This window comes from Anaerovibrio sp. JC8 (assembly GCF_002100115.1).
Taxonomy (GTDB): Bacteria; Bacillota; Negativicutes; order Selenomonadales; family Selenomonadaceae; genus Anaerovibrio.
This window is the reverse complement of sequence record NZ_ANBM01000001.1, coordinates 115,343-173,013: the sequence shown is the minus strand read 5'-3', so window position 1 is coordinate 173,013 and position 57,671 is coordinate 115,343. Positions and strand designations below refer to the sequence as shown.

The 57,671-nt window shown below is 47.1% G+C and carries 53 protein-coding genes (2 of these 53 running past the window's edge); 48 read left to right on the top strand and 5 right to left on the bottom strand.

Annotated features, from left to right (window positions below; genetic code table 11):
• The 11 genes from purF to D081_RS00730 all read left to right on the top strand — a co-directional run.
• On the top strand, positions 1–1,276 hold the 3' portion of the coding sequence (gene purF, locus D081_RS00780; protein ID WP_085022402.1) for an amidophosphoribosyltransferase. It extends 143 nt beyond the left edge of the window; only the last 1,276 of its 1,419 coding nucleotides appear in the window; its start codon lies off the left edge, out of view; its stop codon occupies positions 1,274–1,276.
• A 12-nt stretch (positions 1,277–1,288) separates the two neighbouring features.
• The gene (purM, locus tag D081_RS00775) at positions 1,289–2,341 is read left to right on the top strand and encodes a phosphoribosylformylglycinamidine cyclo-ligase (RefSeq protein WP_085022231.1); all 1,053 of its coding nucleotides are present in this window, start codon (positions 1,289–1,291) and stop codon (positions 2,339–2,341) included.
• Complete coding sequence (gene purN / locus D081_RS00770) at positions 2,334–2,948, top strand: phosphoribosylglycinamide formyltransferase (RefSeq protein WP_085022230.1); 615 nt, start codon at positions 2,334–2,336, stop codon at positions 2,946–2,948. Before purM ends, purN begins: the two co-directional genes overlap by 8 nt.
• A 25-nt stretch (positions 2,949–2,973) precedes the next feature.
• Complete coding sequence (locus D081_RS00765) at positions 2,974–3,567, top strand: IMP cyclohydrolase (protein WP_085022229.1); 594 nt, start codon at positions 2,974–2,976, stop codon at positions 3,565–3,567.
• Positions 3,567–4,847, top strand: a complete 1,281-nt coding sequence (gene purD / locus D081_RS00760) for a phosphoribosylamine--glycine ligase (RefSeq protein ID WP_085022228.1) — start codon at positions 3,567–3,569, stop codon at positions 4,845–4,847. Before D081_RS00765 ends, purD begins: the two co-directional genes overlap by 1 nt.
• A 49-nt stretch (positions 4,848–4,896) precedes the next feature.
• Entirely contained in the window at positions 4,897–5,160 is a 264-nt protein-coding gene (locus tag D081_RS00755) for a hypothetical protein (protein WP_085022227.1), read from the top strand.
• Positions 5,161–5,454: 294 nt separating this feature from the next.
• Positions 5,455–8,385 carry an insulinase family protein gene (locus D081_RS00750; protein ID WP_085022226.1) on the top strand — a complete coding sequence of 977 codons (2,931 nt, stop codon included), beginning with the start codon at positions 5,455–5,457 and terminating at the stop codon, positions 8,383–8,385.
• Positions 8,386–8,483: 98 nt separating this feature from the next.
• Positions 8,484–9,368 (top strand): 4-hydroxy-tetrahydrodipicolinate synthase, encoded by an 885-nt coding sequence (dapA, locus tag D081_RS00745; protein WP_085022225.1) that lies wholly within the window; start codon positions 8,484–8,486, stop codon positions 9,366–9,368.
• A 57-nt stretch (positions 9,369–9,425) separates the two neighbouring features.
• Positions 9,426–10,088, top strand: a complete 663-nt coding sequence (gene sdaAB / locus D081_RS00740) for an L-serine ammonia-lyase, iron-sulfur-dependent subunit beta (protein WP_085022224.1) — start codon at positions 9,426–9,428, stop codon at positions 10,086–10,088.
• A gap of 11 nt (positions 10,089–10,099) precedes the next feature.
• Positions 10,100–10,969 carry an L-serine ammonia-lyase, iron-sulfur-dependent, subunit alpha gene (gene sdaAA, locus D081_RS00735; RefSeq protein WP_085022223.1) on the top strand — a complete coding sequence of 290 codons (870 nt, stop codon included), beginning with the start codon at positions 10,100–10,102 and terminating at the stop codon, positions 10,967–10,969.
• Positions 10,970–11,081: 112 nt separating this feature from the next.
• The gene (locus tag D081_RS00730) at positions 11,082–11,810 is read left to right on the top strand and encodes a hypothetical protein (protein WP_085022222.1); all 729 of its coding nucleotides are present in this window, start codon (positions 11,082–11,084) and stop codon (positions 11,808–11,810) included.
• A 76-nt stretch (positions 11,811–11,886) separates the two neighbouring features.
• On the opposite strand, the gene D081_RS00725 is transcribed toward D081_RS00730, so the two are convergent.
• Complete coding sequence (locus D081_RS00725) at positions 11,887–12,630, bottom strand: transglycosylase domain-containing protein (RefSeq protein ID WP_085022221.1); 744 nt, start codon at positions 12,628–12,630, stop codon at positions 11,887–11,889.
• A gap of 186 nt (positions 12,631–12,816) precedes the next feature.
• Here D081_RS00725 and argC point away from each other — a divergent pair, with 186 nt between their 5' ends.
• From argC to D081_RS00605, 24 genes are all read left to right on the top strand, one after another.
• On the top strand, positions 12,817–13,854 hold the full coding sequence (gene argC, locus D081_RS00720) for an N-acetyl-gamma-glutamyl-phosphate reductase (RefSeq protein WP_085022220.1): 1,038 nt from the start codon (positions 12,817–12,819) through the stop codon (positions 13,852–13,854).
• A 47-nt stretch (positions 13,855–13,901) separates the two neighbouring features.
• Positions 13,902–15,113 (top strand): bifunctional glutamate N-acetyltransferase/amino-acid acetyltransferase ArgJ, encoded by a 1,212-nt coding sequence (gene argJ, locus D081_RS00715; protein ID WP_085022219.1) that lies wholly within the window; start codon positions 13,902–13,904, stop codon positions 15,111–15,113.
• A 148-nt stretch (positions 15,114–15,261) separates the two neighbouring features.
• Positions 15,262–16,149: an acetylglutamate kinase gene (gene argB, locus D081_RS00710; RefSeq protein ID WP_085022401.1), complete on the top strand. Its 888-nt coding sequence runs from the start codon at positions 15,262–15,264 to the stop codon at positions 16,147–16,149.
• Between the two features lie 16 nt (positions 16,150–16,165).
• Complete coding sequence (locus tag D081_RS00705) at positions 16,166–17,359, top strand: acetylornithine transaminase (RefSeq protein WP_369823973.1); 1,194 nt, start codon at positions 16,166–16,168, stop codon at positions 17,357–17,359.
• Between the two features lie 293 nt (positions 17,360–17,652).
• Entirely contained in the window at positions 17,653–18,585 is a 933-nt protein-coding gene (argF, locus tag D081_RS00700; protein WP_085022217.1) for an ornithine carbamoyltransferase, read from the top strand.
• A 31-nt stretch (positions 18,586–18,616) separates the two neighbouring features.
• Positions 18,617–19,828, top strand: a complete 1,212-nt coding sequence (locus tag D081_RS00695) for an argininosuccinate synthase (protein ID WP_143272053.1) — start codon at positions 18,617–18,619, stop codon at positions 19,826–19,828.
• 1 nt (position 19,829) lies between these two features.
• A complete protein-coding gene (gene argH, locus D081_RS00690; protein WP_085022215.1) occupies positions 19,830–21,260 on the top strand; it encodes an argininosuccinate lyase in 1,431 nt (476 codons plus the stop codon).
• 210 nt (positions 21,261–21,470) lie between these two features.
• Positions 21,471–21,653 (top strand): hypothetical protein, encoded by a 183-nt coding sequence (locus D081_RS00685; protein ID WP_085022214.1) that lies wholly within the window; start codon positions 21,471–21,473, stop codon positions 21,651–21,653.
• 13 nt (positions 21,654–21,666) lie between these two features.
• Entirely contained in the window at positions 21,667–22,629 is a 963-nt protein-coding gene (locus tag D081_RS00680; RefSeq protein ID WP_233127374.1) for a ComEC/Rec2 family competence protein, read from the top strand.
• 1 nt (position 22,630) lies between these two features.
• Positions 22,631–22,831, top strand: a complete 201-nt coding sequence (locus D081_RS00675) for a DUF3006 domain-containing protein (protein WP_085022213.1) — start codon at positions 22,631–22,633, stop codon at positions 22,829–22,831.
• 61 nt (positions 22,832–22,892) lie between these two features.
• Positions 22,893–23,924 (top strand): N-acetylmuramoyl-L-alanine amidase, encoded by a 1,032-nt coding sequence (locus D081_RS00670; RefSeq protein ID WP_085022212.1) that lies wholly within the window; start codon positions 22,893–22,895, stop codon positions 23,922–23,924.
• Positions 23,925–23,939: 15 nt separating this feature from the next.
• Positions 23,940–24,494, top strand: coding sequence for a GerMN domain-containing protein (locus tag D081_RS00665; protein WP_085022211.1), 555 nt, complete (start codon positions 23,940–23,942; stop codon positions 24,492–24,494).
• A gap of 180 nt (positions 24,495–24,674) precedes the next feature.
• Positions 24,675–26,045: an SPFH domain-containing protein gene (locus D081_RS00660; RefSeq protein ID WP_085022210.1), complete on the top strand. Its 1,371-nt coding sequence runs from the start codon at positions 24,675–24,677 to the stop codon at positions 26,043–26,045.
• Positions 26,046–26,093: 48 nt separating this feature from the next.
• The gene (locus tag D081_RS00655) at positions 26,094–27,239 is read left to right on the top strand and encodes a hypothetical protein (protein ID WP_085022209.1); all 1,146 of its coding nucleotides are present in this window, start codon (positions 26,094–26,096) and stop codon (positions 27,237–27,239) included.
• Between the two features lie 16 nt (positions 27,240–27,255).
• A complete protein-coding gene (locus D081_RS00650; RefSeq protein ID WP_085022208.1) occupies positions 27,256–28,134 on the top strand; it encodes a YgcG family protein in 879 nt (292 codons plus the stop codon).
• A 134-nt stretch (positions 28,135–28,268) separates the two neighbouring features.
• Positions 28,269–29,117: an undecaprenyl-diphosphate phosphatase gene (locus D081_RS00645; RefSeq protein ID WP_198941926.1), complete on the top strand. Its 849-nt coding sequence runs from the start codon at positions 28,269–28,271 to the stop codon at positions 29,115–29,117.
• Between the two features lie 15 nt (positions 29,118–29,132).
• Positions 29,133–29,885 (top strand): exodeoxyribonuclease III, encoded by a 753-nt coding sequence (locus D081_RS00640; RefSeq protein ID WP_085022207.1) that lies wholly within the window; start codon positions 29,133–29,135, stop codon positions 29,883–29,885.
• 21 nt (positions 29,886–29,906) lie between these two features.
• On the top strand, positions 29,907–30,476 hold the full coding sequence (locus tag D081_RS00635; protein ID WP_085022206.1) for a PolC-type DNA polymerase III: 570 nt from the start codon (positions 29,907–29,909) through the stop codon (positions 30,474–30,476).
• A 301-nt stretch (positions 30,477–30,777) separates the two neighbouring features.
• Positions 30,778–31,116, top strand: a complete 339-nt coding sequence (locus D081_RS00630; protein ID WP_085022205.1) for a hypothetical protein — start codon at positions 30,778–30,780, stop codon at positions 31,114–31,116.
• Positions 31,117–31,520: 404 nt separating this feature from the next.
• A complete protein-coding gene (gene ileS / locus D081_RS00625; protein WP_085022398.1) occupies positions 31,521–34,667 on the top strand; it encodes an isoleucine--tRNA ligase in 3,147 nt (1,048 codons plus the stop codon).
• 149 nt (positions 34,668–34,816) lie between these two features.
• Positions 34,817–35,716 (top strand): DapH/DapD/GlmU-related protein, encoded by a 900-nt coding sequence (locus D081_RS00620; protein WP_085022204.1) that lies wholly within the window; start codon positions 34,817–34,819, stop codon positions 35,714–35,716.
• 87 nt (positions 35,717–35,803) lie between these two features.
• On the top strand, positions 35,804–37,144 hold the full coding sequence (locus tag D081_RS00615; protein ID WP_198941925.1) for a pyrimidine-nucleoside phosphorylase: 1,341 nt from the start codon (positions 35,804–35,806) through the stop codon (positions 37,142–37,144).
• A 240-nt stretch (positions 37,145–37,384) separates the two neighbouring features.
• Positions 37,385–38,770, top strand: a complete 1,386-nt coding sequence (locus D081_RS00610) for an FAD-binding oxidoreductase (RefSeq protein ID WP_085022203.1) — start codon at positions 37,385–37,387, stop codon at positions 38,768–38,770.
• Position 38,771: 1 nt separating this feature from the next.
• Positions 38,772–40,085, top strand: coding sequence for a (Fe-S)-binding protein (locus tag D081_RS00605; RefSeq protein WP_085022202.1), 1,314 nt, complete (start codon positions 38,772–38,774; stop codon positions 40,083–40,085).
• 58 nt (positions 40,086–40,143) lie between these two features.
• Here the strand turns inward: D081_RS00605 and D081_RS00600 are convergent, their stop codons facing one another.
• Positions 40,144–41,457, bottom strand: a complete 1,314-nt coding sequence (locus D081_RS00600) for a metallophosphoesterase family protein (RefSeq protein WP_085022201.1) — start codon at positions 41,455–41,457, stop codon at positions 40,144–40,146.
• Positions 41,458–41,575: 118 nt separating this feature from the next.
• Entirely contained in the window at positions 41,576–41,809 is a 234-nt protein-coding gene (locus D081_RS00595; RefSeq protein ID WP_198941924.1) for a helix-turn-helix transcriptional regulator, read from the bottom strand.
• Positions 41,810–42,016: 207 nt separating this feature from the next.
• Here D081_RS00595 and D081_RS00590 point away from each other — a divergent pair, with 207 nt between their 5' ends.
• The 10 genes from D081_RS00590 to deoD all read left to right on the top strand — a co-directional run bounded on the left by D081_RS00590 (position 42,017) and on the right by deoD (position 52,783).
• A complete protein-coding gene (locus D081_RS00590) occupies positions 42,017–43,132 on the top strand; it encodes a hypothetical protein (RefSeq protein ID WP_085022200.1) in 1,116 nt (371 codons plus the stop codon).
• A gap of 110 nt (positions 43,133–43,242) precedes the next feature.
• On the top strand, positions 43,243–43,731 hold the full coding sequence (locus D081_RS00585; protein WP_143272051.1) for a hypothetical protein: 489 nt from the start codon (positions 43,243–43,245) through the stop codon (positions 43,729–43,731).
• Positions 43,732–43,878: 147 nt separating this feature from the next.
• Positions 43,879–44,910: a [FeFe] hydrogenase H-cluster radical SAM maturase HydE gene (hydE, locus tag D081_RS00580; RefSeq protein ID WP_085022198.1), complete on the top strand. Its 1,032-nt coding sequence runs from the start codon at positions 43,879–43,881 to the stop codon at positions 44,908–44,910.
• A 2-nt stretch (positions 44,911–44,912) separates the two neighbouring features.
• Positions 44,913–46,331, top strand: a complete 1,419-nt coding sequence (hydG, locus tag D081_RS00575) for a [FeFe] hydrogenase H-cluster radical SAM maturase HydG (protein WP_085022197.1) — start codon at positions 44,913–44,915, stop codon at positions 46,329–46,331.
• A 2-nt stretch (positions 46,332–46,333) separates the two neighbouring features.
• On the top strand, positions 46,334–47,560 hold the full coding sequence (gene hydF / locus D081_RS00570; protein WP_085022196.1) for a [FeFe] hydrogenase H-cluster maturation GTPase HydF: 1,227 nt from the start codon (positions 46,334–46,336) through the stop codon (positions 47,558–47,560).
• A 197-nt stretch (positions 47,561–47,757) separates the two neighbouring features.
• The gene (locus D081_RS00565) at positions 47,758–49,248 is read left to right on the top strand and encodes a [FeFe] hydrogenase, group A (RefSeq protein WP_085022195.1); all 1,491 of its coding nucleotides are present in this window, start codon (positions 47,758–47,760) and stop codon (positions 49,246–49,248) included.
• Positions 49,249–49,263: 15 nt separating this feature from the next.
• The gene (locus tag D081_RS00560) at positions 49,264–50,049 is read left to right on the top strand and encodes a 4Fe-4S dicluster domain-containing protein (RefSeq protein WP_085022194.1); all 786 of its coding nucleotides are present in this window, start codon (positions 49,264–49,266) and stop codon (positions 50,047–50,049) included.
• 2 nt (positions 50,050–50,051) lie between these two features.
• Complete coding sequence (gene nrfD / locus D081_RS00555; protein ID WP_085022193.1) at positions 50,052–51,257, top strand: NrfD/PsrC family molybdoenzyme membrane anchor subunit; 1,206 nt, start codon at positions 50,052–50,054, stop codon at positions 51,255–51,257.
• Between the two features lie 123 nt (positions 51,258–51,380).
• A complete protein-coding gene (locus D081_RS00550; protein ID WP_085022192.1) occupies positions 51,381–52,028 on the top strand; it encodes an HAD family phosphatase in 648 nt (215 codons plus the stop codon).
• Positions 52,029–52,069: 41 nt separating this feature from the next.
• Positions 52,070–52,783, top strand: a complete 714-nt coding sequence (gene deoD, locus D081_RS00545; protein ID WP_085022191.1) for a purine-nucleoside phosphorylase — start codon at positions 52,070–52,072, stop codon at positions 52,781–52,783.
• Between the two features lie 62 nt (positions 52,784–52,845).
• Here the strand turns inward: deoD and trxA are convergent, their stop codons facing one another.
• The gene (trxA, locus tag D081_RS00540) at positions 52,846–53,160 is read right to left on the bottom strand and encodes a thioredoxin (protein WP_085022190.1); all 315 of its coding nucleotides are present in this window, start codon (positions 53,158–53,160) and stop codon (positions 52,846–52,848) included.
• Positions 53,161–53,198: 38 nt separating this feature from the next.
• The gene (locus D081_RS00535; RefSeq protein ID WP_085022189.1) at positions 53,199–53,402 is read right to left on the bottom strand and encodes a ferredoxin-thioredoxin reductase catalytic domain-containing protein; all 204 of its coding nucleotides are present in this window, start codon (positions 53,400–53,402) and stop codon (positions 53,199–53,201) included.
• 161 nt (positions 53,403–53,563) lie between these two features.
• Here D081_RS00535 and cobI point away from each other — a divergent pair, with 161 nt between their 5' ends.
• From cobI to D081_RS00520, 3 genes are all read left to right on the top strand, one after another.
• On the top strand, positions 53,564–54,265 hold the full coding sequence (gene cobI, locus D081_RS00530; RefSeq protein WP_085022188.1) for a precorrin-2 C(20)-methyltransferase: 702 nt from the start codon (positions 53,564–53,566) through the stop codon (positions 54,263–54,265).
• A 167-nt stretch (positions 54,266–54,432) separates the two neighbouring features.
• On the top strand, positions 54,433–56,937 hold the full coding sequence (locus tag D081_RS00525; RefSeq protein ID WP_085022187.1) for a DUF3656 domain-containing protein: 2,505 nt from the start codon (positions 54,433–54,435) through the stop codon (positions 56,935–56,937).
• A gap of 27 nt (positions 56,938–56,964) precedes the next feature.
• A protein-coding gene (locus tag D081_RS00520) for an endonuclease MutS2 (RefSeq protein ID WP_085022186.1) crosses the window boundary here: on the top strand, positions 56,965–57,671 show its beginning. 1,669 nt of this gene lie beyond the right edge of the window; 707 of the gene's 2,376 nt are visible here — the first part of the coding sequence; its start codon is at positions 56,965–56,967; its stop codon lies beyond the right edge, outside the window.

Sequence of the window (57,671 nt, the reverse complement as noted above, 5' to 3'; positions counted from 1 at the left end):
GAGCCGTGGTATGGGCCTTGTCCGTGAGGTGTTCCGCCATCAGATACCTCAGATGGAAAATCAGTATATTGCCATCGGCCATGTGCGTTATTCCACCACTGGCTCCAGCCTGTTGGCCAATACTCAGCCATTAATGGTTTCCTATTCCGGTGGCAAGATTGCATTGGCTCATAATGGTAATCTTACCAATGCCGGTGAAATCCGCAAAAAGCTGGAGGAAAGTGGCACTATTTTCCAGACTACCATTGATTCTGAGGTTTTTGTAAATCTTATTGCCCGTTCGAGAAAGGTTACCATTGAGGAGAAAATCATTGATAGCCTGAAGAAAATCAAGGGTGCATACTGTCTCACAATAATGACTGAGGACAAGCTCATTGGAGCCAGGGATCCTCAGGGCTTCCGTCCGCTTTGCATTGGAAGGCTGGAGGATGGTGGCTATGTGCTCAGCTCCGAAAGCTGCGGTCTTGACGTGGTGGGGGCAGAGTTCATCCGTGATGTGGAGCCGGGTGAAATGGTGGTAATTGACGAGCATGGTATTGAGTCTCACCATTTTGCCAAGCCTAAGCCATCCATGTGCGTATTTGAGTTTATTTATTTTGCCCGGCCTGATTCCATCATTGACGGTCAGAGTGTTCATGAGTCACGCTTTGAGATGGGACGCATTTTGGCAAAGAAGGCAAAATGCAAGGGTGATATCGTAATATCTGTTCCTGATTCCGGCAATGTGGCGGCCTCCGGATATGCCTACGAGGCAGGACTGCCTTATGTCAGCGGTCTTATCAAGAACCGTTACATTGGAAGAACCTTTATTCAGCCAAGCCAGAAGCAGCGCGATACTGCGGTAAAGCTGAAGCTGAACCTGGTTAAATCCGTGGTAGCCGGTAAGTCTGTTATCGTGGTGGATGATTCCATTGTTCGTGGTACCACCAGCGGCAAAATTGTAAAAATGCTGCGGGATGCCGGAGCCAAAGAGGTGCATATGGTTATCAGCTCACCACCGATTGGCTTCCCTTGCTTCTATGGAATCGATACCTCAGCCCGCAAGGAGCTTATTGCTGCCACCAAGTCGGTGGAGGAAATCCGTGAGTATATAGGTGCTGATTCACTGCTTTATATGGAGCTGGAGGACCTGAAAAAGTGTGTACCGCAGCTTAATCCAAAAAATATGTGTTTTGCATGCTTCAATGGCGGTTATCCAATTCAGCAGAAGACCCAGTCTCCTGCTGAGGCAGATAAGTATATTTTTGAAACCAGAAAGAAAAAGAAAGATTGTTAATGGGGGATATAAATGGAAGAAAAGCTGACCTACCGTGACGCCGGTGTTGACATTGATGCCGGTAATTACTCTGTAAAGCTTATCAAGGATAGCGTAAAGGCTACCTATCGTCCTGAGGTTTTGGGTGATTTAGGTGGTTTTGGCGGTCTCTTTGCCCTGAACACCGGAAAGTACAAGGAGCCAGTGCTGGTTTCCGGTACTGATGGTGTTGGTACCAAGCTTCGTCTGGCATTTATGCTGGACAAGCATGATACCATTGGTCAGGATGCAGTGGCCATGTGCGTAAATGATATTCTGGTACAGGGGGCTGAGCCACTTTACTTCTTGGATTATCTGGCAGTTGGCAAGCTGGATCCTGAGCAGGTTGCAGCTGTTGTAAAGGGTGTTGCCAATGCCTGCAAGGAATCCGGTTGTGCTCTCATTGGCGGCGAAACTGCGGAAATGAGCGGTTTCTATCCTGTTGGGGAATATGATATTGCTGGTTTTGCTGTGGGGGTTGTGGACAAATCCAAAATCATTACCAGTGAAAAGGTAAAGGCGGATGATGTACTTCTGGCGCTGCCGTCCTCCGGTGTTCATTCCAATGGCTATTCCCTTGTACGCAAGATTGTATTTGAGAAGATGGTCTACAAGGGTGACGAGTTCATTGAGGAGCTGGGCAGGACCATTGGTGAGGAGCTGCTGACGCCAACCAGACTTTATCCGAAAACCTGTCTGCCACTGATTGAGAAATATGATATTCACGGTATGGTTCATATTACCGGTGGTGGCTTCTACGAGAATATTCCGCGGGCATTGCCTGATGATATGGGCTGCGTAGTGGATACCACCGCCTGGGAAGTTCCGGCTGTCTTTAAGCTCCTTCAGAAATGGGGCAACGTGGACTGGAAGGAAATGTACCGTACCTTTAATATGGGTATTGGTATGGTCCTTATTGTGTCCCGTGAGGATGCTGAGGCCATCAAGGCTGACCTTAAGGCCAAGAATGAGCCGGTATTTGAGATTGGCCATGTAACTACAGGCAATCATGAGGTTATTACCAAAGGCGGCGTGTTCAATGAGTAAGCATATATTAGGTATTCTCTGCTCCGGCCGGGGTTCCAATATGCAGTCTATTCTGGCTGCTATTGAGTCCGGCCAGATCAAGGCTGAGGTAGGAATAGTGCTTACCGATAAGCCGGAGGCCAGAGCCCTTGCTGTAGCCAGGGAAAATGGGATTAAAAGTGTCTGCATAAACCGTAAGGAGTGCAAGGACCAGCAGGACTTTGAGGAGCAGCTGGTGGCTGAGCTCAGAAAGGCCGGGGTTACCCTGGTTATTCTGGCAGGCTTTATGCGTATTTTAAGTCCATATTTTGTAGGGGAATACCGCCATCAGATTTTAAATATTCATCCATCCCTGTTGCCATCCTTCGGTGGGGCTCATGCCCATAGGGATGTGCTGGCTTATGGTACAAAGGTATCCGGCTGCACTATCCATTTTGTGGATGAGGGGATGGACCACGGTCCGATTATCCTGCAGGATACGGTGCCGGTTATGGATGATGACACGGAGGACACTCTGGCGGCCAGGGTGCTGACCAAGGAGCATGTTCTTTATCCAAAGGCTATTGAGCTATATGTTGACGGGAAGCTGGAGCTTATTGACGACCGTCATGTACGCATAAAACAATAACTTTACTAATAAAGGAGACTTTACTATGAAAATCAAACGCGCATTAATCAGTGTATCTGACAAAACAGGTGTGGTTGAGCTGGCAAAGCGACTTCATGCAGCAGGAGTAGAGATTGTTTCTACCGGCGGTACTATGAAGGCTATCAAGGAAGCGGGTATTCCTGTTATCTATGTCAGTGATGTTACTGGTTTTCCTGAGATTATGGATGGCCGTGTAAAGACCCTGAATCCAATGATTCATGGTGGTATTCTGGCAGTCCGTGATAATCCTAATCATGTGCAGGCCATGAAGGAGCACAAGATTACCGGTATTGACATGGTAGTAGTAAATCTCTATCCATTTAAGGAAACCATTTCCCGTCCGGATGTGGCTTTGGCTGAGGCAATTGAAAACATTGATATTGGTGGACCGGCAATGATTCGTGCTGCAGCCAAGAACTTCAAGTATGTTACCGTTATTACCAATCCGGGCCGTTATGCCGAGGTGGCAGAGCAGATTGAAAAGAACGGCTGTGTAAGCGGTATGCTCCGTATGGAGCTGGCTCAGGAGGCTTTCAGGCATACTTCTGAGTATGATGATTGCATTCAGAACTATCTTATGGAGCAGGTGAATAAGTAATGAATATTTTAGTAATCGGCAGTGGCGCCAGAGAGCATACTTTGGTATGGAAGCTGGCTCAGAGTGCCAAGGCTGACAAGCTGTATGCTATTCCTGGCAATCCTGGCATGGCATCCCTGGCGGAGTGTGTTCCGGAGATTTCCATTACAGATAATGATTCCATGGTAAAGTTTGCCAAGGAGCATGATGTGGAATTGGCTGTAGTGGGCCCGGAGGTTCCATTGACCAATGGTGCGGTAGATGCCTTCAATAAGGCTGGCATCAAGGCCTTTGGTCCGGTGCAGGCTGCGGCTGAAATCGAAGGCTCCAAAGCCTTCTCCAAGGGCTTGATGAAGAAGTACAATATCCCTACTGCCAAGTATGAGGTGTTTACTGATGCGGCAGCAGCCAAGGAATACATCAAGGCTGAAGGGGCCCCAATTGTAATTAAGGCTGATGGCCTGGCTGCCGGTAAGGGCGTTATTGTGGCCATGACCCTTGATGAAGCATTGGGGGCTATTGACGAAATCATGGGTGACGGTGCTTTCGGCAGTGCCGGCAGCCGTGTGGTGGTAGAGGAATTTATGGCCGGTGAGGAAGTTTCCGTACTGTGCTTTACTGATGGCAAGACCATTATTCCCATGGTGCCTTCCCAGGACCACAAGCGGGTTAATGATAACGATGAGGGACCGAATACTGGTGGCATGGGTGCCTATGCACCGGCTCCGGTTGGTACTCCTGAGCTTTTGGCAGAAACCCAGAAGCTTATTTTGGACCCGGTTATCAAGGCCATGGAAAAGGAAGGCCGCCTTTATAAGGGCTGTCTGTATGCCGGTCTCATGGTTACTGACCAGGGCCCACGGGTAGTGGAATTCAATGCCCGTTTTGGTGATCCGGAGACCCAGGTGGTGCTGCCACTTTTGGAAAGTGATCTGGTGGATGTTATGCTGGCCTGCATTGATGGCACCTTGGCTGAAACTGAGGTTAGGTGGAGTCAGGGAGCTGCTGTGTGCATTGTTATGGCAGCCGGCGGTTATCCAAAGAAATACAACAAGGGTGACGAGATTACCGGACTTAAGGAAGCAGAGGTGGGCGGCAACATCGTGTTCCATGCCGGTACTTCTGAAAAGGATGGTCACATCTACACCAATGGCGGCCGTGTGCTGGGGGTAGTGGCCAAGGCAGCTGGTATCAAGGACGCAGTGGATTCTGCTTATGCCTCCGTTGATAAAATCCATTTCAAGGATGCCCACTTCCGCCATGATATAGCTCATTGGGCTTTGGAACGCTTGAAGAAGTGATAAATCTGCTGTATACTTGAAGCATAATCTAATGAACGGAGTGAGCTCTATGGTCGTTAATGAAAATGTTAATGAGAACGTTAATGAGAACGTTAATAAATTGGTGAAGGACCATGCTGTCAACAGGCCTGAAAAGATGAGAAGTACGGCAGAGATTACTGCCAGATACAATCTTTCCTGCAAGAAGTATAAGGAGCTGAAGTCTGCAAAGGCTGAATTTCGTGAGCAGAAGGTTATGGTATATGCAGAATTGAAGGTTCTTGGCTGGGTGCTGGGCAAGAGTGAGCAGACCATTTCCAAGGATGCAAATTAATAATTGCTTTTTGACTGCCCTGTGAGTTTTCATGGGGCAGTTTTAAATTGCTTTATTTTCATTGACAATAAAATTCAACTAAATTCAGGTGGAGTTTAAAACTCCATCTGAATAAGTTATCATTTTATGCTATACTAATATCGTTAGTTCAATGAGACTATTCAGCGGGAGATTTATACTCCCACTGAATTCAGTCGAATTGATCCAGAGCTTATGGGTGCTTATCCCCCACCTAAGAGGTGGGAGACTTAGCACCTGTTAGCGTGGGATGAAAATTGAAGGAGGTCATTTTTTATGAATGTAAATGACGTTATCCATGGCTTTAAGCTGATAAAAATTGACAATGTGCCGGAGGTTGCTTCCGACACCTTTGAGTTTAAACATATTAAGAGTGGCGCCCGCCTGATGTATCTGAAAAACAAGGATGATAATAAGGTATTTTCCATTGCCTTCCGTACTCCGCCCACAGATGATACTGGCGTGCCTCATATTATTGAGCATTCAACTCTGTGCGGCTCCCGCAAGTTCCCGTTAAAGGAGCCTTTTGTGGAGCTGGTTAAGGGTTCTCTGAATACCTTCCTCAATGCAATGACCTATCCGGATAAGACCGTATATCCGGTGGCCAGCTGCAATGACAAGGATTTCCATAATCTGATGGATGTTTATCTTGATGCGGTATTCTATCCGGTAATGCTGGAAAATCCTGAGATTCTTATGCAGGAGGGGTGGCATTACGAAATCGAAAAGCCTGAGGAGCCATTGCAGTACAGTGGTGTCGTTTATAATGAAATGAAGGGTGCCCTGTCTTCTCCGGAGGATTTGTTGGCCAATGAAATCATGCGGGCCCTGTATCCTGATACAACCTATTCCAATGAGTCCGGCGGTAATCCGGTGGCAATTCCAAATCTGACTTACGAACAGTTTAAGGAATTCCATCGGAAGTATTATTCTCCGGCCAACAGCTATATCTATCTTTACGGAGATATGAATATCGAGGAGCAGCTGAAGTTTATTGATGAGGAATACCTCAGCCATTTTGATATTGTGGACGTGAATTCCACCATTGAGCCACAGAAGGCCTTTAATGAGATTAAGCAGGTGGTAGCCGATTACCCTATTGGTGAGGCCGAAACCACCGAGGCCAAGACCTTCCTGTCCTATTCCGTGGTGGCCGGTGATACTGATGAAGTTGAAGATTTGATGGCCATGTCCATTTTGGAGGATGCTCTTTTAAAGAATCATGCGTCACCTTTGCGTATGGCCCTTATTGAGGCCGGCATAGGTCAGGATGTGTCCTCCAGCTTTGACGGGGCAATGCTGCAGCCATTCTTCAGCATTGAAATGAACGGCTCTGAGCCACAGCATGCTGATAAGTTTGTGGAGGTTATCCGCACTACCTTGGCGAAAATCGTGGAAGAGGGCATTGACCGTAATCTGTTGGAGGGTACCCTGAACCGCATGGAATTCCGTCTGCGGGAGTCTGATTTTGGTACTGCACCGAAGGGCCTCATTTATAATCTGACCATGATGAACAGCTGGCTCTATGACCGGGATCCGTTGATTATGCTTCGTTATGAGGAATTGCTGGTATCCCTTAGGGAGAAGCTGTCCACCCGTTACTATGAGGAACTTATTCAGACCAAGCTTCTGGATAATAAATTTGGTGCTTTGGTAGTATTGAAGCCAAATGTTACCATGGCGGCGGATAATACCAGGAAAATGGAAGAAAAGCTGGCCAAGGTCAAGGCCGGCATGAGTCAGGAGGAAATCCAGGGACTCATTGATGCAGCCGCCAAGCTGAAGCTACGTCAGCAGACTCCGGACAGCCCGGAGGCCCTGTCTTCCATACCGTTGCTTAAAATTTCCGATATTAATCCTAAGGCCCGGGTTTTCCCGCTTGAGGAAAAGGAAATTGATGGTGTAAAGGTATTGTTCTCTGACGTTGATACCAAGGGGATAGTATATTATTCACTGTATTTTGACATGGACGTTGTTCCACAGGAGCTGATTCCTTATGCCTTCCTGTTCAATGACCTTATGGGCCGGGTAGATACCAGCTCCAATGATTATGTTGAGCTCAGCAAGAAGGTTACCTTCTATACCGGCGGTATGGGGGGCGATATTGATGTGTTCCCGATTGCCGGCCAGCCTGATGAGTTCCGTCCAATGTTTAGGCTCACCTCCAAGGTTTTCTACCGCAATCTGCCAATTGCCGTGGACTTGATGGAGGAGATTATCAATGAGACTCTCTTTGACAATGATACCCGCTTAAAGGAACTGATTGTCCAGTCCAAGGTGGGCATGGAAATGGAAATGCTGAATTCTTCCGTAGCCGTGGCCCGCAGCCGTTTGGCCTCCTTTATTTCCAAGGATGGTGTCTTTGAGGAAATGGGTGAGCTGTCCCTTTATCCAATTTTGAAGGATTTGGCGGATAACTTTGATGAGCGCTTTGCGGATTTCAAGGCCAAGCTCCAGCAGATTAAAAAGCTTTTATTTAGCAGTCAGCGTCTTACCATTGGTGTAACCATGCCAAAGGCAGATTATGGCAAGTTTGAAGGGGAAATAAAACGGCTTATTGCAGCCTTGAAGAATAATAAGGAGGCGGACGCTGCCCCTAGGGTAGCCTATAATCTGCCGGTGGAAAGCCGGAAGGAAGCCCTGCTGTCCTCCAGCCAGGTGCAGTATGTAGGAAAGGGCGGCAACCTCATAAAGCTGGGCTACGATGTGCCGGGCTATCTCCGGGTTATGGAGGTTATGCTTAAATACGAATACTTCTGGATTAAGATAAGGGTTCAGGGTGGCGCTTATGGAGCCATGACCAGCATTAACAGCAATGGCAATGTAATGTTCCTGTCCTATCGTGACCCTAAGCTGAAGGAAACCCTGCAGGTGTTTGATGGTACTGCTGATTTCCTGAAGAATTTTGATTCAGATGAACGGGAAATGACTAAATATATTATTGGTACCATCAGCAATGCTGATATGCCATTGACTCCAAAAATGACCGGTAGCTTTGCCCAGAGCCTGTATTTCAGAAAGTACAGCCAGGAGCAACGTCAGAAGGTAAGGGATGAGATCCTTTCCACCACTCCGGCAGATATAAGAAACCTGGCTCCGGCTATTGAGGCAGCCATGGCAGCCGATAATATCTGTGTTTTCGGTAATGAAACTGTTCTTGAAAACAATAAGGATGTCTTTGATAAGCTGACCCGGGTAATGGATTAATAATTGTGGCGGTTTTTGTGGACATTGATTGACTTTGTTCACTCCCCATGTGATAATTATCTTAGTTATGTAGCATGACGATGTTTGGAGGTTTTTTTGTGAAGGATGTTGTTTTTAGAGGTGCGGGTGTAGCCGTTATTACACCGTTTACCGAAGATGGGATCAATTTCGAAGAGCTGGGTCGTGTTATTGAGGACCAGATTGCCGGTGGTACGGATGCCATCGTGATTACTGGTACTACTGGCGAGTCCGCTACAATGTCTGATGAAGAACACAAAGCCGCTATTAAATATGCAGTGGAAAAGGTTGCCGGCCGTATTCCGGTGGTTGCCGGTACCGGCTCCAATGAGACTGCTTATGCCATTCAGCTGTCCCAGTACGCTGAAAAGGTTGGGGCCAATGCCCTGCTGGTGGTTACTCCATACTACAATAAATGTACCCAGAAGGGCTTGATTAAGCATTATACAGCCATTGCTGATTCCGTGAACATTCCTATTATTATGTACAATGTTCCGTCCCGTACCGGGGTAAATATTCAGCTGTCCACTTATAAGGAGCTGTCCAGGCATCCACGGATTGTGGCAGTTAAGGAAGCCAGTGGCGATTTGTCCCAGATTGCCAAAATCCGTCATGCATGCGGTGATGATCTGGCTGTTTATTCCGGCAATGATGACCAGATTGTTCCTATCCTGTCCTTGGGAGGCCAGGGGGTTATTTCCGTCCTGTCCAATGTGGCACCAAAGGAAACCCATGATATATGCCAGTTGTTCTTTGATGGCAAGGTTCAGGAAGCATCCAGGCTGCAGATTGAGTTTATTGACCTCATCAGTGCCTTGTTCTGTGAGGTAAATCCTATCCCTGTCAAGGTTGCTATGCGTATGAAGGGCTACAATGCCGGACCATTGCGCCTGCCATTGACAGAGATGGAGCCGGAGCACGAGGTTATGCTGGAGAAGTGCCTGGAGGCACATAATCTGCTTTAGTCATATTTAGGGGCTGCAACTGAGTTTTGCAGTCCCTTTTTTATTTAGGAGGTTACTATGAGAGGTGTGTTTGACATTGTAGGCCCTATTATGATAGGTCCGTCCAGCTCCCATACAGCTGGTGCGGCCCGTCTGGGCCTGATGGCAGGAAAAATTTTGGGGGAGCCGGTGGCAAAGGCGGAGATACTGCTGCACGGATCCTTTGCCAGAACCTATCGGGGGCATGGTACGGATAAGGCCCTGATAGGCGGCTTGCTGGGCTTTTCACCGGAGGATGAGCGTATTCGGGATGCGTTGGAAATTGCCAGGGAGCGGGGCTTGGAATATTCCTTTGCTCCAATTGATCTGGGTGACGCCCATCCGAATACGGCTGTATTTGTCATGACAGGGGTAAACGGCCGTCAAATCACGGTTGGTGGTGCTTCTGTTGGAGGCGGCAATATTGAGGTACGCAATATAGATACCTTCCAGATTGCCCTTACTGGCCAATATCCGTCCCTGATTATTGTACATACGGACAAACCGGGTGTTATTCGGGAAATATCCGATGTATTGGCCAAGCATCATGTAAATATCGCCTTTATGCGGGTTTTCCGGCGTAACCGCGGCCAGCAGGCCATGATGATTATTGAGACGGATGAAGAGCTGACAGAGGATATTATTCAGGATTGCCGCAGCACCGGTGTTATTGAAAATGCCTTTGCAGTACCAGCTATATAGGAGAGGAACCCATGGTAAATTTTAATTCAATAAAAGAGCTCATTGAGCTGGCAAAAGAAAGAAAAACCACCATTGGTAAAATCACCATGGAATATGAGCAGGAGCATTCCTTTGAAAGTGAGGAGCATATGCTTAAGTCCATGCAGGATAACTGGCATGTAATGCAGGAATCCATTGAGCGGGGTATTGCCAATAAGGATAAATCCCTTAGTGGACTCACCGGTGGTGACGCTGTAAAAATATATGCCCATAGGGATGACAGCTATACGGGACGAACAGTAATGACGGCGGCAGCCAGCGCTGTTGGTGTCAGCGAGGTTAACGCGGTAATGGGCCGGATTGTGGCCTGTCCAACAGCAGGCTCCTGTGGTATTGTGCCGGCGGCTATAAAAACTGCGGCGGAAAAGAACCACAACACGGAGGAAGAGATTTTGGATGCATTGTTTACTGCAGCTGGAATTGGTCTGGTAATTGAAGCCAATGCATCTATTGCCGGTGCCTATGGTGGTTGTCAGGCTGAGTGCGGTACGGCGGCTGGTATGGCGGCTGGGGCCATGGTGCAGCTGGCCGGTGGTACTCCTGACCAGGTGGGCCATGCAGTGGCCTTGGCCATAAAGAATCTGCTGGGCTTGGCCTGTGACCCGGTGGCAGGGCTGGTAGAGGTACCTTGTGTAAAGAGAAACGGCTTTGTATCGGTTCATTCCATGGTGGCGGCAGATATGGCCCTGGCCGGAGTAGAGTCTGTTATTCCGGTGGATGAGGTTATTGATGCCATGGACCGTATTGGCCGAAGCCTGCCTCGCACCGTAAAGGAAACTGCCGAGGGCGGATTGGCGCTTACCAGGACAGGTAAAGAAATCTCCAAGCGGGTATTTGGATAAGCAGTTCTTTTTTCGTTGTTCTGTGGGTTTAATAATCTTTTAATGGACAAACATGGCTGTTTATATTAAACTTTACTAAGGATTAAAACTAGACATTTGGAGGTAATTTATAATGAAGAAAATAATGCAGCTGCTGACTGTTCTGTGCGTTATGGTAATGGGCACTCAGTTTGCGTTTGCCTGGGAAGTTGGTAGTTCCAAGGAAACTGTATACAGCTATGACATGTTGAATGCCAAGTCTTTTGTAATTGGCAATCCGCAGTTCTCCCCAAATGATGAGGAGCCAACAGTGGAAGAGCTTACCAAGATGATTTACGACCAGGCTGTAAAGGCTAACAAGAAGCAGCAGTTCAGCTATATGTCCTATCAGGATTTCTGCAGAACCGTCAACCAGAAGGAGCATATTGATATTTATCGCCTTGGCCGTCATAAGGCTTTGGAGCTCTTTAAGGAGAGAGTAAAGGATTATGGTGATGCTTACATTGTATGCACCGTTTCCAATGATACCCGCCTCAATGTGTTCTTTGATGTAGTTGATTCCAAGTCCCATGAGGTACTGTATTCCTACAGAAAGCTGGCACCAAAGACCGCTCCTCGTGATGAAAAGCTTTATACCGAAATCTGCCGTGATTTCTTCAATGCTTACAGCGACAAGCTTAAGGTTGTTGCCAAAGAGAAGAAGGAAGAGGATGAGCTTATCATGAAGATGGGCAAGGAAAACTACGAGAAGTACAAGAAGGAAAAGCTGGCCAAGCAGAAGGCACAGGAAATTGAAGAAAATGATTTGGACAGATACCTTAGACCTGATCACAGAGTAGGTCGTGGCTGGGGTAACGAATAATTTACAATAAAAGAAGCATTTATGGAATGTTGCCATTCCGTAAATGCTTCTTTTTGCATATTTACAGGCTATTAAGCTATTGTCGGGCCAGATATAAGGGCTTGATTTTGGCATCCTCGGCAATGCTTTCCCGAAGATATCCGGCCCTTACCATGGCATCCAATACAATAAACTGGCGTTTTTTTGCCAGCATATAGTTTTCATAAGGGGAGTAAACAGATGGGGCATTTGGGATGCCGGCCAGCATGGCCGCCTCCGGCAGGGCCAGCTGATCAGGAGTTTTGTCAAAATAGCCCTTTGTGGCATCCTTGATTCCGTAAAAGCCGGAGCCAAAGTAAATGGTATTGAGGTACATTTCCAAAATCTGCTCCTTGGAGTAGTGAAGTTCCATGTCGAGGGCCAGGATAAGCTCCTCGGCTTTGCGGCCGTAGGTCTGGTCCTGGGACAGAAACATATTTTTTACCAGCTGCTGGGTGATGGTGCTGGCACCCTCCTTTACCTCGCCATACTGAAGATTAACCAGAGTTGCCCTGCCTATACCCTCCGGATCAAAGCCGTGATGGGTGTAAAAGCGGCTGTCTTCTACAGCCACTACGGCCTGGGTCAGGGATTCGGGGATTTCGTCAATGGTTACGTAATTGTCCTTATCCAGTACTTTATTTACTTCCCGATCCAGAAACACAACCCGGTTTATGCGTTGCGTGGTAGGCTCATCAAAATACAGGGTTCCACCGGATAAATAATAGGAGCCGCAGAACATGATAATGAATAATAGCCCCAGCAGCAACAGGCGTTTAAGCAGTCTAAATATAAAATTCATATATAAAATCCTTCTCCCAAAATCATTCTAAATAACGCTATTTATTGTAACACAGTTGTTCGAGCTTTTCCATTTTATAAGCTAAATGACATAGAAAATATGTATATTGATGCATAAATATTAATTAAAAGTTGCATTTTATGAATAAAAGGTGTATACTCTACTCATTGACAAGGAGGAATGACCATGAAGAAAGTCAGTGTTATTGGTGCTACCGGTTATGCCGGTGCCGAATTGTTGAGAATTTTGCATAATCATCCTGAGGCCCAGGTGGTGCATATAACCTCTGAAAGCCATGCAGGTGAATATATTGATGATTTATATCCTCATCTGCGAGGAATTTATAATCAGAAGCTTATCAGCATGAAGGAAATGGACAAAATTGGCAAGGACAGCGATTTCGTGTTTATCTGCCTGCCTCATGGTCATGCCATGAAGGTGGGGAAGGCACTGGAGAATATGCCAACCCGCATTATCGATTTGGGGGCGGATTACCGCTTTGATGATACGGATATTTATGAGGCCTGGTACAAGGTGGAGCATACCCACAAGGAGGCTCCAAGGGTATATGGTCTGGCTGAGCTGTATCGTGACCAGGTGAAGGATGCCAAGATTATTGGCAATGCAGGCTGCTATACCACCGCCAGCATATTGGCTTTGGCTCCATTGGCCAAGAATAAGCTGATAGATGTATCCACCATCGTGGTGGATGCCAAGTCCGGGGTTTCCGGGGCTGGCCGGGGAGCCAAGCTGCCTAACCATTTTCCGGAGCTTTATGACAGCTTCAAGGCCTATGGGGTAGCTACTCACCGTCATACACCGGAAATTGAGCAGGCCCTGGCTGATTTGTCCGGGGAATCTACGGTGCTAAACTTTACACCTCATTTGGTGCCAATGTCCAGAGGTATTCTGAGCACCTGCTATGCAACACTTAAGGCAGGGGTTACACCGGAGCAGGTAGATAAGGCTTATGAGGATATGTATGGTAAAGAGTTCTTTATCAGACTTCTGGGGCGTAATGGATACCCTGCCACCAAGAATGTCCGGGGCTCCAACTACTGTGAGCTGGGCTGGCATATTGATCCACGAACCAACCGGGTAATTGTTCTTTCCGTCATTGATAATTTGGTAAAGGGAGCGGCTGGGCAGGCAGTGCAGAATTTCAACATTGCCTGTGGCTTTGAGGAAAAGCTGGGGCTGGATGTTGTGCCAATGTACCCTTGATGATGAAATACTACAGTTTTATGGTTTGATATAGAGGAGGAATTTTGATGTTTTCTGAAAAAAGTGCAAAGGCTGGCGTGACCTTCCCGAAGGGCTTTAAGGCTGCCGGTGTTAAGGCCGGTATTAAAAAGAGCGGCAATCTGGATTTGGCCCTGATTTATACAGAAAAAGAAGCGGCAGTAGCTGGTGTTTTCACCAAGAATGCAGTAGCTGCAGCGCCGGTTATCGTAGATAGAGAGCATATTAAAAACGGCAAGGCTCACGCTGTTGTAGCTAATGCCGGCTGTGCCAATGCCTGCACCGGTGAGGTTGGCCTGAAGAATGCCCAGGAGATGGCCAAGCTGGCCGCAGCCGAGCTGGGCTGTGACCCTCATGATGTGCTGGTGGGTTCCACTGGTATCATTGGTGTAAATCTGCCAATGGACAAGCTGGCAGCCGGTATTAAGGCGGCTGCTGCTGAGCTCTCTGAGGATGGCAGTGTTAATGCGGGCAATGCCATTATTACAACTGATACTTACTCCAAGGCCTGCTCCTTTGCCGTGGAAATCGGCGGCAAGGAGGTTCGCTTCGGAGCTATTGCCAAGGGTTCCGGCATGATTCAGCCAAATATGGCCACCATGCTGTGCTATATCTCCACTGATGCCAACATTGGTGCACCTCTCCTGCAAAAGACCTTGTCTGACATCGTGGAGATTTCCTTCAATATGATTTCCGTTGATGGTGATATGAGTACCAATGATACGGTGCTGGTACTGGCAAATGGTGAGGCCGGCAACGAGGAAATCAAGGAAGGCACTGAGGATTATAAGAAGTTCTATGATGCCTTGAAGACCATCTGCCAGGAGCTGTCCAAGCGTATTGCCGCTGACGGCGAGGGTGCTACCAAGTTCCTGACCATTGATGTACATGGCACCAAGACCTTTGAGGATGCCAAGACTGTGGCCATGAGCATTGCCAAGTCACCACTGGTTAAGACCGCCTTTTTTGGTGAGGATCCTAACTGGGGCCGGGTAATCTGTGCAGTAGGTTATGCCGGAGTGCCAATGGTTCCGGAAAAGACAGTGATTAAGTTTGGTGATATTCCGGTTTATGCCAATGGCCTGGGAGCTGACTTCAACATGGATGAGTTGGCCAAGGTTATGGCTGAGCACGATATTGTCATTGATGTGGAGATGGGCATGGGCGATGCATCCGCCACTGTTTGGAGCTGTGATTTCTCCTATGAGTACGTAAAGATTAACGGAGAATATCATACCTGATCCGATGTTAACTGGCACTAAGACTCCTTCATCTTAGGTGGGAGTTAAGTGCCAGTAAAGCAATGGGTAAAATTCGACTAAATTCAGATGGAGTTTAAAACTCCACCTGAATAAGTCTTCATTTTATGGAGTGAATGATATGGCAGTGATGAAACACGCAGAGAAAAAGGCGGGGACTCTTATTGAAGCCCTGCCCTACATACAGGAATTTTATGGCAAGACCATCGTAATAAAGTACGGCGGGAATGCCATGATAAATGAGGATCTGAAGCAGAAGGTTATGGAGGACGTAAGCCTCCTGAAATATGTGGGTATGCGGCCGGTCATTGTTCATGGTGGCGGCCCGGATATTACCCAGTTTCTAAAGAAGGTTGGTAAGCAGTCTGCTTTTGTCAGCGGTCTTAGAGTCACTGATGAGGAGACCGTTGAAATAGCTGAGATGGTGCTTGATGGCAAGGTCAATTCCGACATCGTCAATATGCTGAACCATCGGGGAGTCAAGGCAGTTGGTCTTAGCGGCAAGGATGCGGGACTTATTAAGGCCCAGAAAAAGCTGGCTACCGTTTATGATGAAGCCGGTCAGCAGGAAAATGTGGATATTGGCTATGTGGGGCAGGTGGCCTCCATTGATACCTCTATCCTGGATACCCTGCTGAATAACGGCTACATTCCGGTCATTGCCCCTATTGGCGTAGGCGAGGATGGCGAAAGCTACAATATCAATGCTGATTATGTGGCGGCAGAAATCGCCGGGGCCCTCAAGGCGGAAAAGCTGCTGCTTTTGACTGATACTGAGGGTGTATATAAGGATTTTGAGGACAAGGATACCTTTATTTCCACCTTGACGGTGGCTGAGGCCAAGGAGTACATCAAGTCCGGCATTATTTCCGGGGGCATGATTCCTAAGATAGAGGCCTGTCTCAAGTCCATTGAAAGCGGTACCAACAAGGTTCACATTATTGACGGACGTCAGCCGCATTCCATAATTTTGGAGCTGCTGACCTCCAGTGGTATTGGTACCCAGGTGATTAAGTAAGAAAGGGTGTATAAACGTGACGGATGAACAGATTTATGCCAAGGACGCCAGGGATTACCTGCCGGTATTTGCCCGCTATAAGATAGTGTTGGATCATGGCGATGGGGTCTATGTTTATGATACCCAGGGCAAGAAATATATCGATTTTTTGGGTGGTATAGCAGTAAATGTATTGGGCCATAATCATCCGGAGCTGGTAAAGGCAGTAGCTGATCAGGCCGGCAAGATGATTCATTGCTCCAATCTGTACTATACCCAGGTGCAGGCTGATGCGGCGGAAAAGCTCACCAGTTTAAGTGGACTTAATAAGGTGTTTTTCGGCAATTCTGGGGCTGAGGCCAACGAGGGAGCCATCAAGCTGGCCCGCAAATATGCTCATAGCATTGCGGCGGATAAATCCCAGATTATTACGGCGGAGCATAGCTTCCATGGCCGTACCATTGCCACCTTGACGGCAACCGGACAGCCTAAGTATCAGGAGGGCTTCGGCCCATTGCCGGCGGGCTTCGATTATGTACCGTACAACGATATAGAAGCCCTTGAAAAGATAATGAGTGATAAGACCGCAGCAGTTATGCTGGAGCCTATTCAAGGCGAAGGCGGCGTGCATGTGCCAGAGGGTGCTTATTTAACCAAAGTCCGTGAGCTTTGCAATAAGTACAACGCCCTGCTGATATTTGATGAAATCCAGACGGGTATCGGTCGCAGCGGTAAATTCTTCACTTATGATAAATTTGGCGTTAAGCCGGATATAGTAACCTTGGCCAAGGGCCTGGCCGGTGGTGTGCCAATTGGTGCCTTTATTGCCACTGACAAGGTAGCAGCGGTTTTCCACGCAGGAGACCACGGTTCTACCTTCGGTGGTAATCCACTGGCTTGTGCCGCGGCTAATGTGGTACTTGATGTGGTTGGAAATGATGAGTTCCTGGCCAATGTGGAGACCATGGGGGATTATATGAAGTCCCGTTTGGAGAAAATCCAGGCCCAGTATCCGGCTCTTATTAAAGAGGTCCGGGGCATGGGGCTTATCCTGGGCATGGAGCTGACCAAGCCAGGACGGGATATTGTTAATGCCTGCCTGGAGAAGGGGGCAATTATCAACTGCACCGCGGGAAATGTACTGAGATTTGTACCACCACTTATTGTAAATAAGGCACATATTGATGAAGTATGTGATATTTTAGAGGAAGTTTTACCAAAGTTTAAGTAATAGTCTTAGTCTAAGATTGGGAATAGTTACCTTGAACACTTAGACTGAGGAGCGTTAAGAAACTATTTTTTTTCATACCTGCATTAGCTGGAAAAATCATTTGTTTGAGCGAAGCGAGTTATGATTTTTCCTGCTATTTCAATAACGAAAAAAATGGTTTTAGTGACGAAGTCGTCGTGAAAGGTAACATTCCCAGCTTAAGAATATACAATTGGATGAAAATATCCGAAAACTGTAGTATAATATATACCGTTGGTGTACAAAAGTATTTCAACGGTTGGGAGGTTAGATAGATGTTGAAAGGCAAGGATTTGCTATCAATCCACGATTTGTCCGTGGATGAGGTCAACGAGATTTTGACGTTGGCCCATGAGCTGAAAGCCAAACAGAAGGCGGGCATTGAACATCATCTGCTGAAGGGCAAGACTCTGGGCATGATTTTTGAGAAGTCTTCTACCCGCACCCGTTTGTCCTTTGAAACTGGTATGTACCAGTTGGGCGGTCAGGCCTTGTTCCTGTCCAACCGTGATCTGCAGTTAGGACGCGGTGAGCCAATAAAGGATACGGCCCGGGTAATGTCCCGATATTTGGACGGCATTATGATCCGTACCTTCGGCCATGACCGGGTGGAGGAGTTTGCCCAGTGGTCCGATGTACCGGTTATCAATGCTCTTACAGACCTTTTGCATCCATGTCAGGTGCTGACGGATCTCCTGACCATTCAGGAACACAAAGGCAAGAACATGAAGGGCCTGAAAATGGCTTATGTGGGAGATGGCAACAATATGACCAATTCCTACATGTATGGCTGTGCCAAGGCGGGCATCAACTTTATGGCAGCTACTCCAAAGGGCTTTGAGCCTAATGAGCAGGTCTATAAAAATGCTGTGGAGGATGCCAAGGAAACTGGTGCATCCATTCAGCTGGTAACTGACCCTTATGAGGCCGCCAAGGATGCGGACATTGTGGTAACTGACACCTGGGCCAGCATGGGTCAGGAGGCGGAGCATGATGAGCGCAAGAAGATTTTCAAGGATTATCAGGTGAATGAGGAGCTGCTTAAGGTGGCTGACAAGCGGGTTATCGTAATGCACTGTCTGCCGGCTTACCGTGGTGAGGAAATCACCGATGAAATTATGGAAGCCTATGCTGATGTAATTTTTGATGAGGCAGAAAACAGACTTCACACCCAGAAGGCCATCATGGCACTTCTTATGGGCGACTAATAAATAATATTTCATAAAGGAGATAATGATTATGGCAGATTTTAAGAAAGTTGTATTGGCATATTCCGGTGGTTTGGATACTTCCGTTATTATTCCTTGGCTCAAGGAGAACTATGGTGGCTGTGAGGTTATCGCCTGCTGTGCTGATATTGGCCAGGGTGATGATATGCAGGCTATTCATGACAAGGCTCTGCGTTCCGGTGCCTCCAAGTGCTATATTGCAGATTTGACCGAGGAATTCCTTACTGATTATGTATGGCCTACTCTTAAGGCTGGTGCTGTATACGAGGGCAAATACCTTCTGGGTACTTCCTTTGCACGTCCGCTGATTGCCAAGAAGCTGGTGGAGATTGCCAAGGAGGAGGGCGCTGATGCTATTGCCCATGGTGCAACCGGCAAGGGCAATGATCAGGTTCGTTTTGAGCTGACTGTAAAGGCTTTGGCTCCTAATATGGGCATTATTGCTCCATGGCGTGAGTGGGAGCTACTGTCCCGTACCCAGGAAATTGAGTATGCCAAGGCTCATAATATTGATATCCCTACTGATAACAAGAAATATTCCATGGACAAGAATATTTGGCATCTGTCCCATGAGGGCTCCGATCTGGAGGATCCTTGGAATGCACCTCAGAATGAGATGTATCTGGTATCCAAGGCTCCGGAGGATGCTGCTGACAAGCCTGAGGAAGTTACTGTATGCTTCGAAAAGGGTATTCCGGTGGCTGTTAACGGCGAGCGCATGGGTGCAGTAGAGCTTCTGAACAAGCTGAATGAAATCGGTGCCCGCAATGGTATCGGTATCGTTGATATCTGTGAGAACCGTCTCGTTGGCATGAAGTCCCGTGGCGTTTATGAGAACCCGGGCGGTGCTATTCTGTACTATGCTCACCGCGAGCTGGAATATCTCTGCCTTGACCGTGCTACCTACCACTATAAGGAAGGTGCGGCCATCCGTTTTGGTGAGCTGGTATATGATGGTATGTGGTTCTGCCAGCTTCGTGAAGCACTGTCTGCTTTCGTGGACAGCACTCAGGAGACCGTTACTGGTACTGTTAAGCTGAAGCTCTACAAGGGCAATATCATGAGTGCCGGTGCAAAATCTCCATACTCCCTGTACAATCAGGAATATGTAACCTTTGAGGAAGACCATGTATATAATCAGGCTGATGCAGAGGGCTTCATCAATCTCTTTGGCCTTCCATTGAAGGTTCGCGCACTTATGCAGGAAAAGGCAGGTAAATAATATGGCTGAACAGCTGTGGGGTGGCCGTTTTTCCAAGTCCACCGATGAAATGATAAATGACTTTCAGGCCTCTATAGACTTTGATAAGCGCATGTATAACGAGGATATTGCCGGCTCCATTGCCCATGCCACCATGCTGGCCAAGGCAGGCATTATTTCTGAGGCAGACCGTGACGCTATCATTGCCGGACTGAAGGACATCTTTAAGAAAATTGAAGAGGGGCAGTTCTCCTTTGAGGTGGCTCTGGAAGATATTCACATGAACATCGAGAAGCGTCTGACGGATGCTATCGGTGAGGCTGGGGGGCGGCTCCACACGGCCCGTAGCCGGAATGATCAGGTGGCTCTTGATACCCACATGTTTATCCGTCGTCAGGTGGTGGAGGTCCAGCAGCTGATTTTGGATATGCAGCAGGCCCTGGTGGAAACGGCAGAAAAATACAGTGATGTAATTATGCCGGGATACACTCACCTTCAGCGGGCCCAGCCTGTTCTGTTCTCCCATCATATGCTGGCGTATTTCTCCATGCTGAAGCGGGATTTTGACCGCTTCAATGGCGTTTATGAGCGCTGTGATATTATGCCGCTGGGTGCCGGTGCTTTGGCTGGTACCACCTTCCCTATTGACCGGGAATATGTGGCAGAGCAGCTGAACTTTGCCAATATTTATTCCAACAGCCTGGATGCTGTGTCAGACCGGGATTATATCATGGAATTTTTATCTGCTGCGTCTATTTTGATGGTTCACCTCTCCCGACTTAGCGAAGAAACCATACTGTGGTGCTCCCGTGAGTTTTTCTTCATCGAATTAGACGATGCTCATTGTACTGGCTCCTCCATGATGCCTCAGAAGAAAAATCCTGATGTTTCAGAATTGGTTCGGGGCAAAACCGGCCGGGTGGTAGGTCACCTTATGGCCATGCTCAGCACCGTAAAAGGGCTGCCATTGGCTTATAATAAGGATTTGCAGGAGGATAAGGAAGGTATTTTTGACACTATTGACACCATTAAATTCAGTCTGGCAGTTTATGCCCGTATTATCCGTGGCATGAAGGTTCGGGCGGAGGTAATGCGCCGGGCTGTAGCAGAGGACTTCTCCAATGCAACAGATCTGGCAGATTATCTGGTGAAGAAGGGCATGCCATTCAGACAGGCCCATGCCGTATCCGGCAAGGCCGTTCACCATTGCATTGAAGCCAACAAATGGTTGGCGGATATGTCCATGGATGAATTTAAGGCATTGTCCGACCTCTTTGAGGAAGATATTTATGATGCCATTAGTCCTGAAACCTGCGTAAAGAACCGCAACTCCTACGGCGGTACCTCCTATACTCAGGTGGATATGCAGCTGAAGCAGGCTCATGAAATCATGAATCTGGAAAACGCTGTTGTAGAGGACAAGAACAACAAGCAGATTACTGTAACTCCATAATTATCTGAATGAAAGCTCCCGCCTTGTGCGGGGGCTTTTTAGGTGGAAAATAACGAACAACTGGTGTATAACAAGGCTTATAAAAAATGGCCTTGTTGAAACGCTATAAGGAATATTTTTCCATTGAAATGGAAAAATTTGAACATCTGCGTTATAATTGAATAGTATGTAAGTTCGTACTAAGGTACTGTGCAATATGAGGAGGTTCTCATGAAGATAGAAGGAATGAATAAATCTGACTGGCTGATGCTGGTGCTTATTGTGGTGGTGCTGGCCATGACCAATTTCAGCGATCTGCAGACCATTGATTATGTGCTGCTGGTCAGTGTGGTGGCCTGGCTGATTATGCTTGGCATCAGGCTGTATGTTATTAATGTGAAGAACAAACAGTAAGGCTGGTGACAACGTGATAAGGGGAATATATAAATATCTTGCTGTAATGCTTCTTACAATGGCGGTGCTGATTTCAGGCTGTGGCAATGGCAATTCTGACAATGCTTCAGAAGCGGATTCCAATAATACGGCAGCTACGGCGGAGGCCAAGGGACAGCTTACTGTAAAAGTGCTGGATGTGGGCCAGGGGGACGCCATTCTCATCAATACGGGCGAGCAGGTGATTCTCATTGACACCGGTGATGACAAGTATCGGGAGGACAACCGCAAGGACGAGGACAATAATCAGCTCTTTGCCGCTCTGGACAAGGAAGGTATTAAGCATATTGACAAGCTGATAATGACCCATGCCCATGCAGATCACATTGGCAAGGCAGCCAAGGTCATCAAAAAGTATGGGGTAACCGAGCTGGTTCACAACGGTATTCCGTCTGCCAGTGGAGCCTTCCGCAATGCCTTAAAGGCGGCCAAGGCCCAGGGCACAAAGCAGGTGAAGGTTAAGGCCGGGGATGTGCTGGATTTTGGCAATGGTGTTTCCTTTAAGGTGCTGAGCCCAACAACGCAGATTATTGAAAATGATACCCGGGATTTGCAGGCAGATAAGAAGGTCAACGTCAACAATGAATCCATCGTGGGAATTCTGACTTTTGGCGATTTTTCCATGCTCCTTACCGGGGATGCGGAAAAAGAGATAGAAAAGGATTTGCTGGCAGCCTACGGCAACAGCCTGAAATGCAAGGTGTACAAGGCACCGCATCATGGCAGTCACACGTCTTCCACCTTTAATTATGTGAAGACCGTGCAGCCGGAATATGCCATTATTTCCTGTGGCACCAATAACCGATATGGGCATCCCCACAAGGAAACCATGCAGACCCTTAAGAAGCTGAATGTTAATGTACTGGAAACCGACAAGAGCGGTACTGTAACCGTAATAACTGATGGAAAGACTTATTCGGTAAAGGGAGAGAAATAAGATGATTTCAGGCTATGTTGACCGTATTGAAGAAGATTTGGCCGTAATCCTGCTAGGAGAAGAGGAGTTTCAGATTGAGATTCCCTGCAGTCTGTTGCCTGATAATATCAATGAAGGCAATTATATAAAGCTGGATATCAAAAAGGATAAGGAATCAACCCAGGCGGCGTTGAAGGAAGCCATGGAGCTTATGGAAGACTGATAAGGAGCGAATATCATTGAAGAAAATATGGTGTAGATTGCTCATAGTGATTTGCTGCATAATGGGATTCATTGGGCTTGGCTCTGTGCCGGCTCAGGCAGCAGTAAACCACACGTTAAATTATTTCCACTACAATACCTTTAAGGATGACGATGGCCGAAATTGGGTCCGCATTGAAATGGGTATGAATAAAGGTGAGCTGGAATATGAGGTAAGCGAAAATCCTGATCGGCCATACCATCTGATATTGACACTGAAGAATACCAACCGTGGTGACGTCAAGAAAAATATAGGTCTTGACCGAAAAATAGCCCGCTATATGACTTTGAAAAATGACCATCGGGATATGGTGGTTACCTTGGCGGTGACAGATTCATTGTCGGACCATGAATATAAGGTATATACGGCTGAGGCTGACCGCAAGGCCAAAAAACCATATCGTCTGGTGATAGAGGTTGCCGCTGACAAGGGGGCTCAACATAAAGCCCTGGGGGATGAAAGCCTCGAAGGCGTTGAGGGCTTCACCGTTGTGGTGGATGCCGGACATGGTGGCAGTGATACGGGAGCCATTGGTCCAAGCTATGTGAGGGAAAAGGATGTAACTCTTAATATTGCTCTGGATGTGGCCCGCATTTTGGAAGCCAACGGTGTCAATGTGGTAATGACCCGCACGACGGACGTTGATGTATACGGTCCTAATGCCACGGATAAGCAGGAGCTGCAGGCCCGTGTCAATGTGAGCCGTCGTCATCCTGAGGCGGATATCTTCGTCAGCATTCATTGCAATGCCTTTACCAATTCCTCTGCCCGGGGAACCGGAACCTATTATTATGCCCATGGCTACAGGGATTCACTGCTGGCACAGCAAATTCAGGATGAAATGGTGGCAGCCACCGGACTGCGTGACCGTGGCATTAACCAGGCCAGATTTTATGTACTTAGAAATTCCTGGATTCCGGCGACATTGGTTGAAACGGCATTTATATCCAATCCTTATGAGGAAAATATGCTGGCCAGTGCTGAAATGCAGCATACCATGGCCTTGGCAATCTGCAAGGGAATAAGCAATTACTTCCAGAGTATTGGAAGATAAGGAGGATTATCCATAATGAAAATAACAAAAATTATCGCAGTACTGATGATTGTGCTCATGACCCTGGTGGTGGCCGGCTGCGATAAAGATAATAACCCACAGACCAATAAAAATACCAATACTGTGGTGGAGAACAAGACTGAAAAAACAGCTGATGAGAAAATCAAGGTAAAGGTTTACTTCCCTAATAACGATGCTACCAGGCTGGTGGCTGTGGAGAAGACGGTCAAGACTTCTGGAACCAATAAGTATAAGGCGGTCATGGAGGCACTGATGGAGGGGACAAATGACAGTAAGCTCTCTGTTGTGATGCCAAAGCAGGCCAAGCTGTTGGGGGTTTCTGTAAGCGGCGACACTGCCAAGGTTGATTTTGACAAGGCCCTGGTGAAAAACTTTAATGGTGGGTCCACTGGCGAGGAATTTCTGGTGGGCTCCATCGTCAATACCCTCACGGAATTCCCGGAGATAAAGAAGGTTCAGATTACCATTGAGGGCCGGAATGTGGAGTCTATTAAAGGACATATGGACACCAGCAAGCCATTGCCCCGCATGGATGAATTACTGAAATAAATACGTACTGGAATACTGCTTATGGTTTTCTGCGGAAAGCTATGGGCAGTATTTTTTTATTTTATAAAACTATAGTCACATTTATAAACCATAAAAGGTTTTTGCCAATTAATATAGAATAATGAACATGTAGTATTATGTTATTTACGCGTTGTTTATTTTATATGGGGGGTAAAAACTATGGGCCTTATTAAAGCAGCCATGGGTGCTGCAGGCGGTACTCTGGCGGACCAGTGGAAGGAATTTATTTATTGTGAAAGCATTCCGGCGGACCTCTTGGTGGTAAAGGGGCAAAAACGTCTCAGCAGTCAGGGGCGCAGCTCCAATACCAGTGCAGAGGACAATGTAATCTCCAATGGCTCCATTGTGGCGGTCAATACCGGCCAGTGCATGATTATAGTGGAGCAGGGCAAGGTAGTGGATATTTGCTCCGAGCCTGGGGAATATCGGTATGATACCACTTTGCAGCCATCTGTATTTACCGGTGGTCTGGCAGACAACGTAAAGGCAATTTTCGGTGAAATCGGCAAGAGATTTACCTTCGGCGGCGATCCGGGGAAGGATCAGAGGGTATACTTTGTCAACACCAAGGAAATCATTGGCAATAAATACGGTACTCCAAGCCCAATTCCTTTTGATACCTTTGACAAGCGCAGCGGCCTTAGCATGACTGTGTCCCTGCGGTGCTTTGGCGAGTACAGTTATCGGATTACCAATCCGGTGTTGTTCTACACCAACGTATGCGGCAATATAACTGACTCCTATTCCAGAGAGGAAATTGACAGCCAGCTTAAGAGTGAGCTGATGACCAAGCTGCAGCCGGCTATGGCCAAGCTGTCAGAGCAGGAAATCAAATACAGCAGCATTCCGGCCCACGTAGACGAGCTGGCAGATACCTTAAATAATTTGCTCAGCCAGAAATGGGGTGAGCTGAGAGGTATTGAGATAGTTTCCTTCGGTGTCAGCAGCGTAAAGGCCAGCGACGAAGACGAAGAAAAGATTAAGGATTATCAGCGTTATGCCAGCATGGGCAATGCCCATATGGCCGGTCTTCAGATGGCCGGCGCTACCGCTGATGGTGTAAAGATGGCAGCCTCCAATGAAGGAGGTGCCGGGGCCATGGGTGCCTTTATGGGCATGGGCATGGCCGGTGGTATTGGCGGCGGTCAGGCAGCCCAGATGATGCAGATGGGTGCAATGCAGCAACAGCAAGCCCAGCAGGCTCAGCAAGCACAACAGCAGCCACCTCAGACTCCACCACCAGCTGCAGCGGCTCCAGCAGGAAATAGCTGGAAGTGCTCTTGTGGTAATGAAAATACTGGCAAGTTCTGTACTCAGTGCGGTGCAAAGAAGCCAGAGCCTCAGGGCTGGACCTGCAGCTGTGGTAGTGTAAACCAGGGCAAGTTCTGTCCAAATTGTGGTGCCAAGAAACCGGCTGATGCGCCTCTTTATAAGTGTGACAAGTGCGGCTGGCAGCCGGAGGACCCACATCATCCACCTAAATTCTGTCCTGAATGTGGTGATGTATTTGATGATAACGACATTCAGTGAATGGTGTTTTTGGGATTTTGACTTAATGACATGATAGGGGGGATGAATATGGCAGATACCTCGGTAAACTATAAGTGTCCTAGCTGTAGTGCGCCTCTTGCCTATACTCCTGGCAGTGGCAGTAAGATAAAATGTGAATACTGCGAGGCAGAATTTACTGTAGAGGAACTGGAAAGACTGTACGCAGAACAGGAAGCAGCGGCAGCTCAGGCCAATAAGGCCAAGGATGAGAAAATAGAGAAAAAGCAGTTTGAGATGGAGGCGGCAGGGGGAGCCTGGGATGCGGAAGAAATTGCTATCCTAAAGGCCATGACCTGTTCCTCCTGCGGTGCTGAAATAGTTTGTGATAACAATACAATGGCCACGGAGTGTGTTTATTGCGGCAATCCTACCATGGTTCCGGGCCGTTATGAAAAGCAGCTTCGCCCTGATATGGTCATTCCTTTCCAAAAGAACAAGCAGGATGCCAAGATAGCCTTTGCGGCATATCACAGGGGTAAATGGCTCCTTCCAAGCAATTTTGCTTCCAAAGCCAGAGTAGAGGCCATTCAGGGTATGTATGTGCCATATTGGCTATTTAATGAATCTGTTGAGGCCGAGGCTGAGTACAGTGCCACCAAGACCCGTTGCTATACTGATGGGGACTATGATGTTACAGAAACCGACTATTATAAGGTTCATCGGGCCGGTACTATGAATTTTTACAATGTGCCTGTGGATGGCAGTGTGAAAATGGACGACACATGGATGGAAAGCATTGAGCCATTTGATTATAATCAGCTGGTTCCTTTTAATACTTCCTATATGGCAGGCTTTTTGGCTGACAAATATGATGTTGATGCCAAGGCGGCCTTGCCAAATGCTGAGGTGCGTATTAAAGAGTCGGCAGATGGGGTGTTGCGTTACACAGTGGATGGCTATGATTCCTGTACTACGGAGCATTTGAGTGTTTTCAGAACCGATGGCAAGGAGCAATATGCTATGGCACCTGTATGGATTCTGACCACCAAGTATGAGGATAAGCCTTATACCTTCGTTATGAACGGCCAGACCGGCAAGCTGGTAGGCGAGCTGCCAGTGGATGAAAATAAGGCCAAGATGTACTGGGGGTTGGCAAGTCTCATTACATTGCCTATAACCTATTTCATCTGCAAGTGGATAGTGTTAATTCTGATGGAAGCTATGGCGGATTAGGACAGGGGGCAGAGAAATGAAAAAGATATTTACGATTTTTATGTCCCTGTTGCTTCTGCTGGCATTTTCCATGCCGGTTATGGCAGAGACTACCAAGGTGAAAAAGGTTACGAATACTGTAACTCAAACGGATAAACAGGCCAATGTCAACACGGGACTGCCGACCAATCTGGCAGCAACCAGCGTCCATGATATGGAAGGCTTAATAACACCTGAACAGTCGGCGGCTTTGGAGAAAAAACTCAATGGAATCGAACAGAAGCACAATGTTCGGGTGGCTGTAATGACCGTACCAAAGGATTCAAACACGGGAACTGAGAAGGGGATTAAGGCATTTGCTGATGATGTCCTCAACAAGTATTATCGTGATGAAGCCCACAACAACGGCAGTATTATGCTGGTGATTTGCCCGAGTGCCAGAAAATGGGCTGTTACCACGGACAATAATATGCGCCAGCGCATCACCGATGAAAATGGTTTCCCGGCCATAAAGGAAGTATTCCTGGATGAGATAAAGGACCATAAGGATGACTATAATGCGGCCTTTAACAATTATGCCGACAAGGTGGATGAACTTTTGGTCTACTATGAGAACGAAGGGGAGCCTTGGGATCCGGCCAATGAGTTCAGCATTATGGGATTAATCCTTGGAGCCCTGTGCTCCTTTGGCTTGGGGTATCTCTTTGTCTGCTATTTGCGGAGTAGGATGAGCAATGTACAGCATGTGAGCCAGGCAGATGATTATTTGGACAGAAACTCAGTGAATATTACTCACCAGTCCGATACCTTCCTGCGTACTACAGTAAGCAGGACCAAGCGGGAAAGGAGCGAAAGCAGAAGCTCCAGCAGTTCTGGTGGCAGTAGCAGCAATGGCGGCGGCAGCGGCAGCTATTAATATCATGTTGATGAATGAGGTGGGATCTGTTTTCCACCTCATTTTTGTGTATGGAATATTTCCCAATTAATGGAAAAAAAGAATAATTGTATTATAATATCTCTGTTTGAATAGAAATGAGGAGAGATATTAAAATGGATTTAAGCTTTATGGAATTAATTAAGACCGTGATACTGGGTATTGTGGAGGGCCTGACAGAGTGGCTTCCTATCAGCAGTACCGGTCACATGATATTGGTGGATGAATTTATCAAGCTGGATGTGTCCAAGTCCTTTATGGATATGTTCCTTGTGGTTATTCAGCTGGGAGCTATTTTGGCTGTTGTGGTGTTGAATTTTGACCGGCTGAACCCATTTTCCAGCCACAAGTCCAGCATGGAGAAGAAGGAAACCTATCAGCTGTGGTACAAGGTAATCTTTGCCTGCCTGCCGGCAGCTATTATTGGTCTCATGTTCAACAAGTACATGGAGGAGCACTTCATGACTGCACCAGTGGTGGCCTTTACCCTGATTTTTTATGGTATCATGTTCATTGTGGTGGAGAATTACAACAAGGGTAAGACTCCGAAGGTCAGCAATCTCAATGAGCTGAGCTACAAGACAGCCTTTATTATCGGCATGTTCCAGGTGCTTTCCCTTGTGCCTGGTACTTCCCGCTCCGGCTCCACCATTCTGGGTGGTATTCTTTTTGGTGCGTCCCGTTACGTGGCGGCAGAGTTTACCTTCTTTTTGGCCATTCCGGTAATGTTTGGTGCCAGCCTGCTGAAGATCGTCAAGTTTGGTATTCACTTCACCGGTCCGGAGATGCTGATTATGGTTATCGGCATGGCTACTGCCTTCGTGGTATCTGTTATTTCCATTAAGTTCCTGCTAAGATATATTAAAAACAACGATTTCAAGCCATTTGGCTACTATCGTATAGTGCTTGGCATAATTGTAATTGCGTATCTCCTGATGGTTGGTGACCCAACTCAGAATGGATGATGAGGGGGAATTTATATGCGTTTTGTTTCGTGGAATGTTAATGGCCTCAGGGCCTGTCTGACCAAGGGCTTTATGGAGTCCTTCCGGGATATGGACGCAGATGTGTTTTGCCTGCAGGAAACCAAAATGCAGCCAGAACAGGCTATTTTGGATCTGCCGGGGTATAAGCAGTATTGGAACAGTGCGGAAAAGAAGGGCTATTCCGGAACTGCAATTTTTACCAGAGTTGAGCCAATTGATGTTACCTATGGTCTTGGTATTGAAGAGCATGACCATGAGGGTCGGGTTATTACCATGGAGTTTGAGGACTACTATCTGGTGACTGTGTATACTCCTAATTCCCAGAAGGAGCTGGCTCGGCTGGAGTATCGCATGACCTGGGAGGATGCCTTTAAGGATTATGTGTGTGGTCTGGATAAGAAAAAGCCGGTGATTATCTGCGGCGACCTTAACGTGGCCCACAAGGAAATCGACTTGAAAAATCCAAAGACCAATCATAAAAACGCTGGCTTCACTGACGATGAACGTCAGAAATTTACGGAGCTGCTGCAGGCCGGCTTTACCGATACCTTCCGCAAGGTATACCCTGATGTAACAGGGGCCTATACTTGGTGGTCCTATCTCAGAAAGGCCAGAGCCAACAACGCCGGTTGGCGTATTGACTACTTCCTGGTATCCAACCGTCTGGACACCAAAATCGAGTCTGCCACTATCTACAATGAGATTTTCGGCAGTGACCACTGCCCGGTAGGGTTGGAACTGAAATAACAGCTTGGAAAGAGGAAGTATATGTTAGGCAAGAGCAAGGGGAAGCAGTTAGTTGAATATGTGCCGGATTATGTGGTATTTGATCTGGAGACCACGGGGGTTAACTGCTTTAAGGATAGCGTGGTGGAGATTTCTGCTGTCAAGGTTATTGGGGGCCGGGTGGAGGATGAGTTTTCCAGCCTGGTTAATCCCCGGCGGAGTATTCCCTACGATGCTTCCAGGGTAAATGGCATTACAGATGCCATGGTGGCCAATGCACCGCTTTTCGACAAGGTTTTGTCGGAGTTTATAGACTTTACTGAGGGGCTGACCCTGGTAGGGCACAATATCCACAGCTTTGATTTGAAGTTTATTTATCGGGACAGTGAGCGGTATTATGGGGGTATTCCGGGGAATGATTATGTGGATACCCTGAGATTGGCCAGAAAATACTTGCCTCAGTTAAAGCGGCACAATCTGACCGTATTGGCTGAGTACTATGGCATTTCCACCGAGGGAGCCCACCGTGCCTTAAATGACTGCCACATGAACCAGCAGGTGTATGAACAGCTGGGGCTGATTATGAACAAGGGCTGTATGCCCATGTTCTGATGCTGTTGCTGTTTGATGGCATAAATATAATTTGATTTTATCGGTCGTAAAAATCGGATTTAATATTTTGATTTTACGGCCGTATTTTATGGCATATATTGTGATAAATTATGTTACCTTTAGGACTGTAGTCCCTGAGGATATATTAATAATATATATTGGACTACATAAATAGACTAAAATTATTTACAAATCAGTATATCTATGATAATATATCTCCGTATTTTTAGTAGCGTGATGTGGATATTTATTACTAAAAACACAGAATAACAAATTATTAAGGAAGGGTACGAAGTAAGAAATGAGCAAGACAAGTGATGTAGCAATAACTTTTTCCATTGAGGATTATTTGAACGGCATTAACCCTAAGAAGGTTATTACCAATGTAAGAAATATGCTGGCCCGTCTGACCGAGTACAAGGAGACAGACAAGACCATTACTATTTTCTTTGATGATATTGACTGGGACGACAGCGACCAGGAGATTGCCTCCTTCATGGATGTGGCAAAGCAGTTTGATTTTATTTTCCAGAAGATTTGTGGCGAGGATGCTGACAGACAGCTTAATGTTATTGACCCATCCTCTGAGCTGTTTTCCCTGCATGAGGAGCCTTCTGTTGTAAAGAAGTTTGCCATTTGATGGTATAGTATAAAAATTCATTCTTCTTATTGCAGAAAAATCCCATATATGGTACAATTTCAAGCAGTTTAAGATATAAAGACGATGATGAAGAAAGTATTCTGCTGATGAAACTTTCAGCGAGCAGGGAAACGGTGCAAGCCCTGCAGGAGTAGTGGCAGAGGAAAATCACTTCGGAGTAGCAGGTCAAAATGCCATACAGCTGGCAAAGTAGGCTGAGCCGGGATCTCCCGTTACAGAGATAGTATATGCTGGTATACGAAATAGGTGGTATAGTGAAGCTGGGCTTCATCCTGTTTTGGGGTGGAGCCTTTTATTTTTGCATGATGGCTCCCGTCCTATTTTGGGCGGGAGTATTTTTATTATTAAAGGCTGCCAGTACAGCAAAACAGGAGGTAATCAATTTGTACAACAAGGTTGACACAAACCTGAATTTCGTTGAGCGCGAAAGAGAAATCCTGAAATTCTGGAAGGAAAATGACATTGCCAGGAAGTGTATTGATATCCGCGAGGGCTGCGATACCTTTACCTTCTATGATGGCCCCCCAACTGCTAACGGCAAGCCTCATATCGGTCATGTACTGACCCGTGTTATCAAGGATATGCTGCCTCGTTATCAGTCCATGAAGGGCAAGAAGATTCTCCGCAAGGCCGGTTGGGATACCCATGGCCTGCCTGTAGAGCTGGAAGTGGAGAAGAAGCTGGGCCTGGATGGCAAGGAGCAGATTGAAAAGTACGGTATTGAGCCATTTATCAAGGAATGCCGTGAGTCCGTTTGGAAGTACAAGGGCATGTGGGAGGAATTCTCCGATGTTGTTGGCTTCTGGGCTGATATGGATAATCCTTACATTACTTATGAAAATAATTACATTGAGTCCGTTTGGTGGGCTCTTAACGAAATCTGGAAGAAGGGCCTGCTCTACAAGGGCCACAAGGTAGTTCCTTACTGCCCTCGTTGCGGTACCCCTCTGTCCTCCCACGAGGTAGCCCAGGGCTACAAGGATATCAAGGAACGCTCCGCCATGGTTCGCTTCAAGGTAAAGGGTGAGGACAATACTTCCTTCCTGGCCTGGACCACCACACCTTGGACCCTGCCTTCCAACCTGGGTTTGGTAGTAAATCCGGAGGTGGATTATGTAAAGGTAAGCTGCAACGGCGAGTATCTGATTTTGGCTGAGGCTCTGGTGGAGAGCGTATTCTCCGGCATCAAGTCCAAGGACAACCCGGAGGAAGCTGCCAAGGTAGAAATCGTTGAACGGTTCAAGGGCAAGACTCTGGAGCGCAAGGAATATGAGCCACTTTATTCATTTGCTGAGGGCAAGATCAAGAAGCAGTGCTTCTTCGTAATGTGCGATGATTATGTTACTACTTCCGATGGTACTGGTATCGTTCATACTGCTCCTGCATTTGGTGAGGACGATGCCCGGGTTTGCCGCAACTATGACATGGACTTTGTTCAGTTCGTTGACAGCAAGGGCAACATGACCGAGGAAACCAAGTGGGCCGGTGTATTCGTAAAGGATGCTGACCCAATGATTCTGGATGATTTGAAGGCTTCCGGCAAGCTCTTCAAGGCACCTAAGTTCGAGCACAGCTATCCTCATTGCTGGCGTTGCGATACTCCACTGATTTACTACGCCCGTGAGTCCTGGTTCATCAAGATGACTGATGTAAAGGAAAGACTCATTGCCAACAACAATACCATTAACTGGCTTCCAGATACCATCGGCAAGGGCCGTTTTGGTGAGTGGCTGGAGCACGTACAGGATTGGGGTATCAGCCGTAACCGTTATTGGGGTACTCCACTGAATATCTGGGAGTGCTCCTGTGGCTGTCAGCATTCCATTGGTTCCATCGAGGAGCTGAAGTCCATGTCCGACAACTGCCCGGAGGATATTGAGCTGCACCGCCCATATATTGATGCAGTAACCATTAAGTGCCCTGACTGTGGCAAGGAAATGAAGCGTGTACCGGAGGTTATTGACTGCTGGTTCGATTCCGGTTCCATGCCGTTTGCCCAGTGGCATTATCCGTTTGAAAACAAGGAAATCTTTGAGGAGCGTTATCCGGCTGACTTTATTTCCGAGGCCGTGGACCAGACCCGTGGCTGGTTCTATTCACTGCTGGCAATTTCCACATTGCTCTTTGATGATTCCTCCTACAAGAATGTAATCGTTCTCGGTCACGTTCAGGACAAGGACGGCAAGAAGATGAGCAAGTCCAAGGGCAACGCCGTTGACCCAATGGATGCCCTTAACAAGCATGGCGCAGATGCTATTCGCTGGTATTTCTACGAAAACAGTGCTCCTTGGCTGCCAAACCGCTTCCATGATGATGCGGTACAGGAAGGCCAGCGCAAGTTCATGGGTACCCTGTGGAATACCTATGCATTCTATGTGCTTTATGCCAATATTGATAATTTTGATGCGACCAAGTATGAGCTGGATTATGACAAGCTGTCCGTAATGGACAAGTGGGTACTGTCCCGTCTGAATACCCTTATTAAGACTGTGGACAACAATCTGGCCAACTACAAGGTTACCGAGACTGCCAAGGTTCTCCAGGAATTTGTGGATGAGCTGTCCAACTGGTATGTACGCCGCAGCCGTGAGCGGTTCTGGGGCAAGGAAATGAACCAGGATAAGATTAACGCTTACATGACTCTGTACACTGCCCTGGTTACTGTTATTAAGCTGGCAGCACCTATGGTTCCATTTATTACTGAGAGCATTTACCGCAATCTGGTTTGCAGCGTAGACGACAAGGCACCAATTTCCGTTCACATGACCGACTTCCCTGTAGCCAACGAGGCATTTATTGATGCCGAGCTGGAAAAGAACATGGAGCTGGTACTGGATGTGGTTGTTCTTGGCCGTGCAGCCCGTAATGCTTCCAATATCAAGAACCGTCAGCCAATCGGCAATATCTTTGTCAAGGCTGACAGCGAGCTCAATGACTTCTTCAAGGAAATCGTGGCTGGCGAGTTGAATGTAAAGCATGTTGAGTTCAAGGATGATATGGAGGAATATCTCTCCTACACCCTGAAGCCTCAGTTCAAGGTGCTTGGTCCAAAGGTTGGCAAGCAGATTGGCGAGGTTAAGGCTGCCCTGGCTACTCTTGATGGCGCAGCCGCCAAGGAGGAGCTGGACAAGACCGGCAAGCTGAAGCTGTCCTTAAAGAGCGGCGAGGTTGAGCTGGAGCCTGAGGATATTGATATTACCATGTCCCAGACTGAGGGCTTTGCTACCCAGCGTTATGGCAGTGTTACCATTGCTTTGGAAACCACCCTTACCCCTGAGCTGGTTGAAGAAGGCTTTGTACGTGAGATCATTTCCAAGCTTCAGACCATGCGTAAGGAAAATGGCTTTGAGGTAACCGACCGCATCAATGTATTTGCTGCCGGCAATGATAAGCTGACTGATATCATGAGCCGCAATGAGGACATGATCAAGAAAATCGTTCTTTGTGACGGCATCACCTACGGTTCCACCGACGGTTTCGTGAAGGAATGGAATATCAATGGTGAGAATATTACTTTGGCTGTAAAGTAATACAAGCAATATAAGTAAATAATCAGGGCCCCTGCTGTTTGTTTTAAAGCGGCAGGGGCTTTGCTTTGTTTGCAGTTTACATTTTTTTGTAACTTGGTGTAAAATTTAAGTAGATTTTATATTTTAAAAGAGAGTTTGGGGATAATAACATGGAAGAATTTGTAGTGGATTTACGTAAATTGAAGGATACAGATAAGCAGCGGGCTGTTACCTTGGAGCAGAAGCTATTTGCCCTGAATCATACCATGCCACGTACTGATGAATATATGGCGGCCATCAAGGATATATTTGGTGAGCATTTTGGTGAGGGAAGCTACATTGTGGCGCCTCTGTCAGCAGTGTGCGCCGAGAATATGGTTATCGGCAAGAATGTTTATATCAACAGCAATTTGCTGGCCATGGCCCGGGGCGGCATTACCATTGAGGATGACGTCCAGATAGCCGGCAATGTATCCATTTTGTCAAATAATCACGATCCTTATGAGCGGCAGGTGCTGACCTGTAAGCCTGTTCTGATTAAAAAAGCAGCCTGGATAGGGGCAGGGGCCACTATTTTGCCGGGGGTGACCGTGGGAAAGCACGCCATTGTAGGGGCGGGCTCCGTGGTAACCAAGGACGTACCGGATTATAGTTTGGTAGTAGGCAATCCGGCCAAGGTGGTCAAGACCCTGGATGAAGACAAGTTTGAGAAGGCGCTTGACCCGGCAGTTATCAATAGCTACGTGGGCAGCTACAATTTCCAGGGGGGAGAAACCGGCTATTTCAGCATGAAGCCCTACGGAGAAGGGGATAGTCTGGCGGAAATCCGCTTTTTGGCCCCGGAGGGAGCTGAAAAGATTGAATGTGAAAATGGTGAAGCAGGCTGGCGTTTGGCTGATGGTACCGAATTGAATATCAGCAAGGGAATGTTTACCAGACGCTTGGGTGATATTATTGAACCGGTTATCAAGGATCCCCGTGAGCCGGGCAAAATGATAGCAATTGCCTATGAAGTTACTGACGGTGATATGACCCTGGAGGCTGAATGGTCCTTTTTAGATGACTTTTGATATATTGCGTCACTTTCTGCTGTTTGTTCTGGGGCGTCTGAACTTCAGGAAAAAGGTAATGAGTCTGATTTGAGAGGGATAAGCTATATGCCAAATGTAAAGCATTTTCGAATGGTTGATGTTATAAGTAAAAAAAGGGATGGCGCCAGTTTAAGCAAGGAAGAAATACAATACTTTATTGATGGGTGCGTTGATGGTTCCATACCGGATTATCAGACCTCAGCCCTTTTGATGGCAATTTATTTTCAGGGGATGGAGGACCGGGAGTTGGCAGATTTCACCATGGCCATGGCTCATTCCGGTGACATGATTGATCTATCTCCTATTAACGGCATAAAGGTGGACAAGCACTCTACGGGAGGCGTTGGGGATAAAACCACTATGGCTGTGGCGCCTATTGTGGCCTCCTGTGGTGTGAAAATGGCCAAAATGAGTGGCCGGGGACTGGGGCATACCGGTGGAACAGTGGACAAGCTGGAATCCATACCGGGATATAATACCGTACTGGACAAGGAGTCCTTTTTTAATCAAGTGAATAAGATAGGAGTCAGCGTCATTGGCCAGAGCGGTAATTTGGCACCGGCCGATAAAAAGCTTTATGCCCTGCGGGATGTAACGGGAAGTGTGCCAAGTATTCCTCTTATTGCATCATCGATTATGAGCAAAAAGCTGGCTGCGGGGGCTGATTGCATTCTGCTTGATGTAAAATGCGGCAGTGGAGCATTTATGAAGAATGTATCCGATGCAGTTACCTTGGCTCAAAAAATGGTTGCGATCGGTGAGCATAATGGTAAACGAACCATGGCTTATGTTACCAATATGGATATACCATTGGGGGAAAATATCGGTAATGCCCTGGAGGTCAAGGAAGTAGTAGATGTATTAAATGGCAGGGGGCCGGCTGATTTGACACTGGAGTGTGAAGAATTATCTGCTACCCTGCTGATGATGGCCGGCAAGGGAGACAGGCCGGAATGTATTGCCATGGTAAGAAAAGCAATAGAGAACGGCGAGGCCATGGACAAATTTAAGGAAATGGTACAGGCACAGGGAGGAGATATCTCCGTATTTGACAATCCTGAGGAATTTACCAGAGCCGCAGTTTGCTATGAGGTCAAGTCAGACAGAGAGGGATATATTTCGGCAATGGATACTGAGTCCATTGGCATAGCATCCACCATGCTGGGGGCTGGCAGGGAGACCCTGGACAGCATTATTGACCCTACGGCCGGCATAACAATATGCAAAAAAACCGGAGACAAGGTGAATATTGGAGATGTATTGGCCAAATTCTATACCTCCAGGGAAGAGTTGCTTTCTCCGGCAGTTAAACGATATTATGAGGCTTTAAGCTATAGTCAGCAGGCACCGGAAAAATCGAAGCTGGTGTATGCCGTTGTCGATAAGGATGGGGTCACTATGCGATAATAATTATTTTTCGTGGGAAAATTTATTATCTAATCGTCAGACATAATCTGAAAATTTTGGGTTCACGTCATAAGATTTTTTTATGGCGTGAGCCCTTTATTTTGCTGTATATTTATGGCTTTATTAAAAATATGGGCTCTTTTTTTATTTTCAAAAGAAGGATTATATTCAGATTTGTCGAACAAATTTAAAGTAGGACATTATCGGTTTATTTTTGATTTATATTAAAGGAGAGTAAGTATGGAAAAGGATCAATTAATTGCCGAGATGAAGAAGATTGTTGGGGATGAAAATGTTCTTCATTCTAAAGAAGCCCTTTACGCGTATTCTTATGATGCAACACCTGGTCATATTTATATGCCTGATGTAGTAGTATCACCTGGCAATGTTCAGGAAGTTTCCGCCATTATGAAGTTTGCCAACGAGCACAAGATTCCGGTTTATCCTAGAGGCTCCGGCACCAATCTGTCTGCAGGGACTGCACCGCTGAAGGGCGGTATTGTGCTGCTGATGCTTCGCTTCAACAAGATTATTGATCTGGATTTGGAGAATCTTATTGCTGAGGTTGAGGTTGGTGTTGTGGTACAGGATATTAATGATTATGTGGCACCACATGGTCTTATTTATCCACCGGATCCTGGTACTGTTAAGACTGCCAGTCTGGGTGGCACCATCTGTGAAAATTCCGGCGGTCTCCGTGGCTTGAAGTATGGCATCACCAAGAACTATGTTCAGGGGCTGGAGGTTGTTCTGGCCAACGGCGATATTATTCACACCGGCGGCAAGAACGTAAAGGATGTATCCGGCTATGACATGACCAAGCTGTTCACAGGCTCTGAGGGCACTTTGGGTATTGTTACGAAAGCTTATCTGAAGCTGGTACCAAAGCCTGAGGCTCAGGCCAGCATGATTGCCGTATTTAACACTCTGGAGGATGCGGGCAATGCCGTATCTGATATTATTGCGGCCAAGATTATTCCGGCTACCATGGAGATTTTGGATAATGCCTCCATCCGTACAGTAGAAGACTTTATGCATGTAGGTCTGCCAACTGATGCAGCGGCTATTCTTCTTCTGGAGGTTGATGGTCATCCTGTCATTGTTGCCGACGAAAAGGAAAAGGTTCTGGAAGTATTGAAGAAGAACAATGCGGCTGAGGTTACTCTGGCCAAGTCTCCGGAGCACAAGGAGCAGCTTTGGACTGCACGCCGTATGGCCTTGCCTTGTCTGGCAAAGCTCCGCCCTACTACCTTCGTGGAGGATGCCACCGTGCCAAGAAGCAAGCTGACGGCCTTCCTGAATATCGTTACAAAGGCTGCCAAGGATTACAATGTAACTATTGGTACCTTCGGCCATGCCGGTGATGGCAATATGCATCCTACTATTGTTTGTGATCTTCGTGACAAGGAGGAAATGGAGCGGGTTCACAAGGCTATGGATGTGATTTTCCGTGGTGCAGTTGAATTGGGCGGTACCCTTTCCGGTGAGCATGGTATCGGCCTGGGCAAGCTGCCTTGGATGGAACTCCAGCACGGCAAGGAAGGTATGAACGCCATGAAGGCTATCAAGCGGGCTCTTGATCCTAATCTGATTTTGAACCCTGGCAAGCTGATAGGAGAGTGTTAATATGGCTAATGAAATCACAGCAGAGGAAATTAACAAGCATGATGCCACATTGCTGAAGGATATAGACGATGCCCTGGCCAACTGCATGAAATGCGGTAACTGTCAGGCGGGCTGTCCGATTTATCGGGAAACCCGCAAGGAGTTCTCCGTTGCCCGAGGCAAGATTTCCCTTATGCAGGCCATTCTCAGCGGCAAGCTGGAGATTACCAAGGAATTTGATGGCATGATGGCCCAGTGTCTGACCTGTAAGACCTGCGCTGCCAACTGTCCTTGCGGTGTAAAGGCTGATGAATTGATACTTCGCGGCCGTCACGCCACCATTAAGGCCCGGGGGCTTAACCCTATAAAGAAGACTGTATTCAGCCTCCTGTCCAACCGTCCGCTGTTTAACACAGTACTGCGTATGGGTGGTATGTTTGGCTGGCTGACCTTTAAGGATATTCCGGATAAGAATGCAGTTCTGTCCCGTCTGCCAATGCCGGGCATGGACCCTAATCGGGCCACGGCACCACTGGCTGCTACTCCATTGCGGGCCGAGTTCCCACCGGTAATCAAGGTGGACAATCCTAAGTACAAGGTAGCTTTCTTTACTGGCTGTACCATCAACTTCATGTACACTGACATGGGCAAGGCAGTTATTGAGGTTTTGAAGGAAAATGGCCATGAGGTAATTCTGCCGGGGGCTCAGCACTGCTGCGGCACTCCGGTTCACGTATCCGGTGCCTTTGAGCTGGCCAACGAAATGGCCAAGCACAATATTGAGGTGTTTGAGCGTTATGAGTGCGACTATATTGTAGGTGCCTGTGGTTCCTGTGTGGAAGCACTCCTTGACTATCCAAAATGGCTGGAGGATGAGCCGGATTGGGCTGCCAGAGCTCAGGCTATTGCCGACAAGGTTCGTGAAATCAGCCAGTTCCTGGTAGAAACCGGCTACAAGACCGATAATCTGGGGGCTATCAACAAGACTGTTACCATGCATGACCCATGTCACATGGTGCGTGGTATTCATGTAACAGAGCAGCCTCGTGAAATTCTTAAGTCCATTCCTGGCCTGAATTTCGTGGAAATGAAGGAGCATGACCGTTGCTGCGGTTCCGGTGGTTCCTTCAGCCTGGCCCATTACGAGCTGTCCCGTCAGATTAATGACAGGAAGTGTGAAAATATCAAGGCCACCAATGCGGACTATGTTTGTGCCAGCTGCCCAAGCTGCCGCATGCATATAACTGACGGTATCGTACAGAATAAGATGCCACAGGTGGTATATCACCCAATTCAGCTGTTGGCAGAGTCCTACAAGCTGGGCAAGCAGAAATAAGCAGATAAAAGTGAAGCCGACTGGTTTATTATCCAGTCGGCTTTTTATTTGTGCTGATTTATTTTGTTACGCTTATTTCATCCAGCTGGGTGCCATCAGGCAGGAAGCAGCGGATGGTAATGCTGTTGCCGGCAACCCTCATGGTGAGGTAGTTGTCGGTTTCCGGCTGTGGTGCCACAACCTTATCCAGGCTATGGCTGGTCCAAAGGCGGTCATAGCGGACATTGCCGGAAAGGCCACATAAAAGATAAAGGGGTCCCTTGTCGTTGTGGCTTTCTCCCACTATATGCCCCCGATTTCTGTAGGTGTGGAGATGGCCCGTCAATACAATATCCACCCCATATTGTTCAAAGATAGGCATAAAGAGCTGGCCCTCTTCGGAAATTCCTTCCTTGCGCTCCGGCCGGCGGGCAATGCGGTATTGCAGCACATCCCGGTGCATAAGGACGATTTTCCACGGTTTCTTGGTGCTACTGAGGTCTTTGTGAAGCCATTCCACCTGTTCCTCCATTAAACCGTCCTTGAAATTTTTCAGCTCCCGCTCCATGGTGTTTAGAACTGTAAAATGCACCTGCCCATAGTCAAAGGAATAGTAATAGCGGTTAAAGCTGTTGCTGTGGTTATCCGGCACATTGAAGTAATGGAGGTAGGCCATGGGCAGCTGTTCCTTCCAATCCCGGTTGTAGCACTCATGATTGCCCATAACCGGCACAAAAGGAATTCTGTCAATAAGACCCTCAATAGAGCCGAACCAGGCCCGCCACTGGCTGCTGTCCTCGCCGTTATCCACCAGGTCTCCCAAGTCGGTAAAAAGCTCTGCTTCGGGATGGCGTTTAATGGCACTTTGGGCCACATTGCGCCAGTCACTGTAATCACTGGACTGGGAGTCAGTGAAAATCAGCATGGTGAAATCGTCTTTCGTGGCATCGGCTGTCTGCACCGGGAACCAATCGGTTTGCTCCTTGCCGTCTTCAATGGCAAATTCATAGGCTGTGTCCGGGGCAAGATTATCCAGTAAGGCAGAATACTGAATATGGTTTTCACCATCATCGAAGAAGGAATCATCCTGTACGGGGAAAACCATTTCCCGTTTTGTGTCCTTTTTTAGCCGCAGGCGTATCAGCGGCTCCTTCATGGGCTCTGCCGCCTGCCACATAATGCGGCGGCTGTGGGCATTATCAGTGGTAATCAGCTGACGGAGATATTGGGACTGCTTATCATGCAGCAAACTGCGGGCATGATTTTCTATGTCTCGTCCCATACTGGTTTTCCGTAGGGCCAAGATACCTCCGCCCGCCAGCATAACTCCTGCTCCGGCCATCAGCTTTATAAAATTGCGTCGTGATAATGTGTTCTTGTCTGTAGCTTTCATAGTAATTCATCCTGTCTCAGACACAATAATCTGTTTCCTAATTTGTACCCTTAAAGTGAGGCACCCGTCAAGTTTTTTCAATAAAAAAACCAGCCTGTATACGGCTGGCCGATTATGTTTAATCATTATCCGGGGGGATGTATTCAATCAGGTCGGATACATCACAATCAAGGGCGTGGCACAGCCTGGCAAGCACACCAGTGTCAATACGCTGTATCGTGTTTTTGCAATATCCCCGCACCTGGGACCTTTGTAATTCGGCCCGGAATGCTAACTTGTTAATGCTGATATTTTGCTCTTGGAGTATATCACCCAGTTTAATATTTATTCTCCCATATTCTATTTCTTTCATGTCGATCACCCAAATTAAACTACAATATATCATCATACATTGTATTATTTTTACGGGTTATTTGTAATGGGTGATATATTATGGTAATATTTATATGGGTAGATATATACCCATAGGGATTGTGTCGGCCTTTTTTTATTTTGTAAAGGTCTTGTATAAAATGTTGTTTACCATTAAAACGTTTTAGTTGATGGGAGGAAATGGGATATGTTTAAAAATCATATTTCAGCAGGGATAGCTTCTTTTCTTATGTGTGCTGGGATGATGGTGGGCCTGTCTCATGTGGCAGATGCCGCCAGCACCGTAAATGTTGACCGGAATGATGTGGCATATCATCGGGAGATGGAAAATAAATCCAGAAACTTTGATTTTCAGTACGAGCCACAATATGGCGTTAGGGTAGGTTATTTGGTAACTGGTGATGATCAAGCATTGTTGGATGAAGATACTATGGGATATATCCGTCGAATTCTTCACACTAAGTTTCCTGGTGCCCGTTATCCTATGGAAAGAATAGAGAATGTTGGTGGGCATTTCCATCAGGGCCGTAGAAATACAGGTGATACGTACATTTTGACTGAAGCTCATGATGTATTGGCCAGAGAATATGAAAAATTGGAAGATTTATATCATATAAAGCAAACTTCACATACGGATAATCGTTCAAGCAATGGTCCAGAGCATGTTGTCGATTCATATGGACCTGATTCAGCTGTACATGGCAATTCTTATGATTTTTCCGGACATTTATCTACTCTTCCTAAAGAGGAATATGTAAATTTTGCGAGAGAGTTGGAGGAAGATGGGTTAGGTGGATATGATTATTTGATAATGTTTAATATTAAGCCTATCAGAACCCAGGTGAAAGATAAGATTATTGGCCAAAGCCGTTGGACCGATTGTAGGCTTTCGGTGCGGGCAATTGATGTACACACTGGAAAATATATTGAAAGAGGCGAGTATTATTCTCGTGGATATTCTGGTGGTGTAGAATATAATATATTGCCTTGGCCGATTAAAATATTTGTTGGAGATGGTCCTCCTTGGCGTAAGGCTATGCGTCGATCTATTATTGATGCTATGATTCAGAGCTTCGATAATATGCCAATTGGTAAGTATTCTGTCTGTGATAATCCATACTGTGCAAGACGTCAGGATGAAATACGGATGGAGAAGGTTTTTGGTAAAAATTATCGTCATTGTGTAAAGCACTGTAATGACAAGACCTTCTGCGGTGACCACATGGTAGATTACCAGATTGATGCTGATTTGCCGGCATCCTATGTAAACAACGAGAAAGACCCACTTTATACCCGAGAATAATAGCGAATGATATATTAAAAGAATTTTATTATGAGGCTTTGCGTTTTTGTGAAAGCCTCATAATGCTTTTAGGATTTGTAAATTAAAAACATTTGCGGAGAGTGATTGTGATGAACAGATGTCAGTGGTCAGCACTATGTAGAATTGTTGTTGCAGTAATGATGTTATTTATAGCGGAAAATATTGGTGTAAATACAGGTGAGGCATCTATTTGGGGCAAGGTGTTTACCCATAGGGGTGACGTATACAGTATAGATAATTTCCGTACAAGCATCGTGGATTTTCCAAATTCTGGAAAAGCCTTGGTTTCCTGGTGGAAAATAGAGCACGAGGATGGCACTTATTCTATAGAGAAATGGGCGTACAAGGGCAACCTGGCCCGCGGTACTGCCAAGGGTTGTCTGTTGGCGGTGGCTAAGTATGATCGAGTCGGGGATGATGAGGAAAGTGAAACTATAACGGATAATCCATTGGATACGGATTTCAATGTAGTTTTCCCTGAGTCCATAGGTGAAGAAAAATATAGGACAGCTATAAAGGCATATAGTGACAGACGGGGCATATATCAGGCAGAAAAAATAGCTGAGGTTTGGGACTGATTTTGCGGGAGCGTTGCGGCATATATTGGCAACGCTCTTTTTTACTGTATAAAATGCGCAGATACGTTGATTATATGCACAAAAAGGAGTAGTATTTTTAATGTGTATATCTTTTTCTGATAGTTCCGACATTTAGGGGGCGGTTTTATTTCTATCGTTGATGAAATTGAGGCAAAACAGAATATTACCCTTGAGCAGCTTCAATATCTTCTGGATGGAAATGAGGCTGATTATCTGAAGCAGCGGGCAGTGGCTGTGCGGGAAAGGATTTACGGCAAGGATGTGTATATCCGTGGGCTCATTGAGTTTACAAATTATTGCCGCAATAACTGTTATTATTGTGGCATACGCCGTGGAAACAAGATAATAGAAAGATATCGGCTAAGTCAAGAAGGAATATTGGCGTGCTGCGGAGAAGGATATAGATTGGGGTTTCGTACCTTTGTGCTTCAGGGGGGCGAGGACGAATACTATACCGATGACCGCATATGTCAACTCATAGGGGATATAAAAGCCAGCTATCCGGATTGTGCTGTTACCTTGTCCATAGGGGAAAAGAGCCGGGGGAGCTATGAAGCCTATTTCAAGGCCGGGGCTGACCGCTATTTGCTGCGGCATGAAACCGCTGATGCTGGACATTATAAAACCTTGCATCCCCGTGAAATGTCGCTGACTAACCGTAAGGAATGTCTGTATAATTTAAAGGACATCGGTTATCAGGTGGGAGCCGGCTTTATGGTAGGCTCGCCGGGGCAAAGCGTGGCCACCCTGTATGAGGATATGCAGTTTTTAAGGGAGCTGAATCCTCACATGGTGGGGATTGGTCCATTTATACCTCAGCATGACACACCTATGGGTGATAAAGCAGCGGGGACGGTGGATATGACGGTTACCTTACTGTCAATTATTCGACTTTTGCTGCCAAGGGTTTTGCTGCCGGCTACTACGGCCCTGGGAACCATTGATCCTATAGGCCGGGAAAAGGGCTTGCAGGCCGGTGCCAATGTGGTGATGCCAAACCTTTCACCACGGGAGTTTCGTGAAAAATATGCAATTTATGACAAGAAAATCTGCACGGGGGAAGAAGCAGCTGAGTGCATAGAGTGTCTGAAAAAGAGAGTGGGTAATATCGGTTACAGCATCGTCTGTGACCGGGGAGATTATAAAGTGGGTGAATGAGAATGTATGACGTTAAATCAATGAAGGCAGAGGAGTTTATAGCTGATGAGGAGGTCAGAGCTGCTCTGAAGTATGCCGACGACAACAAGGACAATATGGAGGTAGTGGATGCCATTATTGCCAAGGCAAGGCTGGGCAAGGGGCTGAGCCACCGGGAAGCATCGGTCTTGTTGGCCTGTGACAATGAGGAAAAGCTGCAGGAGGTATACGAGCTGGCCAAGCAGATCAAAGAGGATTATTATGGCAACCGTATCGTGCTGTTTGCCCCTTTATATCTGTCCAATTATTGTGTTAATGGCTGTCTGTACTGTCCATATCACATGAAAAATAAGCATATCAGCCGGAAAAAGCTGACCCAGGACGAAATCCGCCGGGAAGTAATCGCCCTGCAGGATATGGGACATAAGCGTCTGGCTATTGAGCTGGGTGAGGATCCGGTTAATAATCCAATTGAATATGTGCTGGATTCCATCAATACCATATATAACATCAAGCACAAGAACGGTGCTATCCGTCGGGTAAATGTAAATATTGCCGCTACCACGGTGGAAAACTACCGCAAGCTGAAGGAAGCCGGCATCGGCACTTATATATTGTTCCAGGAAACCTACAACAAGGAATCCTATGAGCAGCTTCATCCAACGGGGCCAAAGCATGATTATGCCTACCATACCGAGGCCATGGACCGGGCCATGGAAGGCGGTATCGACGATGTGGGTCTGGGGGTACTCTTTGGCTTGGAGAGCTATCGCTATGAGTTTGCGGCTTTGTTGATGCATGCAGAGCATCTGGAGGCGGCTCATGGAGTCGGTCCGCATACCATCAGCGTACCACGGGTAAAAAAGGCGGATGATATTGACCCATCGGCCTTTGATAATGGTATCAGCGATGAAATGTTTGAGAAGATCATTGCCCTTATTCGGGTGGCCGTGCCTTATACCGGTATGATTATCTCTACCCGTGAGGGAAAGGCTGTCCGCGAAAAGGCTCTGGCTATGGGCGTTTCCCAGATAAGCGGGGCCTCCCGTACCAGCGTAGGCGGTTATTATGAGGAGGAGCCTGAGGATGACAACTCTGCCCAGTTTGATGTCAGTGACCGTCGGACATTGGATGAGGTTATAAATTGGCTGATTACCCTGGGCTATGTGCCTAGCTTCTGCACCGCCTGCTATCGTGAAGGCCGCACCGGGGACAGATTCATGACTTTGTGCAAGAACAAGCAGATTCTCAATTGCTGTCATCCAAATGCCCTCATGACCCTGAAGGAGTATCTGGAGGATTATGCCAGCGACGATACCAAGTCAAAGGGCTTGGCCATGATTGAAAAGGAGCTGGAGAAAATTCCAAACGAGAAGGTGCGGAAAATTGCCGCAGAGCACTTGGCCGATATTAGTAATGGACAGAGGGATTTTAGGTTTTAATTATGGCAGAATTGAATTCAACACCAAACGCCAATCGGCTCCATATCGGGATTTTTGGCCGGACCAACAGCGGCAAATCATCGCTGATTAATTTAATAAGCGGTCAGAACACATCTATTGTGTCGGATGTGGCCGGAACCACTACGGATCCGGTGTATAAGGCCATGGAAATCCATCCCTTGGGAGCCTGTGTCATTATTGATACCCCCGGCATTGAGGACCATAGCGTGCTGGGGGCCCAGCGTCTGGAAAAGACCAGGCTGGCCATGGAAAAGACTGATATAGCAGTGTTGGTATTTCCTGGTAATGGGCAGAAGGATTTTTCTGAAGAATACAAGCTGTTGGATTATTTTCATGGCAAGAATATAGCAGTATTGTGTTTGATTAATTCCTTTGGCGAAGAGGAACCAACCGATGCTTTGAACAAGGAAATAGGGGGAAGAATACATCCCAACAAGGACGTCCTGCTGACAGTTGACTGTGATGGTGACAAAGCCGATAGAAAGACGCAGCGGGACAAGGTTGTGGTGGCCCTGTCCAAGGTTATGCCCGAGGATTATGACGAGGCATTTATCACTGGCCAGCTGGTCAAGGAAGATGATGTGGTGCTGCTGGTTATGCCTCAGGATATTCAGGCTCCAAAGCGGCGTCTTATCCTGCCTCAGGTTCAGACCATTCGGGAACTGCTGGACAGGAAATGTACAGTGGTATCAACCACCACTGATAAGCTGGAGCTCACCCTGAGCCGGCTGAAGGAAGCACCGCAGCTTATTATTACTGATTCCCAGGCCTTTAAGCTGGTGTTTGAGCATAAGCCGGCGGCAAGCAGGCTGACCTCCTTTTCCGTGTTGTTTGCAGCTTATAAGGGGGATTTAAAATATTACGTGGAGGGTGCACATCATATTGACAGCCTCACAGAAAAATCCCGGGTGCTCATAGCAGAATGCTGTACCCACGCTCCTTTGGCTGAGGATATTGGACGTGTTAAAATACCACGGCTGTTGCGGCAGCGCTTCGGGGAGGGGCTGCAGGTCGATGTGGTTAGTGGCACGGATTTTCCGCAGGAGCTCACTAAGTATGATTTGATTATTCAATGTGGTGGCTGTATGTTTAACCGCCGCTATGTATTGTCCAGAATCGAACGGGCCAGGGAGATGGCCGTGCCAATGACAAATTATGGGGTTACCATTGCCCACTTGACGGGAATTTTGGACAAAATTGTTATGTGAACTATAACATATTAAATATAAAAGGGATGGTAGGGACCATCCCTTAATTTATCTATAGTTATATTTAATAATTGCATAAAAACTAAATATTTCTATATTTATTAATCCGTGGTAAAATAATAAATAGGTATTATTGTACGAATTTTGTGTCAATTGTGTAAATGGTGTTGTGTAGTAGACGTTAGGGGAGTATATGTATGAGTAACAAGATGTCTCGGCGCAAGTTTTTAAAGGTTGTGGCCGGCTCAGGCGTCCTGGGATTCGGGGTAATGGCTGCCGGTTGCAAGGGCAAACCCTCCGGGGGCGACGGCTGGGTGTCCAGCCAGTATGAAGGGAAAGGCGATTTCCCTGTACAATTAAAGGGGCGCGTGGCCATTAGCGCTGCCAATCCGTCCATCGAGCGTGATGATGAGAAGTGTATTTTGTGTGGCCAGTGCGTAGATGCCTGCAAAAATGTAATGGGGGTATACGGCAATTACCCATTGCCATTAAAGCAGGAGATAGCCTGTGTTGGCTGTGGCCAGTGCGTTATGCAGTGTCCATCCGGAGCCATCACGGAAAAGAGTCATGTCCGTAAGGTTTTGGATGCCCTGGATGATGACAGCAAGTATGTAGTGGTGCAGACTGCACCAGCCACCAAGGTTTCCCTGGGTGAGGAGTTTGGTATGCCTCAGGGGACTGGTGTGGGCAGGAAAATGGCAGGAGCATTAAAGGCTGCCGGCTTTGATTCTGTATTTGATACCTGCTTTGCCGCAGATCTCACTATTATGGAAGAGGCCTCGGAGTTTGTGCATCGTCTTACCAAGAAGAAGGATGAGATTCCTCATCTCACTTCCTGCTGTCCGGGCTGGGTGAAATACTGTGAGTATTTCTATCCGGAACTGATGCACAACCTGTCAACCTGCAAATCTCCGCAGAATATGATGGGAGCTACCATTAAGTCCTTCTTCGCCCAGAAGATGGGAATTAATCCGGATAACATTGTGAATGTGTCCATTATGCCTTGTACCGCCAAGAAATTTGAGGTGGCCCGTGAGGAGCTTCAGGTGGACAACCAGCGGGATATGGATTATGTTCTGACCACCAGAGAGCTGGCGGTTCTGTTAAAGCACAAGGGCATTGACCTTAATACTGTACCAGAGTCGGACTATGATTCTGTTATGGGTGAATCCACCGGTGCAGGCCGTATCTTCGGTGCTACCGGCGGTGTTACTGAGGCGGCAGTTCGTACCGCTTATTATTTGGCTACTGGCTCCAATCCGCCGGCAGGCCTGCTGGACTGGAAGCCGGTTCGTGGAATGCAGGCTGTGAAGGAAGCTACGGCAAGTATTCCTGGTGTTGGCTCTGTTAATATTGCAGTTTGTCATGGTCTGGAAAATGTTCGTCAGCTTCTTGATGGCATCAAGGCAGCTGGAAGCAGCAAGTGGCAGTTCATTGAATTTATGGCCTGTCCTGGTGGCTGCATTGGTGGCGGCGGTCAGCCAAAGACCATGGATGCAGTGGAAGCCAAGAAACGGCGTATCGAGGCTATTTACAAGGAGGATACAGGCTCCGCAAAGCGTTGCAGCCACGATAATGCAGAAATACAGGCAGTCTATAAGGACTTCTTCGGCAAGCCTCTCAGTGAAAAGGCTGAGAAATACTTGCATACAACCTTTGTCAATCGGCACGGCCGGTTGTTTGATTGAGAGGGGTGAGTATAGATGGCTGTATTAGTAGATATTACAAAATGCATTGGCTGCGAGGGCTGTACTGTAGCCTGCAAGCGATACAATAATCTGAATTTCAAGGCAAAGCCTAGAAATATTAAGGAAGATGGTAATGTGGACCTGGATGACAACCGTTGGACCGTTATTCAGGAGTTCCACGGCGGCAATGAGGACAAGCTGAGATTTGTAAAGAAGCAGTGCCTCCACTGCAAGGAGCCTGCCTGTGCATCAGCCTGCTTCTCCAAGGCTATTCAGAAGGATGAAAAGACGGGAGCAGTAGTTTATTATCCTGATCTCTGTGTAGGCTGTCGTTACTGCCTTGTGGCCTGTCCATATTCCATTCCAAAATATCAGTGGAATGAACAGTTCCCACAGGTATCAAAATGCCAGATGTGCTCTGAACGGGTGGCCAAGGGTGACGCCCCGGCCTGCGTATCGGCCTGCACCACCGGTGCCCTTATGTCCGGTGACAGGGATGAGCTGATTAAAAAGGCGCATGAGATTATTAATTCTGATGCCCGTTATATCAATCAAGTATATGGTGAGCATGAGGTAGGCGGTGCAGAGTGGCTTTACATTTCCGATGTTCCGTTTGAGGACTTGGGCTTCAAGGAAGTCAGCAACGTGCCTGTTACCAGCTACACCGAGAGCTATCTCTCCAAGGTACCTGGCCTGGCGGCATGCTGGGCATTGTTCTTGGCGGGCCTCGCTTATTACAATCATCGGGTGGAAAAAAATAATAAGTCCCCGTATGATGACGATCAGGATAAGGAGGGCTGACCATGAAGGTATATAAGTGTTTTAGAATTTTAGGATGGGACTTTACCATAACGCCAGTCCGCTTTGTTCTTACAGGTTTAGTTGCTTTGATGGTAGTCGCAGTTGTCCTGAGGCTTCTGACAGGTTTCCAGTATGTAACCAATCTGACAGATGAGACTCCTTGGGGCATGTGGATTGCCTTTGATGTAATGTGCGGCGTTGCCCTTGCCGGTGGTGGCTACTCCACAGCCCTGCTGGTGAGTATGTTCCGCTATAAGGACTTTACGATAGTGGCCCGCGGCGCCCTGCTTACATCATTGCTGGGTTATATTTTGGTTATGGCCGGCTTGTTCCTGGATATAGGTCAGTGGTTTAACTTCTGGCGTCCATTCGTATCCTGGGGCTATACCTCGGTACTCTTTGAGGTATTCTGGTGTATTTCCATTTATACTACAGTTTTAAGCCTCGAATTTTTTGAGATAATAACGGAGCGTATTCTGCGACAGAAGCTGCATCGTTATATTGTGAAGGCTATTCCGGTTCTGGTCGTTATTGGCTTAATATTCCCGGTAATGCATCAGTCTTCACTGGGTGGCTTGTTCCTTATTATGAGGGAGAGAATGTTCCCATTGTGGTGGAGTGAGTTCCTGCCACTGTACTTCCTCATGTCCTCCTTCTTTATCGGTTCGGCTATGGTTTGTATAGAGACCACTTTGGCCAAGACCGCTTATGGTCATGAGATTCCTCACAGAATTATGCTGAAGCTGACCAGAATCGGTGCCAGCATAATGGGTGCTTATCTCCTGCTGAAGCTCTATGACCTCTTTGAAAAGCATGAGTGGGGTTATGTTTTCCAGGGCACTCTCCAGAGCAATATGTACTGCGTGGAAATGCTCTTTGGCATCATTATCCCGATAGTTATCATCATCAGTCCGTTAAGCAAGAAGAAGGCGGGATTGCTGACCTATGCTGTTCTCACGGTTCTGGGTGTTATCCTTAATCGTCTGAACTGCGTATTTACCTCCATGTATGAATCCGGCTCTTACTTCCCAGGCATTGGCGAAATTGTTGTCAGTGTTGGTCTGATTTCTTTGGGCGTGCTGATTTATTGCTTCCTGGTTGAGAACTTCAACATCTTGGGCAATGAGCGGGCTGTTCAGGTTAAAATTGATAAGGATAAGGACATCAAGAACCTTATCTGGACTCTGCTTCGTACCAAGCGCCGCTAATAGGAGCTGTTCAACAACATAAGGTGTGTGTATTAAAAATGGGCTGTGCTGAAGGTCTTGTCTTTTGGCACAGCCTTTTGTTATACTTTTAGAGTAATTAACTGTAGGAGCCGATGGATTAGAATGGATAGAGAGCAACAGGCATTTATTTTCGATATGGATGGCGTTATCTATGATAGTGAGCCCATACATGCCAGAGCAAAAAAACAGGTGCTGGCCGAGTGTGGTATCAGCATTACTGATGAGCGTCTGGCTACCTTTGTGGGCCGCAGCAGCAAGGATTTTTATGGAACCATGGTGCAAGAGAATCCCCAGTGTCCCGTTTCCTGGCAGGAGCTGGCCCGACGTAAGCATGTACTCTATAAGAAAATGCTTATGGAGGATGAAACCATTACTGCTATCCCGGGGGTACGGGAGCTGCTGGAACGTATAAAGGCGGCTGGGTATATCATTGGTCTGGGATCTTCCTCCACCATGGAAATGATTGAGCTGGTGCTGGGGCGGTTTAATTTGTGGGATTACTTTAAAGCTGTGGTCAGTGGGGATGACTTACCACGCAGCAAGCCTGACCCGTTGATTTTCCTTACAGTGGCAGAAAAGCTGGGAGTAAAGCCGGAAAACTGCACTGTCATTGAGGATGCCTTTGCCGGGGTAACGGCGGCCAGAGCGGCTGGGATGCACTGTATTGGCTACAGCAATCCAAATTCCGGTGCCCAGGATTTATCCGGGGCGGATAAAATTGTAAAAAGTCATGATGAGATAGTGGTATAATTAATTCAGTAAAAGGAAAATGAAAGGGGAGAACTTTTCAGATGAGTTTACATATTGGAGCACATTCAGGTGAAATAGCCAAGAGAGTTTTGCTGCCAGGTGACCCTCTCCGTGCCAAGCATATTGCGGAGAATTTCCTGGAGGATGCCAAGTGTTATAATGAGATTCGTGGAGCTTTTGGCTATACGGGAACCTATAAGGGTGTGCCTGTATCAGTACAGGGTACTGGTATGGGTATTCCTTCTATCTCAATTTATGTTACTGAGCTTATTAGGGAATATGGTGCCAGAAAGCTGATTCGGGTGGGTACCTGCGGTGCAATGCATGAGAATATCAATCTTCGTGATATTATAATTGCTCAGGGAACTACTACAGATTCCTCCATAATCCGTAACATTTTTGGTCCCAACATAAATTTCGCCCCATTGGCGGATTACGAGCTCATGACCAAGGCTATGGAAGTCGGCAAGAGCTTGAATATTCCAACCAAGGTGGGCAATATTGTTACGGTTGACCGCTTCTATGATGACGATATTGATAATGACAAGCTCCGTCGCTACGGGATTTTGGCGGTAGAAATGGAAACCGCTGCCCTGTATCTTCTGGCGGCACAGTATCGGGTACAGAGCCTGGGAATCTTTACTGCCAGTGACCACCTGCTTACCAAGGAAGCTGTTCCGGCAGATGAGCGTCAAACCAATTTTAACGACATGGTTAAAATTGCCCTGGAAACCATTATTCAGACCAAGGTTTGATAGCATAAGAAAAACGCTATTATTGGCTGTGGCCCATAATAGCGTTTTTTAAGTGTCTTGTTTTATTCGTTAAGCAGCTTCAATACGAAGTCCTTTTGCACGTAGCCAATGTACTGATTTACGACCTTGCCGTTTTTAAAAAAGTATAGGCTTGGGATGCTGACGATGCCATACTGGGATGACAGGTAAGATTCTTCATCTACATTGATTTTGGCAACCTTGATGGTTCCCTCATTTTCTTCGGCGATTTCCTTCAGGATAGGGGCCATCATCTTGCATGGACCGCACCATTCTGCCCAAAAATCCACAATAACAGGAATATCAGACTCCAAAACCTCCTGCTGGAAATTTTCCTTGGTAACTGTTACTTCTGCCATATCGGTTCCTCCTTTTACGTTTATATTAAGTGTTAAATTTAATCCTGTAATGATTTGAAATAAAGCATACAGTGGCAATAGCCCTCGTAATCCGGATCCTTGATCTGGTCCCGAAATTCCTTGCACATGCATTTGGTGTCTTCAGTCTTTTCCACACGGCATGGGCAATATCCACCGGTTTTTTCCAATCCTGCCTTTACGGTGGCCACCACATCAGCATTTTCGTTTAAGGTTATTTTCATAATGGTCACCTCCCCAAAATCTTTGCCTTACAAGTTTAATTTAAAGAAAAAAATCTTACTTGTAAAGTATTTTGTGTTATTATATTAACGATAAATACTAGGCATAATATACTATGCAAAGATGAAAAAAGAATGATATTGCATTAAGGAGTGACAAATACATGAAGGGTAAAGTGTTCGGTGTAGGCGTAGGTCCCGGGGATTCTGAGCTATTGACAGTAAAGGCAGTTAATGCCATAAAGAGTGCGGATGTTATTATTGCTCCAAGAACGGAGAAAAAGGAAGGCAGTGTAGCGCTGGATATTGCCCGTTGCTACATTGGTGAAAATACGGAAATAGTTTATCAGATTTATCCTATGGTAAAGGGCTTTTCTGAGGATACCAGTGCCTGGGACAAGAACAAGGAAGAAATTATGGCTATGCTGGAGGCCGGCAAGCAGGTGGTGTTCCTGACCCTGGGAGATCCGATGTTCTACAGCACTTATATTTATGTATATAACCGGCTGAAGGCTGCCGGGGCGGATATTGAGACTATTCCTGGTATTCCGGCCTTCTGTGCCATTGCCAGCTATTTGGGACGCTCCATTGTGGAGGGGGATGACATTCTGAGCATTATCCCGGCCACAGTATCTGAGGAAAAGCTGAAGAAGGCTCTGGCTACCTGCGATAATGCAGTTATCATGAAGGTGTACAAGAATTTTGCCCAGGTGGTGGATAATCTGGATGAGGCCTCTATGCTGAATAATGCTACACTGGTAAGCCGCTGCGGCCTGCCGGATGAGGAAATCATCGATGATGTGGCTGCCAATAAGGACAAGAAGCTGAATTATTTGTCTACAATTTTGACAAGACGTGATAAGTAAATAAGATTAAGGCGAGGCCTGCGGTGGATATTCCATGGCAGGTCTTTTTGATTGGATAATAATGAGGTGTATTTTGCTTGTAGCAAAATTTGAACAATGGCGTTATAATGATATGATGTGATTTTTATGCGATAAATTGTTTTTAGATAGATTTGGAGGAGGCAGACATGGTTGAATTGTTGGCACCAGCCGGCAGCAAGGAAGCACTCATTGCTGCAATTGAAAGTGGCGCCAATGCCATTTATCTGGCTGGCAATATGTTCGGGGCCAGGGCCTATGCAAGTAATTTTGACGAAGAGGGGATGCGGGAAGCCATCCGCATTGCCCATTTGCGCAATGTTCTTATAAATGTAACGGTAAATACTATTGTAGATGATGAGGAGCTGCCGGCCTTGGCGGATTATCTCCGCTTTCTCTATGAGGCCGGGGCCGATGCCATATTGGTGCAGGATTTGGGTGTGGCCAAGCTGGCCCGGGAGATAGTTCCGGATATGCCTTTACATGCCAGCACCCAGATGACAGTTCACAACTTGGATGGCGTGTTGGCTCTCCAGAAGCTGGGCTTTACCCGGGTGGTGCTGTCCAGGGAGGTATCCCTTGCTACCATCAAGCACATAATTGATAACTGTGACGTGGAGATAGAGGTGTTTGTCCACGGTGCTTTGTGTGTCTGCTATTCAGGCCAGTGCCTCATGAGCAGTATGATTGGGGGCCGGTCCGGAAACCGGGGCCGTTGTGCTCAGCCTTGCCGTCTGCCGTATACGTTGGTGGACGAGCATGACAATGATATGCTTAAGGATTCTGCCGGAAAGTATCTCCTTAGTCCAAGGGATATGAACACCATTGATTTGATTCCCCAGCTTATTGATGCGGGGGTGGCTTCCCTAAAAATTGAGGGTCGCATGAAGCGGCCTGAATATGTGGGGATCGTGGTGAACAATTACCGTCAGGTGATTGACAGCCATTATGCCGGAAAATTCCAGGTGACCGACAAGAACCGCCACGATTTGGCCCAGGTCTTTAACCGTGATTTCACTACGGCCTTCCTGGAGAAGAAGCAGGGCCGTGAAATGATGAGTGACCGTCGGCCAAACAATCGTGGCATTATGCTGGGCCGGGTAATGGAGTACGACAGCAGCACTGGCATGGTGACAATGAAGCTGGCGGACAGCCTGTCTGTGGGAGACCAGGTGGATTTCTGGGTCAAGGTCGGAGGCCGTGTGACCGCCACTGTGAAAGATCTGCATATTGTCAAGGGCGGCAAAAACCGCAATCTGGTTCCGGTGGAACAGGCACCAGTGGGAGCTGTAGTCAGCTTCCCGGTGGAGGGCCGTGTTTTTGAGCATGACAGGGCCTTTAAGGTTTATGACGCACCTCTTATGGAATGGGCCAAGGGCTTTTATAACACAGGTGCCCCGGTACGTCGGGTGGTAGTGGATGTAGAGGTTATGGCCGCAGTGGGAGAACCGCTGGTTATTGCCATGACTGATGCTGATGGCAATAAAGGTGAGGGCAGGACGGAGTTTATTGGTCAGGAGGCCATTAAGCGGCCACTAAGTGAGGAAACTGTACATAAACAGGTGTCCCGTCTTGGAACCTCCATTTTTGAATTACGACAGTTAGATTGTAAAATCAGCGGCAATGTGATGGTGCCGGTCAGTGAAATAAATGAGGCCCGGCGCCAGGCCGTGGAACAGCTGGAGCAGCAGCGTCTGGCCAAGTTCCAGGTGAAGCCGGTGCCTGAAAACAATACGGCTCTGGTTAAAACCAAGACAAAACGGCGGGTACAGTCGGGAATAACCGCAGTAGTTGACAGTATGGAGCTGTTGCAGAGTGCCCTGTCAGCGGGAGCTGACTGGGTGGTATTTGGCGGTGAATCATATCACCATGAGGCCATTATCCCAATGCAGTACGAAAAGGCAGTGTACATGGCTCACAAGGCTGGGGCCAGGATTGCCCTTAATACCCCGCGGATTATCCGTGATAATGAGCTGAACGGCTTCCATACCTGGCTAAAGACAGTGGCTTCCTACAAGCCGGATGCCATAAATGTACATAATATAGGCACCTTGGCGGCGGTTAAGGAATTAACCGATATACCGGTTCACGCTGATTATTCCTTGATTACGTATAATTTCAAGACTCTCCAGCATTTACAGGAGCTGGGAGTTGAGGCTGTTACCCTGTCACCGGAGCTTACGCTGGCTCAGGTGGAAAAGCTGGCCAAGGAAACAGATATGCCATTGTCCTGCATTGTGGATGGCAATATGGAGCTGATGGTATCGGAGTACTGTGCCACCGGCAGCTTTATTGGAGGCCTTCACACAGGTCAGTGCAGTGCCCCTTGTGTCAACAGTGGCCGGCAGTTCTTTTTGAAGGACCGCAAGGATGTAAAATTCCCGCTGGTAATGGATCAGTATTGCCACATGCACGTATTGAACGGCAACCGGCTTAGCATGCTGCCCCATGCCATGAAATTTGGGGCCATGGGTATCAGTCAGCTGAGAATTGAGGCCCGTTTTATGCAGGCCCATGAATTAAAGAAAACCATTGCCAATTACAAAAAGTATATGGCCTATGATGGGGAGCTCAGTGAAATGGAAAAGGCTGAGGTTCAGGCCCTGGAAGGGGACAATATTACCCGTGGCCATTACTTCAGAGGCGTGGAATAACAGGCAAAATATATTTTGAGGTTATAGATGGAACAGGATTCATTTAAGGTTTTAGAATATAAGAAAATATTGGAGCGGCTTCAGGATAAGGCTGGCTCCATACTGGGCAAGGAGCTGGCTGGTGGGCTCCAGCCCAGCAACGATATAGATGAGGTAAGGGAACGGCTGAAGGAAACTGCTGAGGCCGTTATGGTATCCTCCATGGCCAATCCGCCATTGGGCGGCGTGCGGGATATCCGTGAGCTCATGAAGAAAATCGGCATCGGGGCCGTTATTGAGCCATCGGAAATCATGGATGTTCTCACCACAATGTATGCCATGCGGGCCGTAAAGAAGTTTTTCAAGGAGCTGGAGCTGGATGCCCCTATTTTGAAGAATTGGGCCCGGGGATTGGAGATTTTGGGTGAGCTTGAGCGGAATCTGGAAAATACAGTGGATGAGCACGGTAATCTCCGGGATGATGCCAGTGTGGAATTAAAACGCATCCGCCGGGAGGTCAAGGTTTCCCAGTCCCGTATAAAGGACCACCTGTATAACATTCTCCATTCGGCGGAATATCAGAAATATTTTCAGGATGCCATTGTCACCATGCGTGGGGACCGTTATGTGGTGCCTATTAAGCAGGAATACCGCCAGTATTTTCCCGGTATAGTTCATGATCAATCCGCCAGTGGTTCCACGGTGTTTGTGGAGCCTATGGCTGTGGTGAATCTTAATAACGACATAAAGCAGCT

Excerpts from the sequence above, each read along its gene's own strand:
- purM (WP_085022231.1), top strand. The coding sequence starts at position 1,289 with ATGGAAGAAAAGCTGACCTACCGTGACGCCGGTGTTGACATTGATGCC.
- purN (WP_085022230.1), top strand. The coding sequence starts at position 2,334 with ATGAGTAAGCATATATTAGGTATTCTCTGCTCCGGCCGGGGTTCCAAT.
- D081_RS00765 (WP_085022229.1), top strand. The coding sequence starts at position 2,974 with ATGAAAATCAAACGCGCATTAATCAGTGTATCTGACAAAACAGGTGTG.
- purD (WP_085022228.1), top strand. The coding sequence starts at position 3,567 with ATGAATATTTTAGTAATCGGCAGTGGCGCCAGAGAGCATACTTTGGTA.
- D081_RS00755 (WP_085022227.1), top strand. The coding sequence starts at position 4,897 with ATGGTCGTTAATGAAAATGTTAATGAGAACGTTAATGAGAACGTTAAT.
- D081_RS00750 (WP_085022226.1), top strand. The coding sequence starts at position 5,455 with ATGAATGTAAATGACGTTATCCATGGCTTTAAGCTGATAAAAATTGAC.
- sdaAB (WP_085022224.1), top strand. The coding sequence starts at position 9,426 with ATGAGAGGTGTGTTTGACATTGTAGGCCCTATTATGATAGGTCCGTCC.
- sdaAA (WP_085022223.1), top strand. The coding sequence starts at position 10,100 with ATGGTAAATTTTAATTCAATAAAAGAGCTCATTGAGCTGGCAAAAGAA.
- D081_RS00730 (WP_085022222.1), top strand. The coding sequence starts at position 11,082 with ATGAAGAAAATAATGCAGCTGCTGACTGTTCTGTGCGTTATGGTAATG.
- D081_RS00725 (WP_085022221.1), bottom strand. The coding sequence starts at position 12,630 with ATGAATTTTATATTTAGACTGCTTAAACGCCTGTTGCTGCTGGGGCTA.
- argC (WP_085022220.1), top strand. The coding sequence starts at position 12,817 with ATGAAGAAAGTCAGTGTTATTGGTGCTACCGGTTATGCCGGTGCCGAA.
- argJ (WP_085022219.1), top strand. The coding sequence starts at position 13,902 with ATGTTTTCTGAAAAAAGTGCAAAGGCTGGCGTGACCTTCCCGAAGGGC.
- argB (WP_085022401.1), top strand. The coding sequence starts at position 15,262 with ATGAAACACGCAGAGAAAAAGGCGGGGACTCTTATTGAAGCCCTGCCC.
- argF (WP_085022217.1), top strand. The coding sequence starts at position 17,653 with ATGTTGAAAGGCAAGGATTTGCTATCAATCCACGATTTGTCCGTGGAT.
- D081_RS00695 (WP_143272053.1), top strand. The coding sequence starts at position 18,617 with ATGGCAGATTTTAAGAAAGTTGTATTGGCATATTCCGGTGGTTTGGAT.
- argH (WP_085022215.1), top strand. The coding sequence starts at position 19,830 with ATGGCTGAACAGCTGTGGGGTGGCCGTTTTTCCAAGTCCACCGATGAA.
- D081_RS00685 (WP_085022214.1), top strand. The coding sequence starts at position 21,471 with ATGAAGATAGAAGGAATGAATAAATCTGACTGGCTGATGCTGGTGCTT.
- D081_RS00675 (WP_085022213.1), top strand. The coding sequence starts at position 22,631 with ATGATTTCAGGCTATGTTGACCGTATTGAAGAAGATTTGGCCGTAATC.
- D081_RS00670 (WP_085022212.1), top strand. The coding sequence starts at position 22,893 with ATGGGATTCATTGGGCTTGGCTCTGTGCCGGCTCAGGCAGCAGTAAAC.
- D081_RS00665 (WP_085022211.1), top strand. The coding sequence starts at position 23,940 with ATGAAAATAACAAAAATTATCGCAGTACTGATGATTGTGCTCATGACC.
- D081_RS00660 (WP_085022210.1), top strand. The coding sequence starts at position 24,675 with ATGGGCCTTATTAAAGCAGCCATGGGTGCTGCAGGCGGTACTCTGGCG.
- D081_RS00655 (WP_085022209.1), top strand. The coding sequence starts at position 26,094 with ATGGCAGATACCTCGGTAAACTATAAGTGTCCTAGCTGTAGTGCGCCT.
- D081_RS00650 (WP_085022208.1), top strand. The coding sequence starts at position 27,256 with ATGAAAAAGATATTTACGATTTTTATGTCCCTGTTGCTTCTGCTGGCA.
- D081_RS00645 (WP_198941926.1), top strand. The coding sequence starts at position 28,269 with ATGGATTTAAGCTTTATGGAATTAATTAAGACCGTGATACTGGGTATT.
- D081_RS00640 (WP_085022207.1), top strand. The coding sequence starts at position 29,133 with ATGCGTTTTGTTTCGTGGAATGTTAATGGCCTCAGGGCCTGTCTGACC.
- D081_RS00635 (WP_085022206.1), top strand. The coding sequence starts at position 29,907 with ATGTTAGGCAAGAGCAAGGGGAAGCAGTTAGTTGAATATGTGCCGGAT.
- D081_RS00630 (WP_085022205.1), top strand. The coding sequence starts at position 30,778 with ATGAGCAAGACAAGTGATGTAGCAATAACTTTTTCCATTGAGGATTAT.
- D081_RS00620 (WP_085022204.1), top strand. The coding sequence starts at position 34,817 with ATGGAAGAATTTGTAGTGGATTTACGTAAATTGAAGGATACAGATAAG.
- D081_RS00615 (WP_198941925.1), top strand. The coding sequence starts at position 35,804 with ATGCCAAATGTAAAGCATTTTCGAATGGTTGATGTTATAAGTAAAAAA.
- D081_RS00610 (WP_085022203.1), top strand. The coding sequence starts at position 37,385 with ATGGAAAAGGATCAATTAATTGCCGAGATGAAGAAGATTGTTGGGGAT.
- D081_RS00605 (WP_085022202.1), top strand. The coding sequence starts at position 38,772 with ATGGCTAATGAAATCACAGCAGAGGAAATTAACAAGCATGATGCCACA.
- D081_RS00600 (WP_085022201.1), bottom strand. The coding sequence starts at position 41,457 with ATGAAAGCTACAGACAAGAACACATTATCACGACGCAATTTTATAAAG.
- D081_RS00595 (WP_198941924.1), bottom strand. The coding sequence starts at position 41,809 with ATGAAAGAAATAGAATATGGGAGAATAAATATTAAACTGGGTGATATA.
- D081_RS00590 (WP_085022200.1), top strand. The coding sequence starts at position 42,017 with ATGTTTAAAAATCATATTTCAGCAGGGATAGCTTCTTTTCTTATGTGT.
- D081_RS00585 (WP_143272051.1), top strand. The coding sequence starts at position 43,243 with ATGAACAGATGTCAGTGGTCAGCACTATGTAGAATTGTTGTTGCAGTA.
- hydG (WP_085022197.1), top strand. The coding sequence starts at position 44,913 with ATGTATGACGTTAAATCAATGAAGGCAGAGGAGTTTATAGCTGATGAG.
- hydF (WP_085022196.1), top strand. The coding sequence starts at position 46,334 with ATGGCAGAATTGAATTCAACACCAAACGCCAATCGGCTCCATATCGGG.
- D081_RS00565 (WP_085022195.1), top strand. The coding sequence starts at position 47,758 with ATGAGTAACAAGATGTCTCGGCGCAAGTTTTTAAAGGTTGTGGCCGGC.
- D081_RS00560 (WP_085022194.1), top strand. The coding sequence starts at position 49,264 with ATGGCTGTATTAGTAGATATTACAAAATGCATTGGCTGCGAGGGCTGT.
- nrfD (WP_085022193.1), top strand. The coding sequence starts at position 50,052 with ATGAAGGTATATAAGTGTTTTAGAATTTTAGGATGGGACTTTACCATA.
- D081_RS00550 (WP_085022192.1), top strand. The coding sequence starts at position 51,381 with ATGGATAGAGAGCAACAGGCATTTATTTTCGATATGGATGGCGTTATC.
- deoD (WP_085022191.1), top strand. The coding sequence starts at position 52,070 with ATGAGTTTACATATTGGAGCACATTCAGGTGAAATAGCCAAGAGAGTT.
- trxA (WP_085022190.1), bottom strand. The coding sequence starts at position 53,160 with ATGGCAGAAGTAACAGTTACCAAGGAAAATTTCCAGCAGGAGGTTTTG.
- D081_RS00535 (WP_085022189.1), bottom strand. The coding sequence starts at position 53,402 with ATGAAAATAACCTTAAACGAAAATGCTGATGTGGTGGCCACCGTAAAG.
- cobI (WP_085022188.1), top strand. The coding sequence starts at position 53,564 with ATGAAGGGTAAAGTGTTCGGTGTAGGCGTAGGTCCCGGGGATTCTGAG.
- D081_RS00525 (WP_085022187.1), top strand. The coding sequence starts at position 54,433 with ATGGTTGAATTGTTGGCACCAGCCGGCAGCAAGGAAGCACTCATTGCT.